Origin of the sequence: Clostridium sp. HBUAS56017 (assembly GCF_007115085.1) — a bacterium.
Classification (GTDB): domain Bacteria; phylum Bacillota; class Clostridia; order Clostridiales; family Clostridiaceae; genus Clostridium; species Clostridium cibarium.
Genome location: NZ_SULK01000003.1, coordinates 116,546 through 174,216, shown reverse-complemented (window position 1 = coordinate 174,216; position 57,671 = coordinate 116,546). Strand labels below are relative to the sequence as shown.

The following is a 57,671-nucleotide window of genomic DNA, read 5'->3' as shown; positions in this document are numbered from 1 at the left end:
TGAATTAACTAGAAAGGTATATGATAGGAGTGAAGCGGTAAAATATATTACTGAGAAATACACAGAAAAAGAATTTACAAGTTCAGATTTGAAGAAAGAAAGAAGATATGTAAGGCAAAAGATACAAAGCAACTGTTCAAGCTTATTTGATATGATAAGTGGAATTACATTAGCCGTTGTTTCGGGAATTGTAATGTTTTTGTTGTCTAATGTTATTTTTGCTAGAGGATCTTTTTTTAAGGTATTTCTTCCTTTAGTAGTTACAGCAGTACTGCTAACTTTATTTATATATTTAGTATTAGATTCTCGTGAAAAAGTTAAATTATATAATCTATGTATAGATGTATTAGATAAAATTCAAAGGAAAGAAGAAAAAGAAAACTTTAGAAGTGAAGTAAGTGAAATGGTTGATAAAGCAGTTAATGATGCTCTTAATTCTGAAGAAGTAGATGAATATGAAGAATCCATAGGTGCTTAAAGTGTGCTGTTAAAGATGCATATTATCTTTAACAGCATACTGTTTTTTTATGAAAAATTGACATAAGAAGATATAAGTCGTAAAATAAATTTGATTGAAAAAAATTAAATTTTATATTAGTTTATTTAGGAGATGTTTATGGATAAATATGATTGCTTAAAAATTGAAAATCAGCTATGCTTTCCATTGTACGCTGCAGCTAGAGAGGTAATTAAACAATATACGCCTATTTTAGATAAGTATAATCTTACATATACTCAATACATAGCAATGCTTGTTTTATGGGAAAAGGAAAAAGCTACAGTAAAGGAAATAGGAAAGATACTTCATTTAGATTCTGGTACTTTAACTCCACTATTAAAGAAAATAGAGTCTATGGGGTTAATAACTAGATATAGAGATGTAAATGATGATAGAGTAGTGATAGCGGAACTTACAGAAAAAGGGCTTGAATTAAAGGATGAGGTAATTGGAGTTCCTAATGAAATAATCTGCAAAGTTAATTTACCTATGGAAAAGGCAATTCAATTGAAAAAGTTGTTAGATGAATTATTAGAAATTCTATAGTTATTACTTAAAGGAATATTTATTCCCTAAATTTAACATTGACTTTTTGTGAAAAAAATTCATACTTATATAGTGTGTAAACAATTTTTAAGGTGCTATAGATATAGCGCCTTTACTGTGCGTAAATTATGATTATGTTATTGTAAATAGGATGAGGAGAATTTTAATGCAAGATAAAAAATATTATTATGACGAACAAATAAAAAACTACTTTTATAAAGAATACATAGATAGTTTTTCAAAAGTAAAAAGAAAGTTAAATGATACAAGTCTTAATTCATTACTATCTAATGAAACAAAACAAGTTTTAGTTGAAATAGCTAAGAGAATAGAACTTAAAGGATATTCAAAACTTGGTAAAGATGGTTTAGTATCTTTAATTGCAGATAATATTATGTTAGAAATTCCAACAATTTTAGGAGACCTAACTTATAAAGAAATAGTTTTTCTAGAAGGGCTTTGTAAAGTTGATTTTAATGAATATAAATTTAATATTGAAGAATTGAATCTAATTGGAGGGTTATGTTCACTTGGAATAATGGCAAAGCTTTCAATTGAAGACAAATTATATTTAGCTGTTGCAAAAGAAGTAAAGGAACCTATAAAAGAACTTCTTTCAAATGAAGAATATATGGAAAGCTTAAAACAACGTTCAAAGGGAATTGCATATATCGATGGATTAATGATTCATTATGGAATGCTTGAAGGTAGCGATTTGTACAAGCTTATATCAGAATCGAATAGTAGTTTTCTAAATAAAGAAGATTTAGATTTTTATCTAAATTACATCTTTAGAAGCTATGAAGCATTTCCTGAGGCAAACTCAATAATACATCCATATGTCTTAGATCCAGAAGGGGTATATGGGGAGTTAAGAGCAAGGCAAAATGTACCTTATAACTACGATAATGCAGAATATTTTATATCGTTAGGTGAGGATTTAAAGTCTGCATTTGGAAAAGAAATGGATTTATTAAGAGCATTATTATTATCTAATAATGTTGAAGAAAGCAAGGTAGATTTCTTAATTATAGAACTTATATTTAATATAAAGAATGAGATAGGGACATTATCTATTGTAAATCTTCTTGAAAATAATGGAGTTGTATTTACTGAAGGTTCTAAAGAATCTGATGAGCTTGTAACTGCAGTTGCTGAGGTTTATAACAGCACTCCAATATGGACACTTAAGGGATCAACGCCATTGGAATTAGAAGATAGAAGAAAGACTGTTGTAAAAAAAGAAAAAGAACCAGGAAGAAATGAGCCATGTCCTTGTGGTAGTGGTAAAAAGTATAAAAAATGTTGTGGTAAATAATTTGATATAATAATAAAACCTGTGATTTGTTTTTCAGTCACAGGTTTTGTACTATTTTGAAAAATATTCATCTTTATTTATATTATAATATGATTCATTAACGATCTTATTATTTAGAAGCTGAAGCTTTGTATCTCTGTTAAATTTATAATTAAATCCACACTTTTCAACAACTCTTTTTGAATTTTTATTAAAATCATAATGACCACACCAAATAAGATCTAAACCTAGTTCTTTAAATCCATAATCAATGAGACACCTTACTGCTTCTGGAATATATTCATTACCCCAGTAGTTAGGATTTAAGACATATCCAATTTCTCTTTGTTTCAAATGTTGTATATTTTCATCAGGAGTTCTTTTATGGAGACCAATGCTTCCAATAACTTTATTTTCACTTTTTAATAGTATAGCTGAGCAATCATCATTTTTTATAAACATTTTGATGATTTTTTTACTATCTTCATAATCTTTATGAACAGGCCAACCTGCATTAGGGCCAACACGAGGATCTTTAGCATATTCATGTAAATCCAAATAATCGCTTTCTTTCCAAGGTCTCAAAATTAATCTTTCTGTTTCAAGTAGTTCCATGATATTCCTCCTAATTTGTATACAAATATATTTTTATATTATAACATAGATTATTTGAGCATTTCATTAATTTATTTAATATGATATTATACTATAGATATTATTCCAAGTTAAGGAGGGTGAAGAAAAGTATGGCTAACATAGCAGATAGTTATGATAATATGGTTAATAATCCTCAAAATGATGAGTTAGGGCTTTTTTCAAACTATAATGATATTTTGGAAGAAACCAGAAGAAGGATAATTAGTCATAATTGTAAGTGTATTCTTGATATAGGTTGTGGCACTGGAAACTTATGTGGTAAGTTAAGCGACAGATATAATGTGATAGGAATGGATAAGAATATAGAAATGTTAAAAAAAGTTCAAGAAAAGTATGGAAATATGAAATGCAAGGTAGGTAGCTTTTTAGATGAGCCATTTAAAGAAAATATTGCAGATATAGTTGTTTCTACATATGTTCTTCACGGATTAAATAATGAAGATAAAAAGATAGCAGTTAAGAATATGATAAGATATCTTAAAGAAAATGGAAAGATAATTATTATAGATTATATGTTTTTTGATAGTGAAGAGAAAGAAAAATATAGACAACATTTTAAAGAGTTGAATAAACAAGATTTATGGGATTTTATTGATAGTAAGTATTATACAAATATTAATGAATTCAAGGAATACATCGCTAAGTTAAATTATAATATTAAAATAGAACATAAAGTGAATTTCACATGGCTAGTTGAAATAACTAGATAGCTTTAATATGAGAGTCTTTTATAGTCAAAAATGAGAATTAATAAATATATTAATTCTCATTTTTTAAATTCTTATTAAGTTTTCATTTTAAATTCATGACTACATTTTTTACAAGTAACAATTATTTTTTTCTGGCCTCTTGGCAATCTTAATTTCTGACTGCAATTTGGACATTTAACAATTTTAAATTTACGTTTTTGGCTAATATTATATTTAATTTGTCCAAAACCTGCTGGTATACCTTCTAATCCTATTCTAGGTAAGTTATATGGAATTCCTTTACCGAATTTTCCTAGAACTTTATTTATGATTGAGATAAATTTAGAAAGTTCTGAAGATCTTTTGTAGATATTTTTTGAAAATGCCCTATAGATTACAATTATAATTAATAGAACACTTACTATTCTAGGGTAACGATCAAAATTGAAAAAAGTGCTTAAGATTAGTAAAAAAATAGATAAAAAATCAAAGCCATATGTACCATAAAATATATTCATACTATCACCTCATATCTTTAAAGAACATTTTATCATAACTTATCTAGAAAATGTTATTTAAAATATTAAGAAAAAATAAACTTTTTTAATAGAAATGATTGTTAAATTGATTATTATATATAATTTGACATAATAATCAAAAATATTATATAATTAGCAGAATGTTTATGCTAAGATATAAATATTTTTATAATCAGTGATAGAAAGGGGCTATAATGAACACCATAGGAAATAAAATAAAAAATGGATTAGGAATTTATCTAGGATTGCCTGGAGCTGTGTACATATTGTTTTTTGGTAAACTAATTAATTGTATTGGGGCATTTATATCGCCGTTATTGTCATTAATATTAACACAAAAAATAGGAATGTCAGTTAATGAATCAGGATTTTTTGTAACCATGGCAATGGTTATTCAAGCACCTTGCGTAATTGTGGGCGGGAAACTTGTTGACAAATATGGAGGAAAAAAAGTAATAGGGATATTTCAAGGCCTTTCAGGAATTTTGTTTATGATATGTGGATTGATAAATCCAAGTCGTGAATTAGCTATTTTAATGATAGTAGCTTCAGCTATTTCTTCTATTTCATATCCTGCTTATGACTCAATTGTTGGTGATGTTACAAATCTTAAAAATCGAAAAGCATCTTTCTCATTAATATACATGGGGCTCAACATAGGATTTTCAGTTGGACCAGCAATTGGAGGATTGTTATTTCAGAAGCATTTAGAATTGATATTTATAGGAGACGGATTTACAACACTGATTTCAGCAGCACTTATAGGCATATTTATTAAAGGGAAGCATCACAAATCTAATGAAAATACAGATGAAAATAGTTTAGAGGCAGCAGAAGAAGGCTCAGTACTTTCAGTATTGATTAAAAGACCAATATTATTATATTATGCTTTAGCTATGCTAACATATTCTTTTGCTTATTCTCAATGGGGATATGCTATACCAATTCATCTAGAGCAGCTCTTTAACGGAAGTGGAGCTAAATATTTTGGAATTTTAGGTAGCATAAATGGATTTGTAGTAATAGTGTTAACTCCACTCATAACTGCTTTAACAAGAAAGTACAATATAATAAAAATAATTGCTACAGGTGGAATACTTTATTTTGTAGCTTTTGGCTCATGTTCTATTATAAAGAGTTTTCCTTTATTTATAGTTATGATAATTATTATGACTATAGGAGAAATACTAATAAGTACAAATTCAGGAACTTTTTTAACTAATAATACCCCTGAATCCCATAGGGGAAGAGTTAATGCCGTAATACCTATGATTTCTGGAATTGGGACAAGTATAGGTCCACTAATTATGGGGAATATGATAACTAGTTTAAGTATAAATAAAGCGTGGTTTGTTGTATCCATGGTTGTATTAATAGGATCAATTTGTATGTATTCACTTAGCAAGATGAAACATAGAAATGTATAGTAAGAAATACCTAAATATAAATGAGAGATCATTTGTATTTAGGTATTTTTATATTAATTTAAATTTAATTGTATTGAAAATATTAAGTTACTAATTCTATTAGGTTATAATTATAATTTAGCAAAATTATGAAGTGCCTTTTCCTTGTTATATAATATAGAGAATAAAAAAATGCTAAATGACAATTTTACTTTGTTTGAGAGACGATGTAAACGATGTTATAATGAGCTTAAATAAAGGATTAAACAGAAAATAATTATATTATTGAGAAAGAATGCGAGATAAGCAGTTGTTATAAAATTTTATACAATAAGTTAATTATTTAATTGGTATTAAAAACCTTTAATATATATTAAAATATTAATGCATTTTAGTTGAGAGTTTAAGTTTTTTACAGATATATAGCAAATAGTTCTAAAGTTATAAAGTTATTCCTACCGTGTATAATGTTCGTAATGGAGCGCATAATTTATATTGTAAGCAGTTAAGTTTAATGATATTCCATGAAATATCATTTCAAAATATAAAATAAAGAAGGCGGTAAAAATGAAAAATAACAAAGTGTCAAAAGTATTTAATTCTATTTTATCCGGCATTGTTTGGGCTTTTGGAGCATTTATTCTAGCTATGATAATATCAAAAGTAACGTTATATTCATTTAATGATGTGTTTTTTGTTGAAGGATTAATATTATTGGGTATAGGTGTACTTTCTTCAATTAGTGAAGAAGAGTTGTGTGGTTCGCTTAGAGGCATTGGTGGTTTAAATTATCAATATATTAGTAATGAATTACAAAATGCTAGGAACGAAAATCGTATTATTACTTTAAATACAGAATCAATAAATATGGAATTAATTATTGCGGGAGTGTTAAGCTTTTTAATTTTGATATTCTAAAATATAACACAAATTTGGTAAAGAGAAGATTGATTCTTCTCTTTTTTATATGTTAAAATATACTTTGCTGTGTTAAAATGCTATAATTAGTAAATATATATACATAATATGAATAATTTAGTAATGAGGTGTAAGTTATTTTGGATAGGTACAGTATATTTGAAATTCTAGAAAAAGCAAAAGATAAGGATACTTCTATAAAAATGGCTTCATACATGAAGAATAAGTTTCCCTTTTTAGGAATACCGAAACCAAAGAGAATAAACTTAACAAAAGAATTTTTAAAGGAAAGTAAGAAAAGTGATAAAATTGATTGGGTTTTTGTATGGAAATGCTATGAAAAGCCTGAAAGAGAATATCATTATTTAGCTATAGACTATATTAATGAATTAAAGTATTTATTGATTAAAGAAGATATTTATATAATAGAGAAATTAATTATAAACAAATCTTGGTGGGATACTGTAGATGCAATTAGCTATATAGTTGCATATATGTTTCTAAGAATATCAACTGTAAGAAATACAATACTTGTATGGATTGATAGTGAAAATATTTGGCTTAAAAGAATAGCAATAAATTTTCAAGTGAAGTTTAAAGAAGAAACTGATGTAGATTTATTAAGTAGAGCAATTACCCATAATTTATTTACAAAGGAATTGTTTATTGACAAAGCAATAGGATTGGCATTAAAAGAGTATTCCAAAATCGATAAAGAATGGGTAAAAAGATTTATGGAAGAACATAAAATTTCTGCAACTAGCAGAAGAGAAGCAATAAAGTACATGAAATAAGTTTTGGAGGAAAGCATGAGAGATATAAGAAATTTGAAGGGAAAAATATTTAGACATTTTAAAGGAGACTTGTATTTACTAGTGGATTTTGTTGTTCACTCAGAAACTAGAGAAACTTTAGTTTTGTATAAAGCTTTATATGGTGAATGTGGGCTATATGTAAGACCTTACGATATGTTTGTAGAAGAAGTTCCAAAGGAAAAGGTAAATCCAACAGGTCAAAAGTATCGTTTTGAAGAATTTTTTGTTAAAAGTGTAAAATAACCTAGCTGTATATAATTGTAAGTATCTACAATTGAAAGTTGGTATCTAATGTGAAAAAATTGAATAGAAATGAGGATATATAGTTTTTACTTTAGATAGGGGGAATTTAATATGAAAAGTTGTAACAAGATACTTGTCTCAGGCTTGTTAAGTAAAAAAGTTACTCTTAATATTCCTAAGTTATTAGATAATGTTGAATTCATTAATTCTTGTCCTTGTACAGTTAATGAAGCGTTTTCAGGAGAAGCATTAAATATTAGTAGAGCACTTAATGTTTTAGGAGATGATGTAAATCTTATTTCTATAGTAGGAAAAGATTTATATGGAGATATTATATTAAAAGAGCTTAGGAAGTATGGTATAAACTCTGATTTTGTCCATCAACTTTTAGAAGATACAGCACAGGAAATAGTTATGGTAGATGAATATAAGGAAAAGAAAAGATATTTTGATTTTAAGGAACTTGAGAAAAATAGCTATGATAATGATATATTCTGTAAAGCTATGAATGAATGCTCAATTATATTTTTATGTGATGATGATTTATCAAATGATTTTTTTAATATAGTAAACGATTATCAGAAAGTTCTAGCTACTAGTGTAGAGAATTTAGAAAGTGTTCAACTTAGCAGAAAGCGTTTTATACACAATGCTAATATTCTTTTTAGTAGTAGTAAATGTTTAGATGAAGAAATTGAAAGTTCAATTAAAAGAATAGCAGATGATTATGGAAATGATATAATATTAGTTAGTCTAGATGATGGTGGAGCTATGCTATATGTTAGAAAGGATAATTTTATTGGTAAATATCCTTTTGTTAAAACTCGAAAGATAATTAATACTGATGGAAGAGAAAAGGCTTTATATGCATCTTTTCTTCACTGTTATAATAAAACTCTTGATCCTTACATTTCCACAAAAAAATCTTTGTGTTTTGAATCCTATAAACTTGGTGGAAAAGGTGAAATGGATGGCTTTATTACAGAAGAACAGTTAGATAAATTATATAATTTCTTGTACAATTAGATATTATTACTCTTATTTTAGGAAGATTTCTTTGAATATTAAATCTTAATTTATTCCATACTAGATGTGTAAATTAAATTTTAGGAGGAACAGATTATGGATAAGAATTCAAGCATTAAATGTTCAGTTGAGGAATGTAAATACAATAATCACCAAGAATATTGTACTTTAGATCAAGTTAAAATTGGATCTAATGAATCTAGTGTAACAAGTGTGAGAGAAACTGATTGTGAATCATTTGAAGTAGAATAAATTTAATAAAAATAGCTAGCAATTTAAAATGCTAGCTATTTTTATTAAGTTATTTTTTTATAAAAACCTTATAAACTTAGGTAAGAAAAGTTTGATTACTTTTAGTATCAAGAATATAATGGATGTAATTAGGGAGGGATAAAATGGAATTAAATTGGAGTTTAAAAGAAATATATACATCATTCTCAAGTGAGGAATTTCAAAGGGATTTAGATAAGCTTAAGTGTGTAATTGAAGATATAAATGAATGGGTAGAAAATGTTATTAAGGATAAGAATAAGGATATTTTTTACTTAGAGGAATATATAAGAAAATTTACTGAGTTTGCAATATTAGAAAGTAAACTTAGCTCATTTATTGAATTAAGTTTAAGCGTAAATACAAATGATAAGGATGGTAAAAAATATTCAGGAATATTAGAAAAAAGATTAACTTATATAGTATCTGCCTCTACAAAAATCGAAAAATGGATAAGTGAAATAAGTAATTTAAATGAATTGATTGAGAAGTCAAAGTTGTTAAAAGAACATGAATTTATGTTAAAAGAGATTGTAGAGAAAAGCCAATACTCATTAAGTGATAAAGAAGAAACTATTATATCAAATATGAGAAATACAGGTTCAAGAGCTTGGCTTAAGCTGAAGGATTCTTTGATTTCAAATTTGAAGGTTGAAATAGAACAAAATGGCAAGATAGAGGAATTGCCTTTAACTGTAGTATTAAATATGGCGTATGATGACAATAAAGAAGTTAGAAAAAAGGGCTATGAATCAGAAATTAAATCATATTCAAAGGTTGAAGAAGGAGTTGCAGCAGCTTTAAATGGAATAAAAGGTGAAGTAATAACTGTAGCAGAACTTAGAGGATATGAAGATCCTTTAGATATGACTCTTAAGAATTCAAGGATGGATATAGAATCTTTAAATGCTATGTTAGATGCAATTAAAGAGAGCTTACCTTCATTTAGGAAATATCTAAGAAAAAAAGGTGAAATGCTTGGATATAAGAATGGATTGCCATTTTATGAAATGTATGCACCAGTATCAAAAGCAAGTATGAAGTTTACTTATGACGAAGCTACTAAGTTTATTTTTAAGAATTTTAAAACCTTTAGTGATAACTTATCAAATTTTGCTAAGAAGGCTATAGAAAATTCATGGATAGATGTTATGCCAAAGGAAGGAAAAGTAGGAGGCGCATTTTGCCAAGGACTTCATTCAATAAAGGAAAGTAGAATACTTCTTAATTTTGGAGGGAACTTTGGAGATGTAGTTACACTTGCCCATGAACTTGGGCATGGTTTCCATGGAGCGTGTTTATATGAAGAAAGTATTTTAAATTCCGATTATCCAATGCCAATAGCAGAAACAGCTTCAAATTTTTGCGAAACAATAATTAAGAAAGCTGCTTTAAAAGAAGCTAATAAGGATGAGGCTCTAGCAATATTGGAAACTGAAATATCAGATGCTTGTCAAGTGGTTGTTGATATATATTCAAGATTTCTATTTGAAAAATCAGTATTTGAGAGAAGAAAAGAAAGTGCATTAAGTGTTGATGAGATAAAGATGTTTATGTTAGATGCGCAAAGAAAGGCATATGGAGATGGCTTAGACCCTGAATATCTACATCCATATATGTGGGCTTGGAAGCCTCACTATTATGATGCTGATTATAATTATTATAATTTCCCTTATGCATTTGGTTTGTTATTTTCAAAAGGTTTATATGCTGAGTATTTAAAAAAAGGTGATTCATTTACAAAGGAGTATGAAAAATTACTTTCTATAACAGGGAAAAATAAAATAGCTGATATTACTAAAGTTGTTGGAATAGATATACATGATAAAGATTTTTGGAGGAATTCTCTTAAAATAGTAGAAGAAGATATAAATCAATTTTTGAAATATTAATTTTAACAAATATATTAAGTAAATAATATTCTTATAAAGAAAAAAACAATATAAAGTAATTGATTCCTGTTTGTTACAGGACTATAGTCCTAACTTTTCATAATTATAACAACACCTGAAAATTATATGATATAATCTTCCTTGTAAAAAAAATAAATCCATAGGGGGATAATATGAGAAGATTAAAGAAAATTATTGCCATGGCAAGCATGGCCGTTTTAACTACAGGTTTAGTATTAACTGGATGTGGACAAAAGGTTGATCCACCAGAGGTAACAGCTGAAGCCTTTTACGATTTATATGTATTAGGTGATACAACTAAAATTGAAAATATGGGTGTTGAAAAGTCAGAGTATGAAAATGTAAGAGAAACGGAAAAAACATCTATGAAAAATGCTACAAGAAATAACATAATTAAAGGTGGATTCACTATTAGCGATGAACAATTAAACAAAATTGCTGATGCAGAATTAGGTGCTCTTAAAAAATTGGCTCCTAAAATAGAAACAAGTTCAACAACTGATGATAAGGCCACTGTAAAGATAGCTACAACATATGCAGATATAACTCCAGTAGATACAAAAGCATTTAATGATGCTATGACAGAAATAAAAGCTATGCAATTAACTAATGAAAGTGAAGCAAGAAAGAAATTACTTGATCTTTACGTAAATAAACTTGTTGATGGATTAAATGCAATACAACCATCAAGTGATACTAAGGAAAAATCATTTGCATTTAAGAAACAAAAATTTAATGTAGGCGGAAAAGCTAAGGATGTTTGGGTTCCAGAGGATATGACTGTATTTGGAACTGACTTAGGTAAAATGATTACTGGTCAAAATGCATAGTATATAATTAATAGTTATTCATAATAGATTTATTCTATTATGGATAACTATTTTTTTATGTGGTAAAATATTGATAATATTATTTAGTATACAACAATTATGAGGTGATAAAATGAATGTAAATAGAGAATATGTGTTAAATACAGCAAAAGAGATATTAGAATTTGATAGTCCAACTGGTTTTTGTTTTGATATTATGAATTTGATAAAAAAGAAAGCAGAAAACTTCGGATATGCATTTGAAACAACGAGAAAAGGATGTGGAATAATCACAGTACCTGGAAAAAGTCAAGAAGAGGTGATAGGTTTATCAGCTCATGTAGATACTTTAGGAGCAATGGTAAGATCAATAACTTCAGAAGGAAAGTTAAAATTTACTTTGCTTGGAGGTCCAATTGTTCCTACTTTAGACGCAGAGTATTGCAAGATTAGAACAAGAGAAGGAAAAATATATACAGGGACATTTTTAAGTACAAGTCCTTCAGCACATGTTTATGATGATAGTGCTTCGAAAAATAGAGATTTAGATAATATGGAAGTGAGAATCGATGAAGTTGTTAAATCCAAGAAGGATGTTGAAGCGTTAGGAATTTGTCCGGGAGACTTTATTTTTATAGATCCTAAAACAACTATAACAGAAAGTGGATTTTTGAAATCAAGGTTTATTGATGATAAAGGTAGTGTAGCATGCTTGTTAGGTTTACTAGAACTCTTTAACAGAGAAAAGATTACGCCTAAGTATACTTTGAAAATATTTATTTCAGTATATGAAGAAGTAGGACATGGAGCATCTTACATTCCAGAAGAAATAACAGAAATGATAGCTGTTGATATGGGATGTATTGGTTCAGATTTAAGCTGTACTGAATATGATGTTTCTATATGTGCAAAGGATTCTAATGGACCTTATGATTATAACATGGTAACGGAATTAGTTAACTTAGCAAAAGCTAATGAGCTTAATTATGCAGTAGATATATATCCAAGGTATGGATCAGATGTGGGAGCTGCTTTAAAAGGAGGCAATAACATTCGTGGTGCTCTTATAGGACCAGGAGTTCATGCTTCTCATGGAATGGAGAGAACTCATTATAGTGGAATGGAAAATACAATCAAGCTATTGTATTTATATATAACAAAATAATTATAAATAGTATAAGTGCCTTTCACTTAATAAGTGAAAGGCACTTTACATTAGAAAAAAGTTCTATAGAATAAACATAAATTAACTAAAAAATCTATTAAAAAAAAGGGAATAACATAAAAAAATGTATAAAATAAATCAAAAATACATAACTTGTATGTTAGTATAATAAATGATAAAATTATATTATAAAGAATTGCAAGAAAAACTAAGGAGGTGTTTAGAATGAACAATACCTTTTGTTTAATAGATGTAACTAAAATGAACAAACAAAATCCAAGAAATTATCTAGTGCCAAGCAAAGAAGAAATAAAAAATATAAGAATTGGCGATTTAGTTAGGATTGTTTATAAATTAGAAAATTCTTTAAATAATAGGTTTATGGATGAACGTGTTTGGGTAGAGATAATTGAATTTAAAGGCACTAAATTTATAGGTGAATTTGAGGGAAATGGATCCCAAAAAACAAAGTTAAAGAAAGGTGATATTATAAGTTTTGAAGTAAATAATATTACTACAGTTAAAAGAAAAGAAGAAAATATTATAGATGAAAATAAAAGTGTAATTATAACCAATAAGGCTATTGAACATAGACAAGTTAATTGGATTGTTAGGACAACCCCCTTAAATAAAGAAGATAGTGGATGGCAGTTATTTTATGGAGATGAAGAATATGAATATTTGGATGATTCATCTAATTTAATAGCAACATCTATAAAAGAAGTTCTAAATTTTGAACCTTTGTTAGAAGATATTTTTTTAAGTAGATTTGATTCTGCCGAGTATAATAGTAAATTAAATAAGTTTATAGAGGTTTAATATTTGTAAGACACCAATGAGGTGTCTTTTTTATATACAGGAAAGTATAAAAAAATTCAGATACCATGAGATTGCGGATATACTTTGTACCATACTGGATTTATGTCAATAGTCATTGTTTTGCTAAAAGCGTAGCCAATAATCTTTTTGAATGTAGATCAAAAACAGAGGCTAAATAACAGCAACAGTCTTTTAGAGTATAGTTATTTTCAATTCTTTAAATAAATAAAATATATCTATAAAAATATGCGAAATATTAAATAAAATAAAGGGAGTATATTATTAGAAATAGAATAAAATACATTTACATGAATAATATAGTAAATATATAATATATTTTGTAACTAAAAGTTCATTTAAAGGAGGATTGCTTTAAACAATTAAATAAGAAACTAAAAAATAATAATGATTTTTAGTTATAAGTTTTATATAAGATAAACATATTGGATAAATATTTTTTTATAACCAAAGGATCTTATTGGAAATTGAAAATATGTAATTAAAATGTGTGATTATCTAGAAAAAGGGGTGAAAATATTTGATAAGAAAAAGAGAAAAAAGATTTGTGTTATCAATCTTTATAGCCTTAAGTATGTTCTTATCTATTTGCCAGTCAGTTTTAGTTAAAGCAGAAGTAGCTAAAGTTTTTCCACCATTAGGGTTCAAAGCAGAAGCTTCAATCACAAAGATTAACTTAAGTTGGCAATCGAAAAATGGAACATTAGGATATGAATTGGAAGCTGATGGTAAAGTTGTTGATGTAGGAATCAAAACTTCCTATGAACATAATAATCTTTTACCAGGGTCTATTCATGTCTATAGAATAAGAGCAAAAGATAAAGATGGTATAGGGGAATGGAGCTCTGCAATAAATGTAAAAACTCAATCTATAGTTCCCATTACACCTAGTGATTTTAGAATTACAAATGTCACTAGTACAACTGTGGAAATGGCATGGAATAAAGTTTTGGGGGCTGATTCTTATGAAGTTGAGGTAGATGGACAAACCATGTCCTCTGATAGTAAAACAAGTTTTACTAAGGATGGGTTTAATCCAGCCTCAAAGCATACTTTTAGAGTGAGAGCGAAAAATGACTTGGGAGAAAGTAAGTGGACAAATGAATATGAGGTAATTACATTTCCTAACGCACCACAAGTACCGCAAAATCTTAGATTAAAGTATGTTGATAATAATAACATATCAATAGTTTGGGATACGGTAGATGGGGCAGATGGATATGAGGTTATAGCTGATAACAAGCTAATTGATAATGGAAAAAGCAATGAATTTGTTCATAAAGATATATCTATTAACGATACTCATACCTATTTTGTAAGAGCGAAAAATAATGGTGGGGTAAGTGAATTAAGTTCAGGTTTAAGCACAAAGTTCCCTCTAGAATTCAAAGAAAATAAAGTAAATATAATTCCAGAGAAAAGAAATGAAAAAGCAAGTTTACCTAAAGCACCATCAAATATTAATTTAAAGTCTACTGAAAATAGTATAACAGTAAGTTGGGATTCATTAAAGAATGTAGATTCATATGATATTGAGGTTGATGGGAAGGTTATAAGTAATCTAAAAGAAAATTCTTATACTCAAAGAAATTTAACACAAGGAACGAGTCATGCTTATAGAGTTAGAGCAAAAAATAAGAATAGTGTAGGGCGTTGGAGTTCTATTGTAATTGGATTTACTAAAATTGAAATTCCAAACATACCTAAAAACTTAAATGCTAATGCAGTTTCATCAGGATGTATAGTTGTAGCGTGGGATACAGTTCAAGGTGCAACTGGATATGATTTAGAGGTAGATGGAAAAGTTGTTGATGTAGGAATAAGTATAAAATATGTCAATACACAATTAGAAGAAGAATCTACACATTATTATAGAGTAAGAGCTAAAAATGTAGCAGGGAATAGTGAGTGGAGTGAAAAAATAACTGCAAAGACTCTAGTGAAAAACAAATCAAATCAAAATGTTAGAAATGATGCTAGTAGTCAGAAAAACTTGGAAGATTCCAATGGTAAGAAATTGGATAGTGATATAAGTAAGAAGGAAAGTATAAATAATATAAAAACTTCTGCTGTATCTAATGTGAAAAATAATGAAAGTGAAGTCAAACAAGTAAATAAAACTAATGAAGTGGCTAAAGATAAAGAGATTAAAAGTACAAATGCTAATAACAAGATTGCTAATGATGAAGATACACCACCACCACCAGCAAACTTAAAGTCAACAGCAGCAACTGGATGGACAGTAAGTTTAAATTGGGATTCATCAACAGATGATGGAGGAGTAGATAGTTATGATATTTACTGTAATGGGGAAAAGGTAGGAAATACAAAGAGTACTAGTTATGTATGTAATGTAGCAAAGTCAGGTACAACTTATACCTTCGTGGTAAAAGCTATAGATAAAGGTGGAAATTCTTCAGGCAATAGTAATTCTATAGATGTTACTACAATGATTGATGATTATGGAGATAATATTAATCAAGTAGCAACCATAGAAATTGGCCATGAAAAGTCAGGGAAAATAGATTATTCAGGAGAATATGATTGCTTTAGTTTTGTAGCACCAATAAGCGGATATTATACGATTAAGTCAATAGGAACAACGTATATGGATGGAGATTTGTATGATGAAGGACAAACTCTTATTAAAAGTGTTTCCCATGGTTGGGAGTACAACTTTGAGATGGGACAAAATCTAGTTGCAGGAAAGGTATACTACTTAGCGGTAAAGAATCCAATTACAAGCACAGGAAGTTATGGTATTTTAGTAACTGTTGAAGAAAATACAGTACCAACAATTCCATCAAATATAAAAGTAGAAAATAAATCTATAACAACTGTAACCTTATCATGGACAAGTTGCGTGGATAACATAGCTATATCTGGTTATGAAATATATAGAGATGAAGTAAAAATAGGAGAAACAAAATATGATACAACAACATATACAGATACAAGTTTAAATGCTAATACAACATACAAGTATACAGTGAGAGCAAAAGATCAAGCAGGGAACTTATCAGATGTGAGCAGTAAGATAAGTGTAACTACAGATGAAGATAGTACTCCACCTACTGCACCAACTAACTTAAAATCAACAGCAACAACTGGATGGAAAGTAAGTTTAAGTTGGGATGCATCAACAGATGATGGAGAAGTAGATAGTTATGATATTTACTGTAATGGGGAAAAGGTAGGAAATACAAAGAGTACTAGTTATGTATGTAGCGTAGGAAAATCAGGTACAACTTATACATTCACAGTAAAAGCTATGGATAAAGGTGGGAATTTTTCAGCAAGTAGTAATGAGATAAATGCTACTACAAAAGTTGATGATTATGGAGATAATATTAATCAAGCAGCAAATATAGAAATTGGCCATGAAAAGTCAGGGAAAATAGATTATTCAGGAGAGTATGATTATTTCACTTTTGTAGCACCAATAAGTGGTTCTTACACAATTAAATCAACAGGAAATAAGTATGTAGATGGAGTTCTTCTTGATACAGATAGGAGGCGTGTTAAACACGCTCGTTACGGGTCAGATTATAATTTTGTAATGATAGAGAACTTGGTTGCAGGAAAAAGGTACTACTTAGGTGTAAATAGCTCAAGAATAAATACTATGAATTATGGTATTATAGTAAGTGTTCAGGAAAATGAAGTGCCAACGACACCAGAAAATTTAAAAGTAGAAAATAAATCTATAACAACCGTAACCTTGTCGTGGACAAGTTCTGTAGATAATATATCCATAGCAGGTTATGAAATATATAGAGATGGAGTAAAAATAGGAGAAACAAAATATACGACAACAACATATACAGATACAAGGTTAAATGCTAATACAACATACAAGTATACAGTGAGAGCAAAAGATCAAGCGGGGAACTTTTCAGAGGTAAGTAGTGAGATAAGCATAATTACAGATGAAGATAGCACTCCACCTACTGCACCAACCAACTTAAAATCAACAGAAGTAACAGGCTGGACAGTAAGCTTAAGTTGGGATGCATCGACAGATGATGGAGAAGTTGATAGTTACAATATATATTGCAATGGAGAAAAAGTGGGGAATGCAAAGAGTACGACTTACGTATGTAGTGTGCCAAAGCTAAATACTACCTATACATTTACAGTGCAAGCTGTAGATAAAGGCGGAAATAATTCTATAAATAGCAATTCTATAAATGTCACTACAAATGATGATGATTATGGAAATAGTAGTAATAGTGCAACAACTATACAAGTAGGATATGAAAAAATAGGGAAAATAAATTACTCTGAAGATTATGACTATTTTGTTTTTGTGGCACCAATAAGCGCTTCTTATACAATTATATCTAAAGGAACTCAATATTATATTTATGGATATCTTTATAATTCGGATAATAAGCTTATTAAGCAAGCTAGTAACAATGGTAATAACTTTGGAATGAGACAAAATTTGATTGCAGGAAAAACTTACTACATAGCTGTAAAAAGTTATAGTATTAGAAATTATAGCATTATTGTAAGTGTTCAAGAAAATGAAGTGCCAACAGCACCAACAAACTTAAATATTGAAAACAAATCTATGACAACTATAACTTTGTCGTGGACAAGCTCAGTAGATAATATAGCTATAGCTGGGTATGAAATCTATAGAGATGGAGTAAAAATAGGAGAAACGAAATATGATACAACAACATATACAGATGTAAGTTTGAATTCTAATGCAACCTACAAATATGTTATTAAAGCAAAAGACCAAGCAGGTAATTTATCAGATGCAAGTAATGAAATAAGTGTAACTGCAGATGAAGATAGTACTCCACCTTCTGTACCAGCTAACTTAAAATCAACAAAAGTAACTGGCTGGACAGTTAGTTTAAGCTGGAATGCATCGACAGATAATGCTGAAATTGATGGTTATGATATATATTGTAACGGAGAAAAAGTAGGTAGTACAAAGGGAACTACTTACATATGCAGTGGACTAAAACCAAATACTAATGATACATTTGTAGTGAGAGCAAAAGATAAAGGTGGAAATTATTCGGAATATAGTAACTCTATAAATATCAATACAAAAAATGATGATTATGGGGATAATGCTGATCAAGGAACAAATATAGAAGTAGGTCGTGAAAAGTTAGGTAAGATAGATTACTTAGAAGATTCTGATTTTTTTATTTTTGTAGCACCAATAGGTGGATCCTATACAATTAGATGTAAAGGATACATAAATTATTTGAATTTTAGCACTGCTAGTCATGGAGTGGGTGAAATGCCATCAGGTAACGGAAAACATGATATTGAAATAACATACGATTTAGTAGCTGGGCAAATATGTTATATATATGTTAAAGGTGGAAGTGAAATTCCTGGAGATTATAGCATAATGGTAAATGTCCAAGAAAATGAAGCACCAACAATCCCAACGGATTTAAAGATAGAAAACAAAACTATAACAACAATAACCTTGTCATGGAAAAGTTCTATAGATAATGTAGCAGTAGATGGTTATGAGATATATAGAGATGGGATAAAAATAGGGGAAACAAAGTATGATACAACAACATATACTGATTGGGGGTTAGATGCTAATAAAAAATATAAATATATTGTTAAAGCAAAAGATCAAGCAGGAAATCTATCAGATGCAAGTAATGAAATAAGTGCAACTACAGGTGAAGATACTACACCACCTACTGCACCGAGTAATTTGATAGGTACAATTAATGAATATGGTAAATTGGTATTAACTTGGAATGCTTCTCAAGATAATGGAGAAGTAAGGAGATATGATATTTATTGTAATAGTATAAAAATTGGTAGTTCAAATACAACTAATTATACATGCCCAAATTCTGTTGAAATGCTTGTTAAGTATGTATTTGTTGTAAAAGCTATAGATGCAGCAGACATTGAATCACTGGATAGCAATACTATAGTTATAAGAAAGATGTCTGGTGACTTGAAAAAAGATACCGTGATAGAAGGTGATTTAGATACTGATGATGCAACTAATATAAACTTAAATGGATATAGATTGGAGATTGATGGTAATTTAAATCAATTAGGTGGTGAAATTAGCATTAAAGAAGGATTACTGATAGTAACAGGAAATTACAAAGTTTCTAATGGCGTAAGTACAAGTGGTGTATTACGTATGACTTATGCAAAGGATTATGTTCAAGTATTTGGTGATTTTACAATGGAATCAAAAGCTGACTCAACTGCACGTTTAGCAGAAGGAATACTTGAAGTAAAGGGGAATTTTACTCAAAAAGAGCTAGGGTCACGAAGTAATTTTAGTACAGATTTTGGTTATATAGTAATTTTAAGTGGTTCTTCAGTACAATATATTTCATTTGACTCGCCACCTAGAAATATATGGGATCAATTTTCGGATAATATGTCTAATTTTAATATTTTAATTACAACGAAACCATTAAGCACAGGTTATATATTTAAAAACACATATTGGAAACATCTTATAGAAAACTATAAAATCGATACTAATTTCGGTTTATTAACAGATTATGAGGATAATCTAGGAGACGGTACTTATGGACCAACAGGAAATTTTTCGAAAAGTTTTACTGACTTAAAAGTAGGAAATGATGGAGCAGATGCAGAATTCGTAAGAACCTATAACTCAAGAGATATTAGAGAAAACTCAGGATTTGGTAGAGGCTGGAGCTTTAGCTATGAATCTAATATTACTGACTATAGTGGTAACATACAAACAAAACTAGTAAGACTACCAGATGGAAGCACACAAAGCTTTGTGGTTAATTCAGATGGTACTTTTACGGCAATAGATAGTAGGAATACCTTAATTAAGCAAGGTGATGAATATATTCTAAAAACAAAAGATCAGCATACTTATGGTTTTAATAAAGATGGCCATCTTATATGGATTAAGGATAGGAATGGTAATCAGACAACAATTACTGTAGATAATAATGGAAAAATAACTAATATAATTGATGATGCTGGAAGAAGTTATAGTATTTTTTACAATGAATTAGGGCTTATAAACTCAATTACTGATTGTTTAGGAAGAGTAGTAAAATACGAATATGACAATAGAAAGTTAATAAAAGTAATTGATCCTATGGGACAGTATACAATATATAGCTATGATTCCAATGGATTTCTAATTGAAATAAGAGCAGATGATAATAGTTTAATTAGATCAATAACATATAATCATAAGCCAGGTTTAAATGCAGATAAGGTAGATTATACTATAGATGAATATGGAAATGTATTAACCTATAGTTATGATGTTATAAATTTTAAAACAACAATAAAAGATTCCAATGGAAGAAAAACTATTCAAACTTATGATAGTTCATACAATATTATAAGTAGTGTTGATGCAGAAGGGAAAACAACTACTTATGAGTATAATAAAGATTCATCAGGAAGAAATAATTATGGAGAACAAAAATCAGTAACTGATCGTAACGGTGGAGTAACTAGCTATACAAGAGATATTCTTGGAAATATAACTAAAATAACTAATCCTGATGGAAGCTACAAACAATATGTTTATGACAGTAAGAACAATGTAATAAAAGAAATAGATGAGAATGGAAAAGTTACATTCTATGTTTATGACAGCAATGGTATAAATATGGTTAAGAAAGTAATTCCATTAAATTCTACAGATATTTATAGTGATTCAGCAGATCAAACAAAATTTGCTATAACACAGTATATCTATTATTCAGATAGTGAAGCACTAAGTCTTAGTTATAGAGCTAAAGGACTTTTGAAGCAAGTTATTGACCCAATGGGAAATATAACAACATATTCATATGATGAGCATGGAAATGTTATTACTGTAACTGATGCTGTAAATAATGTTACAACTTATGAGTATAACTTAATAGGGTGGAAAACAAAGGTTGTATCTCCTCAAGGATATGTGACAGAATATTTCTATGATAACAATGGTAAAATAGAAAAGACTATTTTGAATCATTCCATAGTAACAAGAACAGTATATGATTCATTAGGTAGAGTAATAAAAACTGTTACAGCTAATATTTATGATTCAAGTCAAGATGACTTAGACAATCATAACTACTTAGCTAATGATGGGACAAGATATACTTACTATAGTAATGGAAAAGTAAAAACAGAGACAGATGCGGAAAATAACACTATATCATATACTTACGATATATATGGAAATAAGATAACTGAGACTAAAGCTAATGGGGCAATATATAGATATGTATATGATGTTATCAATAGAGTTTCTAAGGTTTATTTTAAAGCAGATGCTAATAGTTCTGAGCAGCTTATTTTAGGATACAATTATGGAATACTTTCAAATGGAAGTACAACAAAAACTGAAATAAAGTATGTTAATGCAGTTGATTCATTAAAGACCACAACTACAGTTGATTATGCAGGAAGAGTTATTAGTGTGCAAAATCCAGATGGAACAACAATCACTAAAGTTTATAATGCAAATGGAACTTTAAGTTCTTCAAAAGATGCTAATGGCAATTTAACTTATTACAAATATGATAGTTTAAATAAATTAATAGCTATTTGGGCTCCGTATGAGAATATTAATGGTACTATTTATTATAGTTATACTGGTGTTAAGTATGATAAGGCTGGAAGAAAGATAGAAGAAAGCTTTGGAAAAGATAAAGTTCTTAATAATAAAATTGCAAAAGATTGCATTACTACAATTTATGAGTACTATAATGATGGAAACCTTAAGATTCAAAGTGATAGTGCTGGTAGAAGAGTAGAATATACATATGATAAAGATGGAAATGTTATAATGCAGGTTGTTAAAGTAGATAACAATGTAAATAAAATTACAGAGTACACTAATAATGAATTTGGAAAACCTACAACTATGAAACTTAATATATTTGCAGGAGATTTATATGGCAATGCTTATGATGATAAAACCAATTTAGTATTAGCGACAAGTTATACCTATGACAAGGAAGGAAATGAGGTATCAGAAACTTATCCAGATAACTCAATTACAAACTTTACTTATGATAAATTAGGTAGACTATTATGTACTTCTAAACAAGGAAAAGATGAGTATGGTAAGGATGTAACTATAACTACATCCCAAACTTATAACTGGGAAGGAAAGACATTAACCAAGACAGATGGAAATGGCAACACTAAAAATTATGTTTATGATGCAAGAGGATTCCTTGTAAAGATGGTGGACAGTAAAGGAAATACAAAAGCATATTATTATGATTTAGCAGGAAGAAAGATTGCAGAGGTATCACCTAATAATTATGATGAAGCTAAAGCTTTAGAAAATCTAAATAGAACTGAATACACTTATGATCTTATGGACAGGCTAAAAACAAAAGTCTTAGTGTATTTAGATAAGGTAAGCAATGTTTGGAATAGGATAATAACTCAAGCTTTAAAGTATGATAACAATGGAAATGTTATTAAAGAGTTAGATGCAGGAGGTTATGAGGCTGGAACAGGAAGTTCATATGGTGAGAAGATTAATTCAGGTTATGGGACAACCTATACTTATAATCTAGCAAACAAACTTATTACAAAACTAGATGCTGATTCTAAAGATAGATCACTTCCTTATAATGAAAGCTATTCTTATGATGGTATAGGAAGAAAAACATCAACTACTGATGCAAGAGGAAAGGTTACAACTCTTTATTATGATGATGCAGGTAATATTATTAAAACTACAATAAAGAGACTTTCAACAGAGGCAGAAGTGGCAGTAAGTTCAGCTACTTATAATAATACAGGAGATGTAATCACAGCTACTGATGGAAATGGAACTATTACAACCTATGAATACAATGGGTTTGGCAAAATAAAGAAAGTAACTTATGCAGGTGATAATACAGTAGAACAGTATTATGTCATTTATCAATATGATTCAATAGGAAGAGTTATAAGAAAGCAAGATTCTTTAGGCGTAGTAGATATTTATACTTATGATAGTTTTGGAAGAGAACTATCTTCAACAGAAGAAAGAGTAGATGGGTCAGATGCCATTAAAGTTACTGCAGCTTATGATAAGAATGGTAATAAAAGATTCGTTACAGATGGAAATGGTACAGTTACTGAAAATACCTATGATGAATTAAATAAGTTAGTAAGCAGTACAACTTATGTTACAGATGCAAGTGGAAATAAGGCTAACCATACAACTAGATATATTTATGATAAAGATGGAAATTTAGTAAAAGAGATAAGTTGGTTAGGTAGTGAAAAAAGCTATGTATATGATTCTTTAAATAGAGTTGTTGAAAAATATGATGAGAACAATAAATTAATTCAAAAATTAGAGTATAACAGCAATGGAACACAGTCAAAATCATATGATGCTCTTGAAAATGTTACATTATATTATTATGATAAAAACAACAGACTTATAAAGACTATAGATCCTGAAGGACATATTATACTTCAGCATTATGATGAAGTTGGTAATGTTGATCAGAAAACTAATGGTAATAATAGCACCACTTATTATAGCTATGATCAGTATAATAGACTTGTAGCTGTTAAGAATGCAAAAAGTGAAATAACAAATTACACATATGATCTAAATGGAAATATGCTAACAGAAGTTGATGCTCAAGGGAATACCACAACCTATGAATACAATGTGGCCAATAAGGTTACAAGAAAAATTTATAGTGGTGGAAGAACAGGGAGCACCGGAAACTATAGCTATGATCCTTTAAAGATTGAAAGTTACACTTATTATGCTAATGGCACCATGAGTAAAAAGGTAGATAGAAATGGAACTGTTACAACTTATATCTATGATATTCATGGAAGAAAGTTATCAGAAACTATAGGGAATATAGCTAAATCTTACACTTATGATAATAATGGAAATCAAATTACAATAACAGATAATACAGGAACTACAAAAAGAACTTATGACGAATTAAATAGAGTTACTTCAAAGTCAGTGCCTGAGATAGGAACAGCTGTTTATAAGTATGATATAACTAAAGGTATAAATGGATTGGAATCAGGAAATTTTGGAGAATCAGAAACAGATCCAAAAGGAAATGTAACCATTAAGATATACGATAAAACAGGAAGAATCATAAAAGTTATGGCAGATAAAGATATAACTACCTATACTTATTATGATAATGGAAGCTTAAATAGTGTAGTATATCCAAATGGTTACACTGAACAATATTCATATTATAAAGATAAAATGTTAAAAACACTTGTAAATAAAGATTCTAGTGGAACAATAATAGAAAGCTATGATTACACTTATGATAATAGTGAAAATATGCTTTCAAAGACTGATAAGAAAGGTATTACATCTTACACTTATGATGAATTAAATAGATTAAAATCAGTAACAGAACCAAGTGGAAAGGTTACAACTTATACCTATACTTCAGCAGGAAATAGAAATGATGAAACAATTGTAGAAGGCTCAAATACAACTATTAAAAATTATATTTACGACTCTTTAAATAGGTTACTAAGTATAAGTACAACATTAAATGGAGTAACAATTGAAAATACTATATACACTTATGACAGCAATGGAAATCAATTAACTTCAAAGGTAGATAATTATAATAGTGGCACGTTACAGTCATCACAAACAACTACCAATGTATATGACGGTTTAAATCAATTAATAAAAGTAACTACTCCAGAAAATATAACAATTAAAAATCTATATAATGGAGAAGGGTTAAGAGTTCAGAAGCAGGTTGGAAATAGTTTAGCAAAATATCTATATTCTTCAGATAAAGTGGTATTAGAATTAGATGGAAATGGACAATTAATTGCAAGAAACATCTATGGAATAAATCTACTGGAAAGAATAACTGATAATAATAAGGCCTATTATTTCTACAATGGACATGCTGATACTACAAAGCTAATAGCTGAGGATGGAACAATACTAAATAGCTATTACTATGATGCTTTTGGAAATATAACAGAGTCAAATGAAAAAGTAGACAACCCATACAGATATGCAGGTTATCAATATGATAAGGAAACAAAAACTTATTATATTATGTGTAGAATGTATGATCCAAGTACAGGAAGATTCCTGCAAGAGGATAGTTACACAGGAGATATTAAAGATCCACTAAGTTTGAATCTGTATACTTATTGCGAAAATGAACCAATAAGGCATGATGATCCAACAGGACATTTTCTTCATGTAGCAATAGGTGCAGGAATTGGAGCTGTTGTAGGAGCAGCAGTAAATTTAGCATCTGATATAATGGATGATGGAAAGATAAATAAGGGGTGGAAGAGTTATTTAGGATCGGCAGTAGAAGGAGCAATAGTAGGAGGAACAGCTGCGGCAACAGGAGGAATGTCCTTACTAGGTTCAGCAGCAGCTATAGGAACAGCATCCTTCGCAGGAAATGTAGCAAATCAATATATAACAAACAAAAAAGTAAACTGGAAAGAAGCAGCAATATCAGGAGTGCTAGGAGGAGTTGGAGAGCTAGGAGGAAAGATCTTAGGAAAAATATTCTCCAACACAAAAGCAGGAAAAGCAATCTTAGGAAAAATAGATAATGTAGTAAGTTCCTTAAAGAATAAGTTATCAGCAGTAAAGGAAAAAGTAGCTCAAACAGCAGAAAAATCTCTAAGCAGTATAGCAAACAAACTTAATTCATTTAATAGAAAACTTGCAGTAGAAGGAATAAATATAAACCTTCCAAGCAAGGCATTTAAAGAAATGTCAGGAATGAATATTGGAAAGAATGATATTCAGAAGAATTTCTTGAAGGCTGTGCAGGATGGAGAAGGAAGTTGGTTAACTGGTATTGAAGATAAGGGGGCGACACAAGCTGAAGTAACTCAAATGTCACGTAGAGAAGCTTTTAGGCAAGCAAAACAAGATGCTGGCATACCTAAATCGTCACAGTATAAGACTCACGAATACGTGTATGATGGAACTTCAGAAAATAGAACTGTTTATGAATTTACAGTTGATGGCAAGAAAAAGTATATTATAGAACATGCTGAGGATAAGATGGGAAGAGGACCACATTTTCATGGAGCTGATGATGTTAAAGGAAATCCATTTGAAAAGGGTAGATATAATCAGTATGATGGACATTATCCAGAAGATTTTAATGGTTATAAGAAATAAAAGAAGGGTTGAAAATATGAATAATGAAGAGAACAGAAGTAATAAAATAAAAGAACTTAAAATGAAATCAAAGAGAAAAGGAATATGTAAAAAACTGGTTGATATTATAAATAATTTAGAAATAGAGTCATTTATTTCAGTTGAAGATACTATAGTAATATCAAAAAAAGTTTATGAAAAAATTGATACATTAATAAACCAAGAAGAGATGGATAAGGATATAGAATCTAATTTAATTAAAGTAGCTAGTTTAAAAGAAAAATATAAAATGGTTTTTAATGAAAATGCAATATTGTTTCATTACGAAGATAGAGAATGTGGAGCTATAAAGATAAAAGTAGAGGATTTTTTTGAACATTTAGCTGATATAGCTGAATTTACTAAATTTAAAGGAGGATATAGGGATTTAATACTTGTTGACGAAGATTTAAAGTATGGGATATGTATTGAAAGATATGAATATTTTAATAAGTTAGCTATATGGAATTAAAAAGACGCTACAGTTTTAGGCAAAGAGTGAATGCATAACTATTTTAATAATCATATCCTATATAAATTATATTAAAACCAATTGATAAATTACTGCATAATTGTAATAATGCAGTGAAAAGATGAAATGAATCAGCTGAAGTTAAGTAGGCTGGTTCATTATTTTTTTAGCAGTTAACAGATTTCATCAATACATCGTTCAAAAGAACTATATTAAAAAGCAACGGTAACACATCAGAAAACAGAGATTTATGAGAATGTGAATAAGGATACCATTCAAATTGAAAATCTGTAAAGAATGGCTAAATCAGCTGAATTAAAAATAGAGGATAAATATATATTATAATAATAGTAAAAGAGTTAATGTTTCCGATAAGTTTAATCGAGGATGGAAAGAGTCCTAAAACAATAGAAAGCTATGTTGGTGACATTAATGTGTTTAAAGAGTTCTTAACAGCTAAAGGAGTTGATTTCAATAGTAATCTTCAACGATTCTACGTAGTGAACTACAAGAATTTTCTGGTAGAAAGCAACTACGAAGTAGCGACAATCAATAAAAAATAAATAGCATCCATGCATTAAATAGGCACTTAGTAGCTACTGGTGATATGAAGGAAATAGGTGTAGAAAATTTTCCTCAAGAATAAGTCTTCTAAGGCTCATATATAAATAGAAAATAAGTAGGTACACTCTCTTTTGTAGAAAAGTACCGATACATTTGCAAAAAGGATAGCACTGTTTTAATATAATGTTTATAAAAAGAAAAGGGGGATAAATATGGAAAGGGAAAATATAAACAAAAACCTTGCACAAATGCTTAAAGGTGGGGTAATAATGGATGTTACTAATAAAGAGGAAGCAATAATTGCTGAAAGGGCAGGAGCCTGTGCTGTTATGGCATTAGAAAGGGTACCATCTGATATAAGAAAAGAAGGTGGTGTCGCAAGAATGTCTGATCCTAAGATGATTAAGGAAATACAAAAGGCAGTAAGTATTCCTGTAATGGCAAAGGTTAGAATTGGACATTTTGTTGAGGCACAAATATTAGAAGCTTTAAATATAGATTTTATTGATGAAAGTGAAGTGCTTACACCAGCTGATGATAAATATCATATTAAAAAGAAAAGTATTAGAGTACCATTTGTATGTGGGGCAACAAATTTAGGTGAAGCTCTTAGAAGAATAGGTGAAGGAGCTTCTATGATAAGGACAAAAGGTGAAGCGGGAACTGGGGATGTTGTAAATGCAGTTACACATATAAGAAAAATTATAGATGAAATTAGAAGAGTTCAAAATTCTCCTGAAGAAGAATTAATGACTATTGCAAAAGATATTAGAGCACCATATGATCTTGTTAAATATGTTTGGGGAAATGGAAAGCTGCCAGTAGTTAACTTTGCTGCAGGGGGAATAGCAACACCTGCAGATGCCGCATTAATGATGCAACTTGGAAGTGAAGGGGTGTTTGTAGGTTCTGGCATTTTTAAATCAGGAGATCCAGAAAAAAGGGCAAAAGCAATAGTGCTTGCTACAACATATTATAATGATCCTAAAAAACTTGCTGAAGTATCAGAAGATTTAGGTGAAGCCATGAGCGGAACAAGTACATCTGAACTTTCTGTTAAGTATGCAGAGAGAGGTTGGTAAAATGAATATTGGTGTTTTAGCTCTTCAGGGTGGAGTTATTGAACATCTTAATCAAATTAAAGCATTAGGACATAATCCTATTGAGGTTAAAGACCCTAGGCATTTAGAAAATATTGAAGGCCTAATTTTGCCAGGAGGGGAAAGTACTACTATTGGAAAACTTCTAAATGTTACAGGGCTTATGGAGCCATTAAGAAATAAAATAAAAGAAGGGCTTCCTGTATTAGGGACTTGTGCCGGAATGATTTTATTAGCTAAAGACATAGAAAATGATAATAGAAAATATATTTCACTAATGAACATCAAAGTAAAAAGGAATGCTTTTGGAACTCAAATTGATAGTTTTAGAACGAAAAAGCAAATAAAAGCGATTTCAGATAAGCCTTTAGAGTTAGTTTTTATTAGAGCACCTTATGTAACAGAGATTGGAGATGGAGTTCAGGTGTTATGTGAAGTTGATAATAATATTGTTGGGGTTGGTGAAAAAAATATGCTAGCAATTTCATTTCATCCAGAATTAACAAGCAATCTTGAATTTTTAAGATATTTTATAAAGGAATATATTAAATAATATTGAATTATATTGGTGATGAGTAAATAATTTAAGGAGAAATATGTTTATGGCGAATTTTGAACTATTATATGGAAACACCAATAAGGTTTTAAAGATTTATGCAAATAGGGGAGAATGTTATACCGTTGAAGCTGGAGCAATGGTATCTATGAGTGATACTTTTGAAATCAAAGCAAAAACTGGTGGAATTCAGAGAACTCTAGGGAGGATGTTTTCAGGAGAATCATTTTTTATACAACAATTTTTAGCAAAAAATGATGGTGAATTACTATTAGCTCCTCAGTTTTTGGGAGATATTGAAGGTATTGAACTTGATGGGACAAGATCCTATAGGTTAGGAAAGTCAAGTTTCTTAGCTTCAACAGATGGAATTGATGTTTCAACAAAATCTGGAGGTATTAATGGTATGCTATCTGGTGAAGGGCTTATTCAAATGGAAGCTTCTGGTGTTGGAACATTATTTATAAGTTCATATGGAGCTATTCATAAAAAGGAATTAGCTTATGGAGAAAACTATATAGTAGATAGTAATCATCTAGTTTTATGGGATAGTACTTTAAGATATAATACTGAACTTATGAGTGGTATTTTTAATTCTATCGCTGGAAAAGAAGGTCTAGTTTGCAGGTTTGTTGGTCCAGGAACCATTTGGATTCAAACAAGAAATCCAGCTAATCTAATGCAAAGATCTAAATAAGTTTTTATTTATAATTGAATTTATTAATGAAGCTTGCTTTTAAATGCAAGCTTTATTTTTTTTGTTGTAAATATATGGTAGAGGGTGCTATAATATCAATACTATCTTTGAACTTAAGGAGGGAATTTTGTGATAAGTTGTATTGATATTATTACTGGCACTATAATAATTATATATGTGATTAGCATTAATATAATTGCAAATATGTCAAAAAGTTATACCATAGTTGCAATTTCGATTGGTACAATTTTAATATTATATCATTTTCTAAAAGAACACTTTAAAAAGATAAAATATTTTAAGAAGTTCCATAATTATTGTTCTACAATCTTTTGTATAGGTTTACTTTTGTTTATTTTATTAGAAGCTTTTATAATTGGTTGTCCTAAACTAGATAAATCCAAATCGGAGTTTTTATTAGTTTTAGGTGAAGAATTAAAAAATGGAGAAAATATGAGTTTAATTCTTAGAGATAGACTTGATAAAGCAGTAAATAGTATATATAGAGAAGGAGATGGCGGGTATATTATTTTGTCAGGTGGAAGAAGGAGAGCTGATTATATTTCAGAAGCAGATGCAATGGAAAGGTATTTGTTAGATCAAGGAATTCCTAAAGAAAGAATTATTAAAGAAAATAAATCTATGAATATAAATGAAAATTTTAAATTTTCAAAGGACATTATTGAGAAACAGAGTGGAAAAGCAATTAAAGACATATCAGTTAAAATCATAACCACAGATTATCTTGTACTTAGATGCGGTATTATAGCTTCAAGGAATGGATACGGTAATGTGAAATTTAACGCTTCAGGAACTAGAATTTATCTAGCGCCAATTTATTATATTATAGAAGTTTTTGAAGTAATTAGTACCATTTTTTAATTATTAATTAATTATTGATATAATGTCTAATTTAATGTGTTTAAGTAGGATGTTAAAATACCATGTATACAAGTTAAGGAAAATTAGGTATAATTAATTAATATATACTATTTATTCATTATTATGATTATTGTAGAAAAGTTATGAAAGAAGTGTTAATATAGTGAATATGAAAATTATACATAGCAAAGATGTGATTCGTAGTTTTCTAAAAAATAATGATAAAGATAACTATATGTATCTTTGCTGTAATCTTGAAGATGAGTTTTGGGATTGCACTCAAATGTTCGGATTATATGATAAGGAAAAAATTGTGGCAATTGCTTTTTTAAGTTTTAAATATGGTTTTCCAATATTAGTTGGAAGTTCATATTGTGATGAAGATGAAAATATGAATTTATTGATAAAAACTTTAGATAAATTTTTACCAAAGGATTTATATTGTCATTTAAATCCTAAATCAGTTAAGTATTTATGCGATTCTAGAGAGGTAACTTCGAGTGTTATATTTTATAATATGAAATTGAATAAAAGAAAGATTAATCTAAGTAATACTATAGATAATGTTGTTCGAATAGAGTATAGCGAAAAAAATAAGTTAATAAAATTTTTAGAAGCAAGTAATCCAGGATACATGATGGAAGAGAAGTATTTAAAAGAAGGATACTACTATGGAATTTTTCATAATGATGAGATTATATCTGCTGCTGGAGTATTTTCTTACGGAACAGAATTTGGAGTGCTTCAAATAGGAAATGTAGCAACAGCACCTGCTTATAGAAATAAAGGTTTGGCCAAAAAAGTGATAAGTAGACTAATTAAAAGTATAGATTTAAATGAAACAGATATAGTTTTAAATGTTATTTCTCATAATTTTAATGCATTAAAATTATATAAAAATTTAGGTTTTGAAGTTATTGGAACATTTGAAGAAAATCAGTTAGTTTAATCATGAAATTAATTTTGTAATTATTTCGGATACTTTAAAATAAATTGTTTATAAAACAGATAATTAATTAACAGTATTACAAATTAATTCTAATTAAATTTATTTTTATCAATTTGCTATGTTAATTAAAGAAGAGTATAAAATGGAACGTTATATACACTATGTATGTTTTTAGGTTATAATAGAAATTATTAACATAAGTTAAAATTAAATGGGTGGGAAGAAAATGCAGTATGGTTATATAGATATATTATTTTTAAATATAAGTGAAATAACATATAATATTAAACAATTAGGTATTAAAAGTATTTCATCAGAAGATATATATTCCTCCTACGGATATAATGATATAGTTTATAAGTATTTAGCTAAGGGTATAGATTTAGCTAAAAAGGGATATAAATCTGATAAACTAAAAAGTGAATTATCTTTTGAATTAAGCAAAATATGCGGTAATAGCAAAATAGATGATATAAGATTCAAATCTTTACATATAGTGAGAAGTTTAATTGAACCTATGATAAAAGGAGATTATGATTTTGTCTTAGAATTTTCAAAATATTATTGTACAAAAGAAGTTTATTCAGTCCTTAGTGAAACATTTAAAAGATTTTTAAATGTAATATAGTTAGTATGCACACTATCAAATAGCCTTTGTCATATTATGATAAGTTAAAACATATCATAATAAAAAAATAAAGAGAGGCTAAAACATGAATAAATATGAAAAAATAGAATTACCATATTCATATGATGCTTTAGAACCATACATTGATGCTGAAACTGTTGAAATTCACTATACTAAGCATTATGAAAACTATGTAAATAAGTTAAATAAGGTTCTTGAGGGATATGAAAAGTATACAAAGGACAAATCTTTAGAAGAAATTATGAAATCTATTTATAAACTACCAAAAAAAATAAGATATGATGTAATAGATCAAGGTGGAGGAGTATTAAATCACAGCTTGTATTTTTCTATATTATCGCCTACTCCTAAGGAAATTCCAGAAGGTGTATTGGGAGAAGAAATAAATAGAACTTATGGTAGCTTACAGAATTTGAAAGATGAAATAAACAAGGCTTCTATTAACCAATTCGGTTCAGGATATGGATGGTTAGTGGTAGATAAGCATGGCAAATTGAAAGTTATTAATACTTTAAATCAAGATTCTCCTTTAATACTAGGATTGAAACCAATACTTAATATTGATGTATGGGAACATGCTTATTATTTAAGATACAAAAATCTTAGGGCAGAATATGTAAAGAATATTTGGAATGTAATAGACTGGGCAAAAGTTGAAAGCTTATATAATAAAAAATAAATGCTATTTTAGCATTTATTTTTTTTATATAAACCAAAATCCTTACATATTTTATCACAGCAGATTTTTGAAGATTTTAAGACCATTGATACTCCATTACCAGGATGGATAGAAGAACCGGTGAAATAAAGGTTTTTAACTTTAGGGATAGTGCATTGAGGTCTAAAAATTGCACTTTGGTCAAGTGAATGACTAAGTCCAAAGGCACATCCTCCAAAGGTGTTAAATTTATCACGTAAGTCTATAGGCGTTAAGCAATTATCATATATAATATGGTTTTTTATATCTTCAAGACTTTTTATAGAGCTAAGATTACCTAAAATTGTTTGCTTCATATTATTTATGCTCTTTTCATTCCAGTTTATTTTTCTTGAAAGAAGGTTTGGTACTCTAACTAGGATGCTAATCTCTTCATAATCTTTAGGACATACTGATGAATCAATTGAACTTGGGCAATAAATATACATTGATGGTTCTCGGGGAATACATCCTTTAAATGGTGCCTCTATATTCTTCTTAAAGTTATCATTTATAAATATATTGTTTACTTTAAGAATAGGATATTTTTTATCAAGAGCCAAATATAAAATAAAAATAGAACAAGAGTAATTCATTTCTTTAATTGATTCTTTTTTTCCTTTTATATCTATATCTTTAATTAAATTATTTATTGAAAAAGAATAATCGCTACTGCATATAACTATATCAGAATAAATTGGATTACCATTTACCATTACTCCTACAGCTTTATTATTATGAAATAAGATCTTATCAACATTTCTAAGTGTGCTAATGTGACCTTTTTTTTCTTTTATTAACTTTTCCAAGGCTTTTATATAAGCGTACATACCACCTTTAATGTAATGTAAACCTTGAATTTGGCTGACAGCTGGAATCGAGTTGTAGATACTTGGGCAATGGTAGGGAGATACACCTATATACATAGTTTGAAACATAAGATAATTAAATAGTTTATGATTTGAAATATATTTCCTGCAATTTTTAGTGCTTGAAGTTGTGGTGTTTAATTTGAACACTTTAGATATAGTTAATGGATTTAATAAACTTATTCCTTTTAATAAGTCTCTATTTAAAAAATTGTTATTAGCAATTAAGTATTTTTTATAATTGGAATTAAGAAATTCATAATAGCCAGATATATTTTCTATGTTATTTTTAGTAATTGAGTTTATCGTTGATGATAAATGAGTTAAATTATTTGAGAAGTCATAATAACTATTATCAGTAAAAAAACATCGATATATTGGATCGAGTGGAAGAAGGGTAAAGTATTTTCTATAATCTTTTTTGCAAAAAGTAAAAACATCAATAAAATCCTCATGAAACATAGGTATAGAAGCAGTTAAGTCAAATTTGAAATCACCACTTTTTAAAATATTGGTTTTTCCTCCTATAGATAAGTTTTTTTCCAATACCTCAACATTAAAACCTTTCTCTAACAATCTTGTTGCTATTGATAAGCCTCCTACACCTGATCCTATTATAATAACTTTTTTTTTCATACTTAAATCTCCAAACTAAAAATATATTATCCTATTATCATTGATTATTGACATTTAATATTAAGATAATACCTTTGGTTACTATAGATAAGCTAAAAGTTTTTAAATGGAACTAGAATAGTATATAAAAAAGGAAGTAACCTTAGAGTATAAAGTTAACTTCCTTTTATTTAAATTAATCTTCTTGGAATTTTTATGTTCATATGTTCTTCAATCTTTTTTAATATTTCCATATTTTTATCTGCTATAAACATACATGTATAACCTTTTTCATTTGCTCTTCCTGTTCTTCCTATTCTATGTATGTATGCTTCAACAGATTCAGGGGCATCGTAGTTATAAATATGTGTAACCCCTGTAATGTCAAGTCCTCTAGAAGCGACATCTGTAGCAATTAAATATTGTATTTTTGCATCTCTAAAATTTTTCATAATTCTTTCGCGCTTATTTTGAGGGATATCACTGTGTAATTTCTCACAATTAAAACCGCTTTGTACCAAAGCCATCTCTAAATTATCAACTCTTCTTTTGGTTCTGCAAAAGATTACTGCCATAAAAGGATTATCCAATTCTAAAACTTTTTTCAAAGAATCTTGTTTCCATCTATCAGTAGTTTCAACAACTTCTTGTTTTATATTATCCAAAGCTACATTATCTTTCTTTATAGAAACCACAATAGGATCTTTCATATATCTATATGCAAGTTTTTTTACAGCCGAATCCATAGTAGCAGAAAAACAAAGCGTTTGATGTTTCTTTGAACATTCCTTTTTAATTAATTCAACTTCATTTTTAAATCCCATAAATAACATTTGATCTGCTTCATCTAAAACGAATGTTTTAAGCTTTAACAAATTAATAGTTCCTCTTTTAATATGATCGAGAAGTCGTCCAGGAGTTGCAATTATAAGATGGACATTCCCTTTAAGTTTATTTAGTTGGGATCCAATATCCTTTCCTCCATATGCTGCTAAAATATTTATATTTTTAGATTCTTTTAATTTTATAGCTTCTTCATAAATTTGAATAGCAAGTTCTCTCGTAGGAGTAAGTATCAAAACTTCAGTATTAGCAGATTTTTCATTTATATTTTCAAATATAGGAAGTAGAAAAGCTAAAGTCTTACCTGTACCAGTATCAGCTTCTGCAATTATGTCTTTTCCATCTTTTATAATAGGAATGCTTTCAGATTGAACCATAGTAGGTTTTTTAATTCCATTATTTTTTAATATATTTATTAAACTCTCAGATATACCTAATTCATTAAAATTCATTATATTCTACCTTTCACCAATTTTTTGTTGAGCTATTATATAATAACACAACTATATCTAATTTACTAAGGTATGTACTAAAATTATAATTTAACCTAAAGCAGTTCATGTCACAAATTTATTATTTTCTTTCAAAAATCTAATATACTAACATAACTAAAAAATTTTTTTCATAATATTAGTTGAAAAGAATAAGTAGGAGAATGGCATAATGGATTTAATTTGTTCTATTGGACCAACTGTTAACACATTAGAAGACATTCATAGGTACTATAAAGCTGGAATGACCATACCTAGATTTAACTTTTCACATGTTAATTATAATAAGTTTGAAAAATTAATTCTGGGAATAAAGACAAACTATCCTGAAATGAAAATTCTACAAGATCTTCAAGGTAATAAACTAAGGGTATCGAAAATGTATAGGACGGAGAATAGAGTTAATAGAGGTGAAAAAGTAATTTTTTGTTTAGAATGTAACTATGAAAATTTACTTAGAAAAAAAAGATTAGAAAGAGTAAAGGTTGTACCAATAAATTACGAAGGAAGTTTATCTGACCTAAATAATGTTAATATCATTTTAATGAAAGATGCCACAATGAGTTTTAATATAAGTGAACATAAAAAAGACTACATATCAGCTATAACAGAAAGAGGAGGTATATTAAGGGCTGAAAAGGGAATTAATGCTCCAGGAATTATAAGAAAAAATTTAAAACTTACCTCTAAGGATAAGTTTGACATTAATTGGGCTATTTCCAAAGGTGTTGATATTATATGTCTTTCTTATGTTACATCATCTGGAGATATGATTGAAGTTAAAGAATACATAAGGAAGGCTAAGATAAAAAACAATAGGTGTGAGTCTATTAAAGTATGGGCAAAGATTGAATGCATGGAAGGAGTTAATAATTTTGAAGAAATTTTAAAAGTCAGTGATGGAATAATTCTTGGAAGAGGAGATTTGAAATGCGAAGCTCCCATAGATAACATACCAGTTATACAAGAAAATTTACTGCTTAGAATGAAAAAGAGTAGGAAACCATTCATTATAGCAACTTATATTTTAGATTCAATGAAAAGAAGTTTCATTCCGTCATTAGCAGAAATAGATGATATATATAATTTCATGAAGAATAAAATAGATGGGGTAGTGTTAAGCACTGAACTTACAGCGTCTAGAGAGCCTATACAGCTTATAGAATATTTAAATAAATTACTTAATAAGTATGAGGAGAAAATCAAAAAGTAATTTAAATTTTGTGTACTGATTAAATATTATGTAAAGTAATCTTGTGAAAATAAAATATAAATGCTATCTTAGATATATAATAAAATACAAGGATTGATTAATATGAATTTTGTTGCAATAGATTTTGAAACTGCAAATGAAAAAAGAAATAGTGCTTGCTCACTAGGAATAACAAGAGTGGAAAATGATAAGATAGTTGAGGAAAAATATTGGTTAATAAAACCACCAGAAATGAGATTCCTTCCACAAAATACATGGATTCATGGAATTTATCCTAAGGATGTTGAAAAGGAAAAAACTTTTTTAGAACTTTGGGATGAAATTAAGCCTTATTTAGAGGCGGATATTTTAATAGCTCATAATGCTTCTTTTGATATGAGTGTGTTAAGAAGCCTTTTTGACTATTATAATATTGAAACACCTTATATAAAATACGCTTGCACAGTAATTCTGTCCCAAAATCATATAAGCGAAGTTAGAAATCATAAATTAAATACCTTGGCAGAGTTTGTTGGTTATGAATTTAAGCATCATCATGCTTTAGAAGATGCCAACGCCTGTGCGATGGTTATGATTTATTTATGCAATTTACTTAAAATAAACGATTTATTATCCTTAAATTTAAAGGGAGGTATTACCCTTGGAGAAATATATCCTGGTGGCTACACACCATGTTCATCTTTAATAAAAAATAAGAATAAAAAAGCTAAAAATGATGAGTTATATTTAAAAGAGGTAAATAAAGATGTAGATTTCTTCATTGATAAAGTGGTTGTATTTACTGGTCCATTGTCTTCAATGAAAAGATATGAAGCTTCAAATGTAATTTATAAGCTAGGTGGCACGGTTGGAAGTAGTGTAACTAAAAAGACTGAAGTTTTAATAACAGGTATTAAAAATAGGGATAGGATAGATAACTTCTATAAAAGTACTAAACTTAGAAAAGCAGAATCCTTAATTAGAAGTGGACAAGAAATTCATATATTGAGTGAAGATGAATTTTTAGAGTTAATTTCAGGATAAAGTAGCTTAAAACAGAGTACATTATGCTTCCTTCGTTGTACATTAAGAAAAATTATAGTAAAATAATTGAGATTAATTTAAGGAGGCTTTTACATGAGCAAAGTAATCGTTATTGGTGCTGGCCCAGCAGGTATGATGGCAGCCATAACAGCAGGAAAAGAACATGAAGTTATTCTTTTAGATGGAAATGAGAGGATAGGCAAAAAGTTATTTATCACAGGAAAAGGTCGTTGCAATGTAACAAATGCAAAAGATATTTCTGAATTTTTTGACTTTATCCCTGGTAATCCTCATTTTTTATATAGCTCTTTATATACTTTTACAAATGAAGATACAATGAATTTTTTTGAAAGTGAAGGAATAAAGTTAAAGGTGGAAAGAGGCGGAAGAGTGTTCCCGGAATCTGATAAATCTTCTGATATTATACGTGGATTATCTGATGGATTAAGTAAATCAAATGTAAAGATTTTGCTTAACTCTAAGGTAACTGACATTATATCTGAGAATAGAAATATTAAAGAGATAATAGTTAATGATTCAGTGAAAATAAAAGGAGATTATTTTATTATAGCTACAGGTGGAGCATCTTATCCTCTAACGGGATCTAAGGGAGATGGTCAAAGATTCTCAAAGAAACTTGGACATAATATCATAGAATTAAAACCTTCATTAGTTCCTATAGAAATAAAAGAAAGTTTGGTAAAAGAGTTAATGGGTTTATCCTTAAGAAATGTAACTGTAACTATTAAAGAAGGTAATAAAACAGTATATAATGACCAAGGTGAAATGCTTTTTACTCATTTTGGGGTATCAGGTCCTTTAATACTAAGTGGAAGCAGATTTATTAAAAAAGATAAGAGTTATACACTTTCTATTGATTTAAAACCTGCCTTATCAATTAGTGAATTAGATAAAAGAGTTCAAAAAGACTTTCAAAAATATATAAATAAGGATTTTAAAAATTCTTTAGATGATCTTTTACCAAAAAAATTAATACCGCTTATAATTAGTCTTTCAGAAATTTCTGAGTCAAAAAAAGTAAATGAAATAACTAAAGAAGAAAGAAAAAGATTAGTTAGTATTATAAAAAACTTTGAAATGAAAGTTAAAGGTCTAAGAAGTCTTGATGAGGCTATAGTCACTGCTGGCGGAGTAGATACTAAGGAAATTGACCCATCTACTATGAAGTCTAGAGTTATTAATAATTTATCTTTTGCAGGAGAAGTTATTGATGTGGATGCTTTTACTGGAGGATATAATGTCCAAATTGCCCTTTCAACTGGATATATTGCAGGGTTAAATATTTAACTTGTAGAAAATAGTAAAAAATTATATAATTTAAGATAGAGTTCAAAAAAAGAAAGGTGGAAATACACTTTGAAAATATCAGTTGCTATAGATGGCCCTGCTGGAGCAGGTAAAAGTACTATTGCTAAATTAGTGGCAAAAAAATTTGACTTAATGTACATAAACACAGGTGCTATGTATAGAGCAGTTGCTTTAAAATCAAAGGAAAATGGTTTAAAAGCAGATAATGTAACAGAAATATGCAAGTTAATTGAAACTATGAAAATGAGATTTGAAAAGGATGATTTAGTATTAAATGATGAAAATATCCAAAGTAAAATTACTATGCCAGAGATAAGTTCAATAGTTTCAGCTTATGCATCAATACCAGAAGTTAGAAAGATGTTAGTTAAGCTTCAAAGAGAGATGTCAAAGGAGTTTAACGTAATAATGGATGGTAGGGATATAGGTACTGTAGTACTTAAAGATTCATCTTTCAAATTTTTCTTAACAGCAACTCCAGAGGAGAGAGCTACTAGAAGATATAAAGAGTTAAGAGAAAGAAATATAGAATGCTCTTATGATACTATTTTGAAGGATATCATAGAAAGAGACTATAAAGATTCACATAGAGAAGTAGATCCTTTAAGAAAAGCTGATGATGCAATTGAAGTTGATACTACTGGACTTAATATAGAAGAAGTTACTGACAAGATTATTGGACTTATAAATCTTAAGATAAACAATTAACTTATAAAATTAGGAGACTTATAATAATGAGAACAGTTAAATTAGCCGATAATGCCGGTTTTTGCTTTGGTGTTCAACGTGCAGTGGAAGAAGCATTAAAAATACAAAAACAATATAATAAAAAAATTTATACATTAGGACCATTGATCCATAACAATGATGTAGTGAAATTTTTAGAAGAACGAAATATTTATGCTATAGAACTTGATAGTTTAGATAGTCTGAGTAAAGGTGATGTAATAGTAATTAGATCTCATGGAATTGGGAAAGATATAATTACTAACCTTGAAAAACGCGAACTAATTGTAGTTAATGCAACATGTCCGTTTGTTACAAATATACAGAAAAAGGTAGAAAAATTTTCTGCTGAAGGATATAATATTGTTATTCTTGGTGATGAAAAGCATCCAGAAGTTGTAGGAATCAATGGATGGTGCAATAATGAAGCTATAATAACTAAAGATGGATCACTTCCAGAAGATTTACCAAAGAAAATATGTGCAGTATCTCAAACTACTGAAAAAAAAGAGAATTGGGATAAAACTGTTAAAAATTTAGAGGATAAATCTGAGGAAATATTAACTTATAATACAATTTGTTTAGCTACAGATGAGAGGCAAAGAAGTGCTGAAAAGCTTTCAAAAGAAGTAGATGCTATGATTGTAATAGGTGGGAAAAATAGTTCTAATACCACTAAACTATATCAAATAGCAAAAGCAAATTGTGCAAATACTATTCATGTTGAAAACTCTTCTGAATTACCGGAAGAATACATAAATAATAACAAATATGAAAAGATTGGAATTACCGCTGGTGCATCTACACCAGATTGGATAATTAGGGAGGTTATTAATATTATGCAAGATACTATTAACAATAATGACGAACAATTACAATTGATGGAAGAAATGGACAAGAGATTTAGAATAGGGGATGAAGTTGAAGGGGAAATACTTTCAAAAACTAGAGATGAAATACTAGTTTCACTAGTAGGTTATAAATCTGATGGAGTTATACCTTTTAAAGAATTAACAGCTATGTGTGAACCACAAGAAATGGCGAATAAACTAGTTGTTGGCGAAAACATTAAAGCTAAGGTAATTAAGCTTCAAAATAGTGACGGATATGTTGTACTTTCAAGATTAGAATATGAAAAGAAAGCAGCTTATGAAGAATTAGAAAAGCTATATAACGAAGGTACAATTTTCGAAGTAAAGATTGATGAGGTTAAGGAAAAAGGACTAGTTTCTTATTATAATGGTGCAAGAATTTTCATACCTGCATCTCAAATTGATGTAAGATTTGTGGAAAATAAGGAAGAATTAAAAGGAAAAACTTTACAAGTTAAGTTAATCGAATTATCTATTGGAAAGCATTCTAAGATTATAGCTTCAAGAAGAGTTATATTAGAAAAAGAAATAGCTGAAAAAGAAGCAGCAGCATGGGCTAGCTTACAAGCTGGAGATATAGTTAAAGGTGAAGTTAAGAGATTTGCTAAATTTGGAGCTTTCATAGATGTAAATGGTGTTGACGGATTATTACATCTTTCTCAAATATCTTGGAAGCATATAAATAAAGCAGAGGACATATTGAAAGTTGGAGATATTGTCGATGTTAAAATTATTGAATTAGATAAAGAAGCAAAGAAATTATCTTTAAGTATAAAACAATTAACTCCAGAACCATGGGCTAATGCAGCTGAAAAATATCCTGAAGGATCTGTTGTTTTAGGTAAAGTTGCTAGATTAAATGATTTTGGTGCTTTTATCGAATTAGAACCAGGATTAGATGGTTTAGTTCATATATCTAAAATAAGCCATGATAGAGTTGAACATCCTTCACAAGTTTTAACTGTTGGAGAAGAAATCAAGGCTGTAATTCTATCTGTAGATCAAGAAAATAAGAGAATAAGCTTAAGTATGAAAGACGTTTAAAATAGGAATTTATTATTAGGACTCCCATATTATATATAGGGAGTTCTTTTCCTATTTGAAATGAGGTAGTAATGTATGATAACAGTTGAAAGGTTAAACAATAATAACTTTAGTGAATTTAATAATTTAATAAGAGAATCAAAGAGAAAAACTCAATATAGTATGGATTTTTATAAGTTTTATGATAATAAAACATTTATTTATAAATATATAATACGTAAAATGGTTCATCTTATTAAGGTTGATAGAAATTTTGTAGGTTATATTTGGGTTGAGTCACCATCATACCAATCTACACGTCTTTCTGATATTTTTATAAAAGATGAATATATGAACTATTTTAGTTCAAGCTTACCATTGATGCTAAAAAGTACTGTAGTTACTTATGAATGCTTTGAAGATTCCTATACATTAAGCCTTCTTCATAAGCTTAATATGAGTAGGATTAGACTGACATATTTAATGAAGTTAAGTAGCTTTACAAAAGAAAATAGTAGTTTTCATGAGGATATAGCCTTTCATATCTATGATCATAAAAAGGATGCTAAAACTAGGTGTTATCTTCAAAATTCAATTTTTATGGATAATAATAGGGTTCCATTAACAGTTGAGGATATACGTTATGATGAAAAACAGGACTATTATTTAAAGGATCTTAGTTTGTTTATTTATAAAGGGGTGAATCCTATTGGTTATGGACAAATTATATATAGTAGAGGAATATATTTGATTGTTAACTTTGGCATTTTAGAAGGTTATAGAGGTAGGGGGTATGGTGCAGATCTTATAAATAAGCTTATTTCTTTAGCAAAAAGCAAAGGTATAATGGATATTTATATAAGGGTTGATTTTAATAATAACCCTGCTATAGCGCTTTATAGAAATGTTGGATTTAAAGACGTTGGTAATTTTTCAACTTGGGTATGGTCTAAAAATCTTATGTAAATTTAGAATACGGAGATGATAAAATGAGTAACGATGTGTATTCAATTATATCTATGGAAATAGAGAAAATAATAAATGATTTTAATAAAGAATATTCGGATAATAGGACAGAACTATATGCTACTGCTCGCAGTAATGGCACAGGAAAGTGGAAAATAACCCTTAATGGATCCAAAACATACTATTTAGATAAAGATGAAATCCTATCTGAAATTAGTAATATTGGAGAACTTGGAACTGTAATAAGAAAACAATTATATAGAAAAATTAAAAGTTAATAATATGTAAGTATTAATTAGTGAAGGATAGATAATGTGAAAAAATACATTTTCTATCCTTTACTTTATTCCTACTAGGTGTATTGATTTAACTTAAATTGCCTTTGAATTTTTCAATATTTATAGGTGAGAAACCAATTACGTCAGAACAATGAATTGTTATTTCTTCAATGTCTACTTTCAAATTATTTCCATAGATTATAGTAGCATCTTCAATAACTATTAAGCTACCATCACCTATTATTTCAATATCCTCTTTATATTCTTCTTGAAAAGACTTAACATATTCTTCTTTATAATCATATACCAATTCAGCTGCATGAGGAATATCTGTTCCAGAATAAACAGGAGCAAGTTTTCCAATTACCATACCAAAACTAGTCATAATTAAAGCACCATTAAATTCAGAGGTTTTTTTTGAGGATTCTATTAATGCTAATAAACCTTCTAAATTTAAGTATTTTGATGAAATTTTTGACATATAAACACCTCCTTACTGAATATAGTAACATAATACTTTAAATAAATCTCTATAAGGAATGAAATATATTATATAGAAAAAGAAGGAAAAAGAGTATTTTTGTAGAAGATTAATAGTGAGGTGAGATTTATGCATGAAAAATCAATTAAATTAAGATTTATTGGAGATTCAAAGGAGGTAACATTTGGTGTTGAAGATTCAGCTACCTTCAAAGTTGATGTTTTTCAGATGAATAACTTGAAATATTGGCTTCAAGACCAAGGAAGTTCCATAGTTGTAACTTGCAAAGATGGTTCCGAGATAGCTTTAAATAAATATACAATTCAATATGCTAATATTCAAAAATAAAGTTTATCCTCTCAGTAAAGGTTTTCTGATAAGGAATGAAAGTTCTATGTTGATGAATATATAAGATACCATAAGGATTTTGTGGTATCTTATATATTTGGATATAGATTTAGAAATATTCTGAAGAATATATATTCTTATATGGTAATATTCTTCAGAATATGCTGGTAAAATGCGGTTTAGATGAAGTTTATATTAAATTTATAAAATTTTTCCTTAATCTTAGTTCATACTATGAAAGATTATCATCTTCTTTGATTTCCTCTTTATTTTAATTTGTTCCTTATGATATAATACTAAATGAACTTTTAAAACAGGAGGATAGTTATGACAGATAATATTAAATTAAAATATTTCATTGAGACATGGGGATGTCAGATGAATGAAGAGGATTCTGAAAAGCTTTCAGGTATGCTTAAAAATATTGGATATACAAGAACTGATGATATAAATGAAGCAAGCATTATTTTATTTAATACATGTTGTGTAAGAGAAAATGCTGAAAATAAGGTTTATGGAAATTTAGGAATGCTAAAAAAGGTAAAGGAAAAAAATCCGGATCTTATTATAGGGATATGTGGATGTATGATGCAACAAAAAGGAATGGCAGACAATATATTAAAACGTTTCCCATATGTTGACATAATATTTGGAACTCATAATTCATATAAGTTCCCTGAATACCTTAATAGAGTTAAAACAGAAGGTGTTCAAGTTAAAGAAATATTTGATAAGGAAACTCAAATTGTTGAAGGTATTCCTGTAGATAGAGAAAGCTCTGTAAAAGGTTTTGTTACTATAATGTATGGATGTAACAATTTTTGTACATATTGTGTAGTACCTTATGTAAGAGGTAGGGAAAGAAGCAGAAAACCAGAAGAAATAGAAAATGAAATTAAAGATTTAGTTTCTAAAGGATATAAAGAAGTTACTTTACTTGGTCAAAATGTTAATTCATATGGTAAGGGATTAGAAGAAGATATAAACTTTGCAGGTTTACTTAGAAGAATTAATAAAATTGAAGGTATAGAAAGAGTAAGATTCATGACTTCACATCCAAAGGATCTAACTGAAGAAGTAATTATGGCAGTTAAGGAGTGTGACAAGCTTTGTGAACAAATTCATTTACCAGTACAAAGTGGTTCTGATAGAGTATTAAAAGTGATGAATAGACATTATGATAGAGCAAGATACATGAGTCTAATCAATAAAATCAAAAAGGAAATTCCTGATTGCACTATTACAACAGATATAATAGTTGGATTCCCTGGGGAAACAGATGAAGACTTTGAAGATACTTTAAGCTTAGTAAAAGAAGTTGGATATGATTCTGCATTTACATTTATTTATTCAAGAAGAAATAATACTCCAGCTGATGAGATGGAAGATCAAGTGGCAGATGATGTTAAACATGAAAGATTTAACAGGCTTGTAGCAGCTGTTAATGATAGTGTTATACGTGGCAATAAGGTATATGAAGGAAAGACAGTTGAAGTACTTGTTGAAGGACCTAGTAAAAATGATGAAACCAAACTTATGGGAAGAACAAGAAACGGAAAACTTGTAAATTTCCAAGGAGATATAAACTTAGTTGGAAAGCTTGTAAATGTAAAGATAAACAGAGCACAACCTTTCTCATTAATTGGGGAAGTAATTTAACAAAAAAACAGCCTTTTAGGCTGTTTTTTTTGCTATTTAATAAATATTTTGAATTTTCTTTTGTTTTCTCAATTACATTTTAGAAATCTCTTGATTATAAACTTTGACTTTCTTTGACCTTGGAATTATAATATAAATGTAATAAAAAATAAATTTAAATTTTAAGGAGGTTTTTTAATATGTTTGGATTAGTACCTTTTAGAAGTAACGGAGTTAAATCAACTGGAAATTCGTTTGATGATTTCTTTTCAAGCTTTTTTAATGATGATTTCTTCTCTCCAGTAAACATGGGGGGAAATTTCAAAGCAGATATTAAAGAAACAGCAAATGAATATATTATGGAGGCTGAACTTCCTGGAGTAAAAAAAGAGGACATTAACCTTGAATACAAAGATAACAATTTAGTTGTATCTGGTAAGCGGGATGAGATCCTTGAAGAAAGTAAAGATAACTATATTAGAAAAGAAAGACATTATGGTCAATTTGTTAGAAGCTTTTACATTAATAATGTTGATAAAGATAATATATCAGCTACTTTTGAGAATGGTGTATTACATGTAAATATGCCTAAAGTAGAAAATGTTATAAACAATTCAAACAGAATAGAAATTAAATAGCTATAATTTAATATATGCTAATTTCTATCTATGCAGATGTGCTTATGTTTCTTAATAGAAAACATAAGCACATCTGTTTTTTTGTATGTATAATTTTTCCAATTTGTTGTATAATAATAGATATGTAAGGAATGAAAATTAATTTTAATATACTTGAAGTGAGGAAATTAAAGTGATTTATAGTGTAATTAACATGGATATAGTTGGATCTAGAAAAATCAAAGAACGTAAGCTTTTACAGGATAAGTTGAAGGAGTATTTTGATTGTTTAAGTAAGGAATATATTGAAATATTAGCTTCGGACATCTCTTTTACTTTAGGTGATGAGTGGCAGATTGTTTTAAAAAGGCCAGAGGAAAGCTATAATATTATAAGTAAAATAAAGACTTTTCTCCTTGAACTTAATATTAGTGTTTACTCTGGTATAGGAATTGGATGTATAAGCACGGATGTATATAAAAACAGTTCATTAATGGATGGAGAAGCTTTTATTTTTGCAAGAGAAGCCATTAATGCTGTTAAGAGCCGAGATCATGCAATTAAGTCTAAGTTAAATAAAGTTTACTTTAAGGGGAAGCCTTTTTATTTATACAATGAATTTGACAATTTTGATGAAGTAGCGCTTACTAGCTTAGATGATAATATATTAAATATAAAAACATTAAATGAGGTAATTAATGTTCTTATAGAAAATACAGAAATTTTGTTTAGTAAAATAACAACAAAGCAACTTAAAGTAGCAACTATGTATGAAAAGTTCGGATCATATAACAAGATGCTAGAAAATAATGTTGCTAAATCCAAGGCTGATATATCTCAAAAGCTTAATTCTGCTGAATACTTTACTTTAAAGAACAATAAGGAACTTATTAAGGAATTATTAAAACAATATATTATAAGTAACTAATAAGGAGTATTTAATATGATTACTGCTCTTTTAATAACCTTAATTTCACATCTTATAGGGGATTTTGTACTTCAAACAGATACTATGGCAAAGGGAAGAGATTCATGTAATTACGTTGGAATCACTAGAATAAAGAGATCTATTTTCTATAACTTGATCCACGGGATAATTCATGGTCTCATACTTTTAATATTAATTGTTTTTGTTAGCTATTTTACAGAAACTTATTTCTATTTTCCTATAAGTTTAATAGCTCTTATTACATTTATACATGTAATGATAGATTTATTAAAACCAATTATAAGAGGTTTCCCCTTAAAGATTTCATCACTAGCTAATCTGGTATTTAAAGATTTAAAACTTGGTTCTTGTAACTTTAATATTAGTAAAAATAAAATAAATTTTATTATATTTTTAACTGATCAACTTTTACATCTTATTGCTATTTTTATTATTTTTAAACTAACTTTAGGTATTGCACCAGATTCATTGTACGATTTTATTGTGTCCTTGCCTTCAACTACTAATATTCACGATAAAATATTAGTAATAGTGCTGATTTTATTTTTTTCAACCTTTGGAGCAGCGTATTTTTCTAAATCATTATTAGATAGTATAAAAAGTGATTCTGATAATATAAAAAATGATATGCTTCCCATTCTATCAAGTAAAAAATTGTGCAGCGAGGAAGCTAAAAAAGGTGGATTTTTAATAGGCATATTAGAAAGACTTTTCATTATTTTAGGTATAGTAATGTCTCACCCAAGTGTCATTGCTATTGTGCTTACAGTTAAATCTATAGCTAGATATAAGAAATTCGATAATGATAGTTTTGTTGAATATTACATTATTGGAACCTTTTTTAGTTTTGTTATTGCTATTTTAGGTGGTGTAGTTATAGCTAAAATCCTTTGAGTCAATGGTTATATTATTATCTTTAGCATATATCAATGACTTACGAGCTTGTATAAAAACTTCTCCATCAAGGTGATTTACAGGTAAGTTTAGATTTTTTATAGACAAATTACCTTTACCAATACCAACATAAAAAGTAATATTTTTAGGTAAATTATCTTTAAAACAATATAAAATTTTATATATTGGAGCATCTATAGATACTAAACCTTCCCATTCATCTCCAGCTGTGATTGTAAAGGGGCATATGATGTATAACTTGAAATCCTTATTACATTTTCTTATGGCTTTTATTAAGGAAATTTGAACTTCCTCTCTATTTTTTATGGTTCTTGAAGATTTTATATCACAAATTATAGCTTTATACATCTCTGTTCACCTCGTAGTTAAGATTATAACCTTAACTGTTAAAGAGTTAAGGTTATAATCTTAACTTATTTATGGTTAAGGCCAAATCCTTAACCTTTCTTAAATTTATAATTAATATATGAAATTTAGCATATTTTGTCCCTATTCTAATAACATATTGAAAAATTGATTTTTCATAAAATGATAAAATTTAATTTTGATGATATAATATATATAACTTTTATAGAGCAGGTGAAGAATTAATGATAAAGCAAGCCTTAATTGAAGGTTTTAAAAAAAGTACATATGGAAAAAATGAAAAAGATGGCGAAAGAGTATTTAAAAATGATTTGATATCAGAGATTAATTTAGGTGGAGATAGTGATTCTTTAGATATTGAAGCTTCAGTTATATCTGAAGACCTTTTTAGTGAATACTTATGTAAATTAAATATAGATAAAAAGAATAAGGAAGTTGCATATACTAATTGTACTTGTAGTGCATTTGAAAAAAACGGATATAAAAAGAATAATTATGTATGTAAGCACTTAGTGGCAACCTTTTATAAGTTATTACGTAATTTAGATGAGGACCCTGAACTTAAGGAAAGGTTGGGTCTTTATTATAACAAAGAAGAAGAGATAGTAAAGGCCACTGAAAGTTCTATACTTGACTTTTTACTTGGGGAAAATAAAAGAAGGCAAGAATTGAAATTTGAAGTTATTATAAATAAAATATCTTGGACGGGAAAGATAGCAGCTGAATTTAAAATTGGATTACAAGGAATGAAGTCCAATAAACTCTATTCACTAAAAGATATAGATGGTTTTTTAGTTGCACTATATAATAGAATACAAATAAATTATGGTAAGGAATTTGTTTTTGACATAAATAAACAAAAGTTAAGTATTAAAGATAAGAAACTTATAAAATTTATAGAACTCCTTAAAGATATTGATTTATCAGGAACTTCTTTCAAAAAGGTAGAGCAGAAGCTAGTGGTAGGTAAGCAAATTACTATACCTAAGGCTTTAGTTAAGCAATTTATGAGTATAATTAAAAATCATAGAGTTTATTTGGGATCTGGCTTTTATTCAAGACAACTTGAAACAGAAATTATTGAAGACAATATTCCTGTGCCTTTAAACCTTAAGGAAATTGGAAATATGCTTAAATTAGAAGCTCCACGTGGTGTTCCTGAGCCATTGACTGATAGTGATGATGTATATTTATATGATGCAATAATATATATTCCTCCTGATGAGCAGGTAGAAAAATTAACACCTTATATAGAAGCATTTAATCATGGAAATGCTATTTTCTTTACAAAGGCTGAGGAAGATAGGGTTCTTAGAGAACTTATTCCTTCTATGCAAAAGGTCACAAAGGATATTGAACTTTCTAGTTCTATAAGCAATAAGGTGGTTATTGCTCCAGTAAGTTTTAAGTTTTATTTTGATAAAGATGATGAAATTTATTTAGATCTTAAGGTATCCTATAATGAATATGAATTTAATTATTTTGATACCTTTACTGAAAAAGTAATATATAGAGACAGTATTAAAGAAGGGAAAGTTATTGAAAAACTTAGAGAATTAGGTTTTGAAGAGGTTAATAATAGATTTGTTTTCTTTAAAGATGAAGAATATATATTTAATTTCTTTAAAGAAGATATACTTGAACTTCAGGATATAGGAGATGTATATTATTCAGATAGATTTACAGGAATAAAGTCTTTAAATCAAGGTAGTTTCAGTGGAGAAGTAAAAAAAGGTAAGTATGATTATTTTGAATTCAAATTTAAACTTTCTGATATTCCTCCTGAGGAAAGTGCACTTATTCTCAGAGCCTTTAGGGATAATAAAAAATATTATAGGTTAAAATCAGGTGAATTTTTAGATCTTGAAGAAATTGAAATGAAAAAGTTCCTACGACTTTTAGATTCTTTAGAGAATGAGTCAAATATAGATGATAATACTATTACCATTCATAAGAGTAAGGGAATGTACTTAGAAGATTATTTAGAAGAAGAGGATATAAAATATATTAAAGGTAGGAGAGGTCTAAAATCTTTAAAGAATTCTCTTAAAAACCTAAAGGCTAAAGATTTTCCTTTGCCAGATAATATTAAGGCAAATCTTAGGAATTACCAAAAGGATGGGTATACTTGGTTAAGAACTTTAGATTATCTTGGATTTGGAGGAATTTTAGGTGATGAAATGGGTCTTGGTAAAACACTACAGACTATAACATTTATATGCTCAAATCTAAATAGTAAGTCTTTAATAATTGCACCTACATCTCTAATTTATAACTGGTATAGTGAATTTAAAAAGTTTGCACCTCATATTAAGGTAGCTATACTTGGTGGTAGTAGAAGTGATAGAGAAGATTTAATTAATGATAGAAATAGATATGATGTATTAATTACAACTTATAATATAGTAAAAAGAGATTTAGATTTATATGAAGATATAGAATTTGATTATTGTATTTTAGATGAAGCACAAAATATAAAAAATTCTCATTCACAAGCAGCTAAGACATGTAAGGCTATAAAAGCTAAAACTAGATTTGCTCTTACGGGGACTCCTCTTGAAAATTCCCTTATGGAGCTTTGGTCTATTTTTGATTTTATTATGCCAGGATATCTGTATGATGAAAAGAAATTCACTACAAGATATCATAGAAGGCTTGAAGAGGATGAAGTTATAATAAAAGAGCTAACAAAATTAATTAATCCATTTATACTTAGAAGATATAAAAAGGATGTTATAAAGGAACTCCCTGATAAAATAGAAAAAAGGCTTATAGTTCCTATGGATGAAGAACAGAAAGTAGTATATGGAACTTTTTCAAAGTATGCTGAAGAGTTAATTGAGCAAAAGGTAAAGGATGATGAGTTTAAGAATAGTAAAATTGAAATTTTATCTTATATTACAAAGCTAAGGCAGATATGTTTAGACCCTTCTGTTGTTATGGATAATTATAAAGGGGGAAGTGGTAAGATAGATGCTCTATTAGAAACTGTATCTCAAAGCATAGGTGAAGGGCATAAAATACTTGTTTTTTCACAATTTACTTCAGTTTTAAAAAATATTGCAGCTTCATTTAAATTAAATAATATAAGTTTTAGTTATTTGGATGGTTCTACTCCTTCAAAGGTGAGAGGTAAACTAGTAGAAGATTTTAATAATGACAAAGATACTTCTGTATTTTTAATTTCTCTAAAAGCAGGAGGAACAGGGCTTAATTTAACAAGTGCAGATGTGGTAATTCATTTTGACCCTTGGTGGAATCCAGCGGTAGAAGATCAAGCTACTGATAGAGCTCATAGGATAGGGCAAAAAAAGATCGTGGAAGTTATTAAGATGATTTCTGAGGGGACAATAGAAGAAAAAATATTAGATTTACAAGAAGAAAAGAAAAAGTTAATCAATAAGGTAGTAGGAGAAGAGGTAGATTTAGGAGATAACTTTAATAGTTTGCAGGAAGAAGAAATTTTATCTTTATTTTCTAAAAATTATTAAAAAGCTATTTACAAATATAGATTTAAGTTATACAATAATATCAAACAAAGGAGTTTGGTAGTGAGAAGATCACTAGCCAAGCTCCTTTTTATTTTTATATATCTTAAATCTAGCTTGCTTCACTTTATAATAATGAAGTTGGAATAAATAATTGCATTTGTAAAAGGTATTAATCGTAAAGACATATTGCCCCCCCGGCTTTATGTCTTTTCCCCTTTCTACAAGTTACTTCCATTCCAACCCCAAGTATCTACCTCTTCAAACTTTACATAAATTGACCTAGGAGGGATATTAAGCTTATCATTATATAAATCACAAATTTCTTTTGTAACCCTTTTTAAAGAGTCTTCAGAAACTCTGCCAAAAAGTTTCACTTCTACGAAAGCTCCATAATCCATTTTTTGTCCCTTGAAATATAGAGAGTAATTATCTTGAAAACCAAGCATTAAAAATTTTTCTGATTTTCCTGGTATGTCGTTTACTATTTTCCCTAGTTCTTTTTTTAGATACTCTTTTTCATTTTCGGAAAGAGGTATCGTAACTTTTGAATCAATGTAAGGCATAAATATAGTCTCCTCTCATTTATATATTTTGCTTTTATTTACTATAATATTAGAAATAGTTAATTTTATTACAATTTGTGTTAAAAATGTTTTTCATTAAAGCTATAGAATTCTCCTTTCTTTGATATTAATTGAAGCTTATAGTATAATTTCAATGAAGATAGTTAAATTAACAAAGAGATTAGATAAATTAATATTTGAGGTGATTATACATGGCATTAACTCCCATGATGAGACAATATTTTGAGATAAAAAATAAATATGAAGATTGTATTTTATTTTATAGATTAGGGGACTTTTATGAGATGTTCTTCGATGATGCAAAAACTGCTTCAAGAGAATTAGAATTAGTTCTTACAGGAAGAGATTGTGGTCTTGAAGAAAGAGCCCCTATGTGTGGAATACCATACCATGCAGCTGCTACATATATATCTAGGCTTGTAGCTAAAGGGTATAAAATAGCAATAGCTGAGCAAGTAGAAGATCCAGCTTTAGCGAAAGGAATAGTTAAGCGAGATATAATAAAGGTAATTACACCTGGTACATATGTAGATAATAATGCAGCTTTAGAAAATTTAAATACTTATCTAGTAGCAATATATGAAGATGGTAATAAAATTGGAATAGCTTCTACTGATATAAGTACAGGTGAATTTAAAACTACATCCTTTACTAATTTGAAAAGTACATTATTAGATGAATTATCTAAAATTAGCCCTAAAGAAGTGCTTATGGCAGAAGGAACTTCTAAGGAATTAATTGATGAAATCCATGCATCAACTAATGCATTAATAACAGAAAAACCTTTTAATGAGTTTATAGTAAGTGATAAGGAATTAGCTAATCAATTTTCTGAAGTGGAAGTTGATGGTTTAGATGAAGCTTCTAAATTAGCTTGTAAGGTTTTATTAAAATACATATTTGAAACTCAAAAAATGAGTTTAACAAACATAAACTTTTTAGAGAAATATGAAATATTAAATTTTATGACCATAGATGGTAATTCTCGTAGGAATCTTGAACTTACTGAAAGTATCAGAGAAAAAGGTAAGAAGGGATCTCTTTTATGGGTAATGGATAAAACAGCCACTTCTATGGGGGGAAGAGCTCTAAGGAGATGGATAGATGAGCCTTTAATAATAAAGAAGGAAATAGAAAAAAGGCTTGGAGGCGTAGAGGAGCTATTTAATAATATATCCCTTAATGAAGATTTAAGAACAGCACTTAAGGAAATTTATGATATAGAGAGAATCGTAGGAAAAATATCAAGTGGAAATGTTAATGGTAAAGATATGGTGTCTTTAAAGTCATCTCTAGAAAAAATACCAAATCTAAAAAAATCATTAAGTAGTTCAGAATCTCCTATATTAAGAGAATATTTTAATGATTTAGACGAACTTACTGATATAAAAGATTTATTAAATAGAGGTATATTAAATGATCCATCTATTAACCTTAAAGAAGGAAATATAATAAATGATGGTTTTAATTCTGAGGTAGATGAACTTAGAAAGGCAAAGTTACACGGAAAAGAGTGGATAGCTTCTCTTGAAAACAGTGAGAGAGAATTTACTGGTATTAAGTCTTTAAAGGTTGGATACAATAAAGTATTTGGCTACTATATAGAAATATCTAGGGCAAATTATTCATCTATACCTGAAGGTAGATATATTAGAAAGCAAACTTTAGCTAATGCTGAAAGATATATAACTTCTGAACTTAAGGAAATGGAAGATAAAATCTTAGGAGCAGAAGAAAAGCTTGTTAATTTAGAATATGAGCTATTTATTTCTATAAGGAATACTGTGGAAAAGGAAATAGGACGTCTTAAGAAAAGTGCTAGAATTATTGGAAGCCTAGATTCTTTATCTACATTAGCTTTAATAGCTTTAGAGAATGATTATGTTAAACCATCTATTAATGAAGATGGAATTATAGAAATTATAGAAGGAAGACATCCTGTTGTAGAAAAGGTAATAGGAAGAGGAGAATTCGTTTCTAATAATTCTCTGTTAAATAATGAAGATAATGAACTATTATTAATTACAGGGCCTAATATGGCAGGTAAATCTACATATATGAGACAAGTTGCCTTAATCACTTTAATGGCACAAATGGGGTCTTTTGTACCAGCTAAGAAAGCTAATATTTCAGTTTGTGATAAGATATTTACAAGAATAGGTGCTTCTGATGATTTAGCTGGTGGTAAATCTACATTTATGGTTGAAATGTGGGAAGTATCTAATATATTAAAAAATGCTACTAGCAAAAGCTTAGTTTTATTAGATGAAGTAGGTCGTGGTACTTCTACTTACGATGGTCTTAGTATAGCTTGGGCTGTTATAGAGCATATAACAAAAATGAGTAATTTAAAATGTAAGACGTTATTTGCAACACATTATCATGAACTTACAAAACTTGAAGGTTCTTTACCAGGAGTTAAAAACTATTCTGTAGCTGTTAAGGAAATAGAGGATAATGTAATTTTCTTAAGAAAGATAGTAGAAGGGGGAGCTGACCAATCTTATGGTATAGAGGTTGCTAAGCTTGCAGGGCTTCCAGAAGAGGTAATTAATAGAGCTAAAGAGATACTAGAATCTCTAGAAGGTAAATCAAAGGTTAATATAGTGCCTAGTGAACCTATAGAAAAAGAAGTTTGTGTTACTAAAACAGAGAAACATGTAAAATCTGAAAAAAGCCAAGTTATGCAGATGGATTTTGAATCCTTAGAAAAGGAAGCACTAATTAAAGAACTTGCGCAGTGTGATGTTTTAAATATGACTCCTATGGATGCAATGAATACTTTATTTAAACTTATAGGAGAAGCTAAGAAATTACAATAAGGAGGTTTAAATCATGAAAAGAATTAATTTACTTGATGAAAATACCTCTAATAAGATTGCAGCTGGAGAAGTAGTTGAAAGGCCTTCTTCAGTTGTTAAGGAACTTATTGAGAATAGTATTGATGCAAGATCAAAAAATATAACTATAGAAATTGAAGATGGTGGAGCTGCTTTAATTAGGATAATAGATGATGGAGATGGAATTCATCCAGAGGATATAAAAAAGGCATTTTTACCTCATGCAACAAGTAAGATAAAAAAGTCAGAAGATATATATTCAATTAATACTTTAGGTTTTAGAGGAGAGGCCCTTCCATCTATAGCTGCTGTTGGTAAGGTTAATATAAAGTCTAGAATAGAAGATGAAGACTTTGGCCGTGAGCTTGTTATAGAAGGTGGAGAAATTCAAGTGTTTCAGGAATGCGGTATTAACAAAGGAACTACTTTAGAAGTTAGGGATTTATTTTATAATGTGCCAGCTAGAAAGAAATTTTTAAAAAGCTCTTCAAGAGAAGGAGCATTAATAACTGATATAGTAAATAGAACTTCCTTAGCTAATCCTTCTATAAGTTTTAAACTTTATAATAACAGTAAAAAAGTACTTCATACATATGGAAGTGGAAATTTAAAAGATGTTATAAGAACTGTATACGGAAAGTCTATAACTGATAATCTTTTATATTTTGAAAGTAGTGATGATACTATAACTATATATGGATATATAGGTAAAGAAGAAATAGCAAGAGGATCAAGAAATAATCAAAGTATTTTTGTTAATGGAAGATATATAAAACATAAAACTATAGTAGCTGCTGTGGAAAATGCTTTTAAATCTTTTAGTACAGTAAACAAGTTCCCTTTTTTTACTTTATTTATAGAAGTGTATCCTGAGTTTGTAGATGTAAATATACATCCTACAAAGGCAGAAATAAAATTTACTGATGATAGAGTGATATTTAAAAAGGTATTTGATACAGTACATGAAACTTTAAAGAAGGATGTATTTGATACTTTTAAGATGCCTGAAGAAGAGGAAAAAGATAGGATTTCCTATACTCCACAATTTGAAGAGATTAAATTAGATATTAAGCCTAATCATGAAGAGAAGGTATCTTTTAATTCTTTTGAAACTCGCGAGAAAATACATTTAGAAGTTCCAATTGATCTTAAGCCAATAACTATAGTAGAAGAAGAAAATAATATGGTTAAAGAGAATACTTTACCTATAATAAATGAGAAAATATCAGATGAAAAAATAGGAATTGAGAAGGAAGTAAATAATATAATTATTAAGGAAGGTAATGTAACTGTTAATGAGGTTCAAGCAAAGTTTCCTCCATTAAAAATAATTGGACAGTTTAATAAAACTTATATTTTAGCTGAATATGAAGAAATACTTTATATGATAGATCAACATGCTGCTCACGAAAAAATCCTATTTGAAAAGTATTTGAAGAATATAGAGAGTGGATCTTTAGTGGTTCAACCTTTACTTATACCAGCTATAATAGACCTAACTATAGATGATTATGCTAATTATGAAGAAAATGCAGAAGTATTTAAAAATGCTGGTTTTACCCTAGAGGAATTTGGAGGAAATTCTATAACGCTAAAGGAAGTACCTTATTTCTTAGGTAAACTTGATCCTAAATCTTTATTCTTAAGTATATTAGATAATATTAAGTCATTAGGATCTGGAAAGACTACAGAAGTTAAATATAATAAAATAGCAACAATGGCATGTAAGGCAGCTGTTAAAGGAAATGATACATTATCAGATATAGAAATGATAAAACTAGTTGAAGAACTTAGATATATAGATGATCCTTTCCACTGTCCTCATGGAAGACCAACCATAATT

Annotated in this window: 46 protein-coding genes (2 of these 46 running past the window's edge); 39 read left to right on the top strand and 7 right to left on the bottom strand. The window is 28.6% G+C overall.

The genetic code is table 11. The features are described from left to right. The 3 genes from FAY47_RS04555 to FAY47_RS04545 all read left to right on the top strand — a co-directional run. Positions 1–478 carry the 3' portion of a hypothetical protein gene (locus tag FAY47_RS04555; RefSeq protein WP_143315238.1) on the top strand. 38 nt of this gene lie to the left of the window's left edge, so the window shows 478 of its 516 coding nt (coding positions 39–516); the start codon falls outside the window, past its left edge; the stop codon is at positions 476–478. A gap of 138 nt (positions 479–616) precedes the next feature. Continuing rightward, the gene (locus FAY47_RS04550; RefSeq protein WP_143315237.1) at positions 617–1,045 is read left to right on the top strand and encodes a MarR family transcriptional regulator; all 429 of its coding nucleotides are present in this window, start codon (positions 617–619) and stop codon (positions 1,043–1,045) included. 166 nt (positions 1,046–1,211) lie between these two features. After that, positions 1,212–2,363, top strand: a complete 1,152-nt coding sequence (locus tag FAY47_RS04545) for an SEC-C metal-binding domain-containing protein (protein WP_185966718.1) — start codon at positions 1,212–1,214, stop codon at positions 2,361–2,363. Between the two features lie 51 nt (positions 2,364–2,414). Here FAY47_RS04545 and FAY47_RS04540 read toward each other — a convergent pair whose 3' ends face one another. Then, positions 2,415–2,957 (bottom strand): GNAT family N-acetyltransferase, encoded by a 543-nt coding sequence (locus FAY47_RS04540; protein WP_143315235.1) that lies wholly within the window; start codon positions 2,955–2,957, stop codon positions 2,415–2,417. 80 nt (positions 2,958–3,037) lie between these two features. Between FAY47_RS04540 and FAY47_RS04535 the strand changes: the two genes are divergently transcribed. Then, positions 3,038–3,709, top strand: a complete 672-nt coding sequence (locus FAY47_RS04535; protein ID WP_143315234.1) for a class I SAM-dependent methyltransferase — start codon at positions 3,038–3,040, stop codon at positions 3,707–3,709. Between the two features lie 74 nt (positions 3,710–3,783). Here FAY47_RS04535 and FAY47_RS04530 read toward each other — a convergent pair whose 3' ends face one another. Further along, entirely contained in the window at positions 3,784–4,206 is a 423-nt protein-coding gene (locus FAY47_RS04530; RefSeq protein ID WP_143315233.1) for a hypothetical protein, read from the bottom strand. Between the two features lie 215 nt (positions 4,207–4,421). Between FAY47_RS04530 and FAY47_RS04525 the strand changes: the two genes are divergently transcribed. From FAY47_RS04525 to FAY47_RS04430, 20 genes are all read left to right on the top strand, one after another. Further along, positions 4,422–5,654 (top strand): MFS transporter, encoded by a 1,233-nt coding sequence (locus FAY47_RS04525; protein WP_143315232.1) that lies wholly within the window; start codon positions 4,422–4,424, stop codon positions 5,652–5,654. 546 nt (positions 5,655–6,200) lie between these two features. Next, positions 6,201–6,551 (top strand): hypothetical protein, encoded by a 351-nt coding sequence (locus FAY47_RS04520; protein ID WP_143315231.1) that lies wholly within the window; start codon positions 6,201–6,203, stop codon positions 6,549–6,551. Between the two features lie 140 nt (positions 6,552–6,691). Continuing rightward, positions 6,692–7,345: a DNA alkylation repair protein gene (locus FAY47_RS04515; protein WP_207706219.1), complete on the top strand. Its 654-nt coding sequence runs from the start codon at positions 6,692–6,694 to the stop codon at positions 7,343–7,345. A 15-nt stretch (positions 7,346–7,360) separates the two neighbouring features. Beyond that, on the top strand, positions 7,361–7,609 hold the full coding sequence (locus FAY47_RS04510) for a DUF1653 domain-containing protein (RefSeq protein WP_143315230.1): 249 nt from the start codon (positions 7,361–7,363) through the stop codon (positions 7,607–7,609). Between the two features lie 111 nt (positions 7,610–7,720). Then, entirely contained in the window at positions 7,721–8,635 is a 915-nt protein-coding gene (locus FAY47_RS04505) for a carbohydrate kinase family protein (RefSeq protein ID WP_143315229.1), read from the top strand. A gap of 96 nt (positions 8,636–8,731) precedes the next feature. After that, complete coding sequence (locus FAY47_RS04500) at positions 8,732–8,887, top strand: DUF1540 domain-containing protein (RefSeq protein WP_143315228.1); 156 nt, start codon at positions 8,732–8,734, stop codon at positions 8,885–8,887. A 143-nt stretch (positions 8,888–9,030) separates the two neighbouring features. Further along, a complete protein-coding gene (locus FAY47_RS04495) occupies positions 9,031–10,797 on the top strand; it encodes a M3 family oligoendopeptidase (protein ID WP_143315227.1) in 1,767 nt (588 codons plus the stop codon). A 173-nt stretch (positions 10,798–10,970) separates the two neighbouring features. Beyond that, positions 10,971–11,648, top strand: coding sequence for a hypothetical protein (locus FAY47_RS04490; RefSeq protein WP_143315226.1), 678 nt, complete (start codon positions 10,971–10,973; stop codon positions 11,646–11,648). 112 nt (positions 11,649–11,760) lie between these two features. Further along, a complete protein-coding gene (locus FAY47_RS04485; protein WP_143315225.1) occupies positions 11,761–12,792 on the top strand; it encodes a M42 family metallopeptidase in 1,032 nt (343 codons plus the stop codon). A 225-nt stretch (positions 12,793–13,017) separates the two neighbouring features. After that, positions 13,018–13,611 carry a DUF2185 domain-containing protein gene (locus FAY47_RS04480; protein ID WP_143315224.1) on the top strand — a complete coding sequence of 198 codons (594 nt, stop codon included), beginning with the start codon at positions 13,018–13,020 and terminating at the stop codon, positions 13,609–13,611. Between the two features lie 538 nt (positions 13,612–14,149). Next, on the top strand, positions 14,150–26,767 hold the full coding sequence (locus FAY47_RS04475) for a fibronectin type III domain-containing protein (protein WP_143315223.1): 12,618 nt from the start codon (positions 14,150–14,152) through the stop codon (positions 26,765–26,767). A 16-nt stretch (positions 26,768–26,783) separates the two neighbouring features. Further along, on the top strand, positions 26,784–27,257 hold the full coding sequence (locus FAY47_RS04470) for a hypothetical protein (RefSeq protein WP_185966717.1): 474 nt from the start codon (positions 26,784–26,786) through the stop codon (positions 27,255–27,257). A gap of 362 nt (positions 27,258–27,619) precedes the next feature. Further along, positions 27,620–27,820: a site-specific integrase gene (locus FAY47_RS04465; protein ID WP_243129546.1), complete on the top strand. Its 201-nt coding sequence runs from the start codon at positions 27,620–27,622 to the stop codon at positions 27,818–27,820. A gap of 213 nt (positions 27,821–28,033) precedes the next feature. Further along, complete coding sequence (gene pdxS, locus FAY47_RS04460) at positions 28,034–28,903, top strand: pyridoxal 5'-phosphate synthase lyase subunit PdxS (RefSeq protein ID WP_143315221.1); 870 nt, start codon at positions 28,034–28,036, stop codon at positions 28,901–28,903. A gap of 1 nt (position 28,904) precedes the next feature. Further along, the gene (pdxT, locus tag FAY47_RS04455) at positions 28,905–29,474 is read left to right on the top strand and encodes a pyridoxal 5'-phosphate synthase glutaminase subunit PdxT (RefSeq protein WP_143315379.1); all 570 of its coding nucleotides are present in this window, start codon (positions 28,905–28,907) and stop codon (positions 29,472–29,474) included. 49 nt (positions 29,475–29,523) lie between these two features. Further along, on the top strand, positions 29,524–30,174 hold the full coding sequence (locus tag FAY47_RS04450; protein WP_143315220.1) for a TIGR00266 family protein: 651 nt from the start codon (positions 29,524–29,526) through the stop codon (positions 30,172–30,174). Positions 30,175–30,303: 129 nt separating this feature from the next. Next, a complete protein-coding gene (locus FAY47_RS04445; RefSeq protein ID WP_143315219.1) occupies positions 30,304–31,056 on the top strand; it encodes a YdcF family protein in 753 nt (250 codons plus the stop codon). Positions 31,057–31,225: 169 nt separating this feature from the next. Beyond that, positions 31,226–32,005 carry a GNAT family N-acetyltransferase gene (locus tag FAY47_RS04440; RefSeq protein WP_143315218.1) on the top strand — a complete coding sequence of 260 codons (780 nt, stop codon included), beginning with the start codon at positions 31,226–31,228 and terminating at the stop codon, positions 32,003–32,005. A 226-nt stretch (positions 32,006–32,231) separates the two neighbouring features. Continuing rightward, positions 32,232–32,633, top strand: a complete 402-nt coding sequence (locus FAY47_RS04435; protein ID WP_143315217.1) for a hypothetical protein — start codon at positions 32,232–32,234, stop codon at positions 32,631–32,633. An 85-nt stretch (positions 32,634–32,718) separates the two neighbouring features. Next, positions 32,719–33,333 (top strand): superoxide dismutase, encoded by a 615-nt coding sequence (locus FAY47_RS04430; RefSeq protein ID WP_143315216.1) that lies wholly within the window; start codon positions 32,719–32,721, stop codon positions 33,331–33,333. Between the two features lie 8 nt (positions 33,334–33,341). Here the strand turns inward: FAY47_RS04430 and crtI are convergent, their stop codons facing one another. Together crtI and FAY47_RS04420 are read right to left on the bottom strand one after the other, a co-directional pair. After that, positions 33,342–34,856 (bottom strand): phytoene desaturase family protein, encoded by a 1,515-nt coding sequence (crtI, locus tag FAY47_RS04425; RefSeq protein ID WP_143315215.1) that lies wholly within the window; start codon positions 34,854–34,856, stop codon positions 33,342–33,344. A gap of 170 nt (positions 34,857–35,026) precedes the next feature. Next, positions 35,027–36,130: a DEAD/DEAH box helicase gene (locus FAY47_RS04420; RefSeq protein WP_143315214.1), complete on the bottom strand. Its 1,104-nt coding sequence runs from the start codon at positions 36,128–36,130 to the stop codon at positions 35,027–35,029. 211 nt (positions 36,131–36,341) lie between these two features. Here FAY47_RS04420 and FAY47_RS04415 point away from each other — a divergent pair, with 211 nt between their 5' ends. The 7 genes from FAY47_RS04415 (at position 36,342) to FAY47_RS04385 (ending at position 43,599) form a co-directional block, all read left to right on the top strand. Beyond that, positions 36,342–37,382, top strand: a complete 1,041-nt coding sequence (locus tag FAY47_RS04415) for a pyruvate kinase (protein WP_143315213.1) — start codon at positions 36,342–36,344, stop codon at positions 37,380–37,382. Between the two features lie 102 nt (positions 37,383–37,484). Then, complete coding sequence (locus FAY47_RS04410) at positions 37,485–38,405, top strand: exonuclease domain-containing protein (protein WP_143315212.1); 921 nt, start codon at positions 37,485–37,487, stop codon at positions 38,403–38,405. Positions 38,406–38,498: 93 nt separating this feature from the next. Then, positions 38,499–39,713 carry an NAD(P)/FAD-dependent oxidoreductase gene (locus FAY47_RS04405; RefSeq protein WP_143315211.1) on the top strand — a complete coding sequence of 405 codons (1,215 nt, stop codon included), beginning with the start codon at positions 38,499–38,501 and terminating at the stop codon, positions 39,711–39,713. 69 nt (positions 39,714–39,782) lie between these two features. Beyond that, a complete protein-coding gene (cmk, locus tag FAY47_RS04400) occupies positions 39,783–40,442 on the top strand; it encodes a (d)CMP kinase (RefSeq protein ID WP_143315210.1) in 660 nt (219 codons plus the stop codon). A 26-nt stretch (positions 40,443–40,468) separates the two neighbouring features. Beyond that, complete coding sequence (locus FAY47_RS04395; protein ID WP_143315209.1) at positions 40,469–42,376, top strand: bifunctional 4-hydroxy-3-methylbut-2-enyl diphosphate reductase/30S ribosomal protein S1; 1,908 nt, start codon at positions 40,469–40,471, stop codon at positions 42,374–42,376. Positions 42,377–42,451: 75 nt separating this feature from the next. Beyond that, entirely contained in the window at positions 42,452–43,321 is an 870-nt protein-coding gene (locus FAY47_RS04390; protein WP_143315208.1) for a GNAT family N-acetyltransferase, read from the top strand. Between the two features lie 23 nt (positions 43,322–43,344). After that, positions 43,345–43,599, top strand: a complete 255-nt coding sequence (locus FAY47_RS04385) for a hypothetical protein (RefSeq protein ID WP_143315207.1) — start codon at positions 43,345–43,347, stop codon at positions 43,597–43,599. A gap of 88 nt (positions 43,600–43,687) precedes the next feature. Here the strand turns inward: FAY47_RS04385 and FAY47_RS04380 are convergent, their stop codons facing one another. Continuing rightward, positions 43,688–44,080, bottom strand: a complete 393-nt coding sequence (locus FAY47_RS04380; RefSeq protein ID WP_143315206.1) for a hypothetical protein — start codon at positions 44,078–44,080, stop codon at positions 43,688–43,690. 129 nt (positions 44,081–44,209) lie between these two features. Here FAY47_RS04380 and FAY47_RS04375 point away from each other — a divergent pair, with 129 nt between their 5' ends. The 5 genes from FAY47_RS04375 (at position 44,210) to FAY47_RS04355 (ending at position 48,526) form a co-directional block, all read left to right on the top strand. After that, positions 44,210–44,428 carry a hypothetical protein gene (locus tag FAY47_RS04375; protein ID WP_143315205.1) on the top strand — a complete coding sequence of 73 codons (219 nt, stop codon included), beginning with the start codon at positions 44,210–44,212 and terminating at the stop codon, positions 44,426–44,428. A 321-nt stretch (positions 44,429–44,749) separates the two neighbouring features. Continuing rightward, positions 44,750–46,087: a tRNA (N6-isopentenyl adenosine(37)-C2)-methylthiotransferase MiaB gene (gene miaB, locus FAY47_RS04370; RefSeq protein ID WP_185966728.1), complete on the top strand. Its 1,338-nt coding sequence runs from the start codon at positions 44,750–44,752 to the stop codon at positions 46,085–46,087. A gap of 179 nt (positions 46,088–46,266) precedes the next feature. Then, positions 46,267–46,704: an Hsp20/alpha crystallin family protein gene (locus FAY47_RS04365; RefSeq protein ID WP_143315203.1), complete on the top strand. Its 438-nt coding sequence runs from the start codon at positions 46,267–46,269 to the stop codon at positions 46,702–46,704. Between the two features lie 172 nt (positions 46,705–46,876). After that, positions 46,877–47,611 (top strand): SatD family protein, encoded by a 735-nt coding sequence (locus tag FAY47_RS04360; protein WP_143315202.1) that lies wholly within the window; start codon positions 46,877–46,879, stop codon positions 47,609–47,611. Between the two features lie 15 nt (positions 47,612–47,626). Then, entirely contained in the window at positions 47,627–48,526 is a 900-nt protein-coding gene (locus FAY47_RS04355) for a DUF3307 domain-containing protein (RefSeq protein WP_143315201.1), read from the top strand. Here FAY47_RS04355 and FAY47_RS04350 read toward each other — a convergent pair. Continuing rightward, positions 48,494–48,895, bottom strand: a complete 402-nt coding sequence (locus FAY47_RS04350; RefSeq protein WP_143315200.1) for a SatD family protein — start codon at positions 48,893–48,895, stop codon at positions 48,494–48,496. The two genes, FAY47_RS04355 and FAY47_RS04350, sit on opposite strands and share 33 nt — an antisense overlap. 242 nt (positions 48,896–49,137) lie before the next feature. On the opposite strand from FAY47_RS04350, the gene FAY47_RS04345 reads away from it, so the two are divergent. Beyond that, positions 49,138–52,404 carry a DEAD/DEAH box helicase gene (locus tag FAY47_RS04345; protein WP_143315199.1) on the top strand — a complete coding sequence of 1,089 codons (3,267 nt, stop codon included), beginning with the start codon at positions 49,138–49,140 and terminating at the stop codon, positions 52,402–52,404. A 218-nt stretch (positions 52,405–52,622) separates the two neighbouring features. On the opposite strand, the gene FAY47_RS04340 is transcribed toward FAY47_RS04345, so the two are convergent. Further along, positions 52,623–52,967, bottom strand: a complete 345-nt coding sequence (locus tag FAY47_RS04340) for a phenylpyruvate tautomerase MIF-related protein (RefSeq protein WP_143315198.1) — start codon at positions 52,965–52,967, stop codon at positions 52,623–52,625. A 212-nt stretch (positions 52,968–53,179) separates the two neighbouring features. On the opposite strand from FAY47_RS04340, the gene mutS reads away from it, so the two are divergent. Both mutS and mutL read left to right on the top strand, forming a co-directional pair. After that, positions 53,180–55,810 carry a DNA mismatch repair protein MutS gene (gene mutS / locus FAY47_RS04335; RefSeq protein WP_143315197.1) on the top strand — a complete coding sequence of 877 codons (2,631 nt, stop codon included), beginning with the start codon at positions 53,180–53,182 and terminating at the stop codon, positions 55,808–55,810. A gap of 13 nt (positions 55,811–55,823) precedes the next feature. Next, a protein-coding gene (gene mutL / locus FAY47_RS04330; protein ID WP_143315196.1) for a DNA mismatch repair endonuclease MutL crosses the window boundary here: on the top strand, positions 55,824–57,671 show its 5' portion. It continues 48 nt past the right edge of the window; the window shows 1,848 of its 1,896 coding nt (coding positions 1–1,848); its start codon is at positions 55,824–55,826; its stop codon lies off the right edge, out of view.

Coding starts and splice junctions, on each gene's coding strand:
- FAY47_RS04540 (WP_143315235.1), bottom strand. CDS start 2,957: ATGGAACTACTTGAAACAGAAAGATTAATTTTGAGACCTTGGAAAGAA.
- FAY47_RS04495 (WP_143315227.1), top strand. CDS start 9,031: ATGGAATTAAATTGGAGTTTAAAAGAAATATATACATCATTCTCAAGT.
- FAY47_RS04385 (WP_143315207.1), top strand. CDS start 43,345: ATGAGTAACGATGTGTATTCAATTATATCTATGGAAATAGAGAAAATA.
- FAY47_RS04500 (WP_143315228.1), top strand. CDS start 8,732: ATGGATAAGAATTCAAGCATTAAATGTTCAGTTGAGGAATGTAAATAC.
- FAY47_RS04535 (WP_143315234.1), top strand. CDS start 3,038: ATGATATTATACTATAGATATTATTCCAAGTTAAGGAGGGTGAAGAAA.
- FAY47_RS04510 (WP_143315230.1), top strand. CDS start 7,361: ATGAGAGATATAAGAAATTTGAAGGGAAAAATATTTAGACATTTTAAA.
- FAY47_RS04440 (WP_143315218.1), top strand. CDS start 31,226: ATGAAAATTATACATAGCAAAGATGTGATTCGTAGTTTTCTAAAAAAT.
- FAY47_RS04340 (WP_143315198.1), bottom strand. CDS start 52,967: ATGCCTTACATTGATTCAAAAGTTACGATACCTCTTTCCGAAAATGAA.
- FAY47_RS04505 (WP_143315229.1), top strand. CDS start 7,721: ATGAAAAGTTGTAACAAGATACTTGTCTCAGGCTTGTTAAGTAAAAAA.
- FAY47_RS04405 (WP_143315211.1), top strand. CDS start 38,499: ATGAGCAAAGTAATCGTTATTGGTGCTGGCCCAGCAGGTATGATGGCA.
- FAY47_RS04450 (WP_143315220.1), top strand. CDS start 29,524: ATGGCGAATTTTGAACTATTATATGGAAACACCAATAAGGTTTTAAAG.
- FAY47_RS04465 (WP_243129546.1), top strand. CDS start 27,620: ATGTTTCCGATAAGTTTAATCGAGGATGGAAAGAGTCCTAAAACAATA.
- FAY47_RS04520 (WP_143315231.1), top strand. CDS start 6,201: ATGAAAAATAACAAAGTGTCAAAAGTATTTAATTCTATTTTATCCGGC.
- FAY47_RS04345 (WP_143315199.1), top strand. CDS start 49,138: ATGATAAAGCAAGCCTTAATTGAAGGTTTTAAAAAAAGTACATATGGA.
- FAY47_RS04395 (WP_143315209.1), top strand. CDS start 40,469: ATGAGAACAGTTAAATTAGCCGATAATGCCGGTTTTTGCTTTGGTGTT.
- FAY47_RS04430 (WP_143315216.1), top strand. CDS start 32,719: ATGAATAAATATGAAAAAATAGAATTACCATATTCATATGATGCTTTA.
- FAY47_RS04435 (WP_143315217.1), top strand. CDS start 32,232: ATGCAGTATGGTTATATAGATATATTATTTTTAAATATAAGTGAAATA.
- FAY47_RS04375 (WP_143315205.1), top strand. CDS start 44,210: ATGCATGAAAAATCAATTAAATTAAGATTTATTGGAGATTCAAAGGAG.
- FAY47_RS04470 (WP_185966717.1), top strand. CDS start 26,784: ATGAATAATGAAGAGAACAGAAGTAATAAAATAAAAGAACTTAAAATG.
- FAY47_RS04480 (WP_143315224.1), top strand. CDS start 13,018: ATGAACAATACCTTTTGTTTAATAGATGTAACTAAAATGAACAAACAA.
- FAY47_RS04365 (WP_143315203.1), top strand. CDS start 46,267: ATGTTTGGATTAGTACCTTTTAGAAGTAACGGAGTTAAATCAACTGGA.
- FAY47_RS04530 (WP_143315233.1), bottom strand. CDS start 4,206: ATGAATATATTTTATGGTACATATGGCTTTGATTTTTTATCTATTTTT.
- crtI (WP_143315215.1), bottom strand. CDS start 34,856: ATGAAAAAAAAAGTTATTATAATAGGATCAGGTGTAGGAGGCTTATCA.
- FAY47_RS04410 (WP_143315212.1), top strand. CDS start 37,485: ATGAATTTTGTTGCAATAGATTTTGAAACTGCAAATGAAAAAAGAAAT.
- pdxT (WP_143315379.1), top strand. CDS start 28,905: ATGAATATTGGTGTTTTAGCTCTTCAGGGTGGAGTTATTGAACATCTT.
- FAY47_RS04350 (WP_143315200.1), bottom strand. CDS start 48,895: ATGTATAAAGCTATAATTTGTGATATAAAATCTTCAAGAACCATAAAA.
- FAY47_RS04415 (WP_143315213.1), top strand. CDS start 36,342: ATGGATTTAATTTGTTCTATTGGACCAACTGTTAACACATTAGAAGAC.
- FAY47_RS04490 (WP_143315226.1), top strand. CDS start 10,971: ATGAGAAGATTAAAGAAAATTATTGCCATGGCAAGCATGGCCGTTTTA.
- FAY47_RS04485 (WP_143315225.1), top strand. CDS start 11,761: ATGAATGTAAATAGAGAATATGTGTTAAATACAGCAAAAGAGATATTA.
- FAY47_RS04420 (WP_143315214.1), bottom strand. CDS start 36,130: ATGAATTTTAATGAATTAGGTATATCTGAGAGTTTAATAAATATATTA.
- FAY47_RS04550 (WP_143315237.1), top strand. CDS start 617: ATGGATAAATATGATTGCTTAAAAATTGAAAATCAGCTATGCTTTCCA.
- mutS (WP_143315197.1), top strand. CDS start 53,180: ATGGCATTAACTCCCATGATGAGACAATATTTTGAGATAAAAAATAAA.
- FAY47_RS04545 (WP_185966718.1), top strand. CDS start 1,212: ATGCAAGATAAAAAATATTATTATGACGAACAAATAAAAAACTACTTT.
- pdxS (WP_143315221.1), top strand. CDS start 28,034: ATGGAAAGGGAAAATATAAACAAAAACCTTGCACAAATGCTTAAAGGT.
- FAY47_RS04390 (WP_143315208.1), top strand. CDS start 42,452: ATGATAACAGTTGAAAGGTTAAACAATAATAACTTTAGTGAATTTAAT.
- FAY47_RS04380 (WP_143315206.1), bottom strand. CDS start 44,080: ATGTCAAAAATTTCATCAAAATACTTAAATTTAGAAGGTTTATTAGCA.
- FAY47_RS04525 (WP_143315232.1), top strand. CDS start 4,422: ATGAACACCATAGGAAATAAAATAAAAAATGGATTAGGAATTTATCTA.
- FAY47_RS04355 (WP_143315201.1), top strand. CDS start 47,627: ATGATTACTGCTCTTTTAATAACCTTAATTTCACATCTTATAGGGGAT.